This window comes from Chitinophaga sp. LS1, assembly GCF_034274695.1.
GTDB lineage: Bacteria > Bacteroidota > Bacteroidia > Chitinophagales > Chitinophagaceae > Chitinophaga.
The window spans coordinates 8,613,999-8,671,669 of record NZ_CP128362.1; the positions used below are offsets into that span (position 1 = coordinate 8,613,999).

General features: G+C 41.0%; 44 protein-coding genes, 1 tRNA gene and 1 pseudogene (2 of these 46 cut by a window edge). 19 read left to right on the forward strand and 27 right to left on the reverse strand.

What is annotated here, in order from left to right:
• From QQL36_RS35300 to QQL36_RS35325, 6 genes are all read left to right on the forward strand, one after another.
• Nucleotides 1-175: the 3' end of an IS3 family transposase gene (locus tag QQL36_RS35300; RefSeq protein WP_321568416.1), read on the forward strand. The gene continues 779 nt to the left of window position 1, outside the view; only the last 175 of its 954 coding nucleotides appear in the window; its start codon lies off the left edge, out of view; it ends in the stop codon at nucleotides 173-175.
• Between the two features lie 398 nt (nucleotides 176-573).
• Nucleotides 574-1,158, forward strand: coding sequence for a Crp/Fnr family transcriptional regulator (locus QQL36_RS35305; protein WP_321568459.1), 585 nt, complete (start codon nucleotides 574-576; stop codon nucleotides 1,156-1,158).
• An 80-nt stretch (nucleotides 1,159-1,238) separates the two neighbouring features.
• Complete coding sequence (locus tag QQL36_RS35310) at nucleotides 1,239-2,063, forward strand: SDR family oxidoreductase (RefSeq protein ID WP_321568460.1); 825 nt, start codon at nucleotides 1,239-1,241, stop codon at nucleotides 2,061-2,063.
• Between the two features lie 752 nt (nucleotides 2,064-2,815).
• Entirely contained in the window at nucleotides 2,816-3,631 is an 816-nt protein-coding gene (locus tag QQL36_RS35315; RefSeq protein ID WP_321568461.1) for an oxidoreductase, read from the forward strand.
• A 6-nt stretch (nucleotides 3,632-3,637) separates the two neighbouring features.
• Complete coding sequence (locus QQL36_RS35320; protein ID WP_321568462.1) at nucleotides 3,638-4,444, forward strand: AraC family transcriptional regulator; 807 nt, start codon at nucleotides 3,638-3,640, stop codon at nucleotides 4,442-4,444.
• A 228-nt stretch (nucleotides 4,445-4,672) separates the two neighbouring features.
• Nucleotides 4,673-5,515: a helix-turn-helix transcriptional regulator gene (locus QQL36_RS35325; protein WP_321568463.1), complete on the forward strand. Its 843-nt coding sequence runs from the start codon at nucleotides 4,673-4,675 to the stop codon at nucleotides 5,513-5,515.
• Between the two features lie 249 nt (nucleotides 5,516-5,764).
• On the opposite strand, the gene QQL36_RS35330 is transcribed toward QQL36_RS35325, so the two are convergent.
• From QQL36_RS35330 to QQL36_RS35375, 10 genes are all read right to left on the reverse strand, one after another.
• On the reverse strand, nucleotides 5,765-6,487 hold the full coding sequence (locus QQL36_RS35330; RefSeq protein ID WP_321568464.1) for a hypothetical protein: 723 nt from the start codon (nucleotides 6,485-6,487) through the stop codon (nucleotides 5,765-5,767).
• 78 nt (nucleotides 6,488-6,565) lie between these two features.
• Entirely contained in the window at nucleotides 6,566-6,736 is a 171-nt protein-coding gene (locus QQL36_RS35335; protein WP_321568465.1) for a hypothetical protein, read from the reverse strand.
• A gap of 313 nt (nucleotides 6,737-7,049) precedes the next feature.
• The gene (locus QQL36_RS35340) at nucleotides 7,050-7,271 is read right to left on the reverse strand and encodes a hypothetical protein (RefSeq protein WP_321568466.1); all 222 of its coding nucleotides are present in this window, start codon (nucleotides 7,269-7,271) and stop codon (nucleotides 7,050-7,052) included.
• Between the two features lie 145 nt (nucleotides 7,272-7,416).
• Entirely contained in the window at nucleotides 7,417-7,719 is a 303-nt protein-coding gene (locus QQL36_RS35345; protein ID WP_321568467.1) for a hypothetical protein, read from the reverse strand.
• Nucleotides 7,720-7,839: 120 nt separating this feature from the next.
• Nucleotides 7,840-8,259, reverse strand: coding sequence for a hypothetical protein (locus QQL36_RS35350; RefSeq protein ID WP_321568468.1), 420 nt, complete (start codon nucleotides 8,257-8,259; stop codon nucleotides 7,840-7,842).
• A 127-nt stretch (nucleotides 8,260-8,386) separates the two neighbouring features.
• On the reverse strand, nucleotides 8,387-10,546 hold the full coding sequence (locus QQL36_RS35355; protein ID WP_321568469.1) for a DEAD/DEAH box helicase: 2,160 nt from the start codon (nucleotides 10,544-10,546) through the stop codon (nucleotides 8,387-8,389).
• A gap of 7 nt (nucleotides 10,547-10,553) precedes the next feature.
• Complete coding sequence (locus tag QQL36_RS35360; protein WP_321568470.1) at nucleotides 10,554-13,406, reverse strand: BREX system ATP-binding domain-containing protein; 2,853 nt, start codon at nucleotides 13,404-13,406, stop codon at nucleotides 10,554-10,556.
• Between the two features lie 1,895 nt (nucleotides 13,407-15,301).
• Nucleotides 15,302-15,601, reverse strand: coding sequence for a HipA N-terminal domain-containing protein (locus QQL36_RS35365; protein WP_321568471.1), 300 nt, complete (start codon nucleotides 15,599-15,601; stop codon nucleotides 15,302-15,304).
• A gap of 221 nt (nucleotides 15,602-15,822) precedes the next feature.
• Nucleotides 15,823-17,208, reverse strand: coding sequence for an outer membrane beta-barrel protein (locus tag QQL36_RS35370; protein WP_321568472.1), 1,386 nt, complete (start codon nucleotides 17,206-17,208; stop codon nucleotides 15,823-15,825).
• Entirely contained in the window at nucleotides 17,186-17,338 is a 153-nt protein-coding gene (locus QQL36_RS35375) for a hypothetical protein (protein ID WP_321568473.1), read from the reverse strand. Before QQL36_RS35375 ends, QQL36_RS35370 begins: the two co-directional genes overlap by 23 nt.
• 1,173 nt (nucleotides 17,339-18,511) lie before the next feature.
• Between QQL36_RS35375 and QQL36_RS35380 the strand changes: the two genes are divergently transcribed.
• The 8 genes from QQL36_RS35380 (at nucleotide 18,512) to QQL36_RS35415 (ending at nucleotide 38,984) form a co-directional block, all read left to right on the forward strand.
• Entirely contained in the window at nucleotides 18,512-19,243 is a 732-nt protein-coding gene (locus QQL36_RS35380) for a hypothetical protein (protein ID WP_143709095.1), read from the forward strand.
• Nucleotides 19,244-19,276: 33 nt separating this feature from the next.
• Nucleotides 19,277-20,002 (forward strand): hypothetical protein, encoded by a 726-nt coding sequence (locus tag QQL36_RS35385; RefSeq protein ID WP_083729554.1) that lies wholly within the window; start codon nucleotides 19,277-19,279, stop codon nucleotides 20,000-20,002.
• 155 nt (nucleotides 20,003-20,157) lie between these two features.
• Nucleotides 20,158-23,673: a hypothetical protein gene (locus tag QQL36_RS35390; protein WP_321568474.1), complete on the forward strand. Its 3,516-nt coding sequence runs from the start codon at nucleotides 20,158-20,160 to the stop codon at nucleotides 23,671-23,673.
• 40 nt (nucleotides 23,674-23,713) lie between these two features.
• On the forward strand, nucleotides 23,714-28,156 hold the full coding sequence (locus QQL36_RS35395) for a hypothetical protein (RefSeq protein ID WP_321568475.1): 4,443 nt from the start codon (nucleotides 23,714-23,716) through the stop codon (nucleotides 28,154-28,156).
• On the forward strand, nucleotides 28,140-35,678 hold the full coding sequence (locus tag QQL36_RS35400; protein ID WP_321568476.1) for a LysM peptidoglycan-binding domain-containing protein: 7,539 nt from the start codon (nucleotides 28,140-28,142) through the stop codon (nucleotides 35,676-35,678). The genes QQL36_RS35395 and QQL36_RS35400 overlap by 17 nt, the downstream gene beginning before the upstream one ends.
• Before the next feature lie 186 nt (nucleotides 35,679-35,864).
• Nucleotides 35,865-36,677, forward strand: coding sequence for a glutaminyl-peptide cyclotransferase (locus tag QQL36_RS35405; protein ID WP_321568477.1), 813 nt, complete (start codon nucleotides 35,865-35,867; stop codon nucleotides 36,675-36,677).
• 479 nt (nucleotides 36,678-37,156) lie between these two features.
• Nucleotides 37,157-38,068, forward strand: a complete 912-nt coding sequence (locus QQL36_RS35410; RefSeq protein ID WP_083729549.1) for an alpha/beta hydrolase — start codon at nucleotides 37,157-37,159, stop codon at nucleotides 38,066-38,068.
• 4 nt (nucleotides 38,069-38,072) lie between these two features.
• A complete protein-coding gene (locus QQL36_RS35415) occupies nucleotides 38,073-38,984 on the forward strand; it encodes a helix-turn-helix transcriptional regulator (protein WP_321568478.1) in 912 nt (303 codons plus the stop codon).
• Nucleotides 38,985-39,048: 64 nt separating this feature from the next.
• On the opposite strand, the gene QQL36_RS35420 is transcribed toward QQL36_RS35415, so the two are convergent.
• From QQL36_RS35420 to QQL36_RS35440, 5 genes are all read right to left on the reverse strand, one after another.
• The gene (locus tag QQL36_RS35420; RefSeq protein ID WP_321568479.1) at nucleotides 39,049-42,177 is read right to left on the reverse strand and encodes an RICIN domain-containing protein; all 3,129 of its coding nucleotides are present in this window, start codon (nucleotides 42,175-42,177) and stop codon (nucleotides 39,049-39,051) included.
• Between the two features lie 3 nt (nucleotides 42,178-42,180).
• Entirely contained in the window at nucleotides 42,181-42,402 is a 222-nt protein-coding gene (locus QQL36_RS35425; RefSeq protein WP_321568480.1) for a hypothetical protein, read from the reverse strand.
• 182 nt (nucleotides 42,403-42,584) lie between these two features.
• Nucleotides 42,585-43,178: a pentapeptide repeat-containing protein gene (locus tag QQL36_RS35430; protein WP_083729546.1), complete on the reverse strand. Its 594-nt coding sequence runs from the start codon at nucleotides 43,176-43,178 to the stop codon at nucleotides 42,585-42,587.
• Between the two features lie 225 nt (nucleotides 43,179-43,403).
• A complete protein-coding gene (locus QQL36_RS35435) occupies nucleotides 43,404-44,021 on the reverse strand; it encodes a CPBP family intramembrane glutamic endopeptidase (protein ID WP_321568481.1) in 618 nt (205 codons plus the stop codon).
• A gap of 227 nt (nucleotides 44,022-44,248) precedes the next feature.
• A complete protein-coding gene (locus QQL36_RS35440) occupies nucleotides 44,249-44,536 on the reverse strand; it encodes a putative quinol monooxygenase (protein WP_083729544.1) in 288 nt (95 codons plus the stop codon).
• 116 nt (nucleotides 44,537-44,652) lie between these two features.
• Between QQL36_RS35440 and modA the strand changes: the two genes are divergently transcribed.
• From modA to QQL36_RS35455, 3 genes are read left to right on the forward strand one after another with little or no spacing between them, the layout of a single operon-like run.
• Entirely contained in the window at nucleotides 44,653-45,390 is a 738-nt protein-coding gene (modA, locus tag QQL36_RS35445) for a molybdate ABC transporter substrate-binding protein (protein WP_321568482.1), read from the forward strand.
• Complete coding sequence (gene modB / locus QQL36_RS35450; RefSeq protein WP_083729542.1) at nucleotides 45,387-46,049, forward strand: molybdate ABC transporter permease subunit; 663 nt, start codon at nucleotides 45,387-45,389, stop codon at nucleotides 46,047-46,049. Before modA ends, modB begins: the two co-directional genes overlap by 4 nt.
• A 54-nt stretch (nucleotides 46,050-46,103) precedes the next feature.
• Nucleotides 46,104-47,033, forward strand: coding sequence for an ABC transporter ATP-binding protein (locus QQL36_RS35455; protein WP_321568483.1), 930 nt, complete (start codon nucleotides 46,104-46,106; stop codon nucleotides 47,031-47,033).
• 47 nt (nucleotides 47,034-47,080) lie between these two features.
• On the opposite strand, the gene QQL36_RS35460 is transcribed toward QQL36_RS35455, so the two are convergent.
• Both QQL36_RS35460 and QQL36_RS35465 read right to left on the reverse strand, forming a co-directional pair.
• A complete protein-coding gene (locus QQL36_RS35460; RefSeq protein WP_321568484.1) occupies nucleotides 47,081-47,977 on the reverse strand; it encodes a hypothetical protein in 897 nt (298 codons plus the stop codon).
• Nucleotides 47,978-48,441: 464 nt separating this feature from the next.
• The gene (locus tag QQL36_RS35465) at nucleotides 48,442-48,993 is read right to left on the reverse strand and encodes a hypothetical protein (protein ID WP_083729539.1); all 552 of its coding nucleotides are present in this window, start codon (nucleotides 48,991-48,993) and stop codon (nucleotides 48,442-48,444) included.
• Nucleotides 48,994-49,600: 607 nt separating this feature from the next.
• On the opposite strand from QQL36_RS35465, the gene QQL36_RS35470 reads away from it, so the two are divergent.
• Both QQL36_RS35470 and QQL36_RS35475 read left to right on the forward strand, forming a co-directional pair.
• Nucleotides 49,601-49,858 carry a hypothetical protein gene (locus QQL36_RS35470; RefSeq protein WP_321568485.1) on the forward strand — a complete coding sequence of 86 codons (258 nt, stop codon included), beginning with the start codon at nucleotides 49,601-49,603 and terminating at the stop codon, nucleotides 49,856-49,858.
• A 441-nt stretch (nucleotides 49,859-50,299) separates the two neighbouring features.
• Nucleotides 50,300-50,373 (forward strand) — tRNA-Asp (locus QQL36_RS35475).
• 748 nt (nucleotides 50,374-51,121) lie between these two features.
• Here the strand turns inward: QQL36_RS35475 and QQL36_RS35910 are convergent.
• The 10 genes and pseudogenes from QQL36_RS35910 to QQL36_RS35515 all read right to left on the reverse strand — a co-directional run.
• Nucleotides 51,122-51,820, reverse strand: a pseudogene (locus QQL36_RS35910) (recombinase family protein); the annotation flags it as partial.
• A 108-nt stretch (nucleotides 51,821-51,928) separates the two neighbouring features.
• The gene (locus QQL36_RS35480) at nucleotides 51,929-52,600 is read right to left on the reverse strand and encodes a reverse transcriptase domain-containing protein (RefSeq protein ID WP_321568427.1); all 672 of its coding nucleotides are present in this window, start codon (nucleotides 52,598-52,600) and stop codon (nucleotides 51,929-51,931) included.
• Between the two features lie 90 nt (nucleotides 52,601-52,690).
• On the reverse strand, nucleotides 52,691-54,367 hold the full coding sequence (ltrA, locus tag QQL36_RS35485; protein WP_321568428.1) for a group II intron reverse transcriptase/maturase: 1,677 nt from the start codon (nucleotides 54,365-54,367) through the stop codon (nucleotides 52,691-52,693).
• 21 nt (nucleotides 54,368-54,388) lie between these two features.
• The gene (locus QQL36_RS35490; protein ID WP_321567739.1) at nucleotides 54,389-54,514 is read right to left on the reverse strand and encodes a hypothetical protein; all 126 of its coding nucleotides are present in this window, start codon (nucleotides 54,512-54,514) and stop codon (nucleotides 54,389-54,391) included.
• A 450-nt stretch (nucleotides 54,515-54,964) separates the two neighbouring features.
• Nucleotides 54,965-55,573, reverse strand: a complete 609-nt coding sequence (locus QQL36_RS35495; protein ID WP_321568429.1) for a reverse transcriptase domain-containing protein — start codon at nucleotides 55,571-55,573, stop codon at nucleotides 54,965-54,967.
• The gene (locus tag QQL36_RS35500; RefSeq protein WP_321568430.1) at nucleotides 55,570-55,911 is read right to left on the reverse strand and encodes a hypothetical protein; all 342 of its coding nucleotides are present in this window, start codon (nucleotides 55,909-55,911) and stop codon (nucleotides 55,570-55,572) included. The genes QQL36_RS35495 and QQL36_RS35500 overlap by 4 nt, the downstream gene beginning before the upstream one ends.
• Nucleotides 55,912-56,109: 198 nt before the next feature.
• Entirely contained in the window at nucleotides 56,110-56,232 is a 123-nt protein-coding gene (locus QQL36_RS35505) for a hypothetical protein (RefSeq protein ID WP_321568431.1), read from the reverse strand.
• Nucleotides 56,233-56,487: 255 nt separating this feature from the next.
• Nucleotides 56,488-56,739, reverse strand: a complete 252-nt coding sequence (locus QQL36_RS35510) for a hypothetical protein (RefSeq protein WP_321568432.1) — start codon at nucleotides 56,737-56,739, stop codon at nucleotides 56,488-56,490.
• A gap of 282 nt (nucleotides 56,740-57,021) precedes the next feature.
• Complete coding sequence (locus tag QQL36_RS35915) at nucleotides 57,022-57,306, reverse strand: helix-turn-helix domain-containing protein (RefSeq protein ID WP_415751048.1); 285 nt, start codon at nucleotides 57,304-57,306, stop codon at nucleotides 57,022-57,024.
• On the reverse strand, nucleotides 57,303-57,671 hold the 3' portion of the coding sequence (locus QQL36_RS35515; protein WP_321568486.1) for a HEPN domain-containing protein. Its footprint extends 102 nt past the window's final position; 369 of the gene's 471 nt are visible here — the last part of the coding sequence; its start codon lies beyond the right edge, outside the window — the gene reads right to left on this strand; it ends in the stop codon at nucleotides 57,303-57,305. The genes QQL36_RS35915 and QQL36_RS35515 overlap by 4 nt, the downstream gene beginning before the upstream one ends.

Here is a 57,671-nt window from a genome sequence, read left to right on the forward strand (position 1 = left end):
AAAACATCAAAGCCTTGGATATGTTACTCCTGCTGATGTTTATGGCGCTGCTGATAAGTTATCCACATATTCACAGCAATTCACAAAGAGAAAAAAAGTAACAAAAAAAGAGAAAGTTTATAATAGTAGTAATAGATTTGATTCTTTAATTAATAACCCACCTATTGCTGTCTAATAAATGGGGAGTATCTAAGTTGTCCCGGGTAGCCCGCAGGATATAAAAAAGCTTCAAGTTCAATGACTTGAAGCTTTTTTAATTTTCATTAGTTCTATACTTTATTGATTATCAAACTACATTACGTTCGAATCCCCCTGGCTTGAAACTAAGAATATGCTTTGTTAAATTGAGCATGCTAATAGTGCTAAAACGTAGCCTCATTTTCGTTTGTTTCGTTTTTATTAGGTATTACTGCATAGTATTGTTCAGCTTTATTGGGAGTGCATTGGCTCAAGCATAAGTTTTAAAAGTTATAATCAGGACTATAAATTCACTGTAAACTAAAAACCGGACTAAGAAATCGATACTTTTCTTTAAATTGCTTACTGTCTTTATTATTTATATTATTCGTTTTCGTGGAAGAAATTAAAGAGGAACAATTCAGAAAAGGAATACATCAATTTTATCCGGTTAGTGAAACAGACTTTCAGGAAATATGGAGCCATTGCAGGATTGTAAAATTGAAACGAAATGATTTCTTTCTGAAGGAAGGGCAGTTGTGCAATAAGATCGCTTTTATTAATTCTGGCATGATCAGACACTTCTACACTACAAATGCCAACGATGTCACTCGCTGGGTATCGATGCCCGGAGAGTTCACCAGTTCACTTCGAAGTTTCCTCCGACAAGCCTTCTCTATTGAAAACCTTCAAGCAGTTGCAGACTGCGAACTGTTTGTCATAAACAAAGATTCGACAGACCTCTTATTGAAAACAAATGAAAGTTTTAAAGGCTTTTGGATCCGATGTTTGGAATATAGCTATTTAACTATAGAAGACAGGGTATATAGCCTTATTGAAAAGTCAGCCGAAGAGAGGTTCATGTGGATGGTGAAAAATCAGCCATGGTTTATTCAGTTGGTACCTGTTATGTATACCGCTTCAATGTTAGGGATTACTCCAAGGCACCTAAGCAGGTTGCGCAAAAAATTCAAACTTTAAGTACCAACAATGTTTTTTAGGACATATGTCCTTTCCTAATCAATGTATCTGGCAGAAATTTGCCAATACAAATTAACGCTATGCAAACAAGGAAAAAGGTCATAATGATCACCGGCGCCTCTACAGGAATAGGAAAAGCGACTGCTATTTATTTCGCAGAAAAAGGTTGGCAGGTGGCAGCAACGATGCGAACAGTAAAACCTGAAAATACATTTAGCCATCATCCAGCCATAAAAAAATTTCAACTCGATGTTACCGACAATGAGAGTATTCAAAAAGCGATCGGCGACATTATAAATGATCTGGGCATTATCGATGTCCTTTTCAATAATGCTGGCTATGCGCTTGCTGGAGCTTTTGAAGCAACCAAAGAGGAACAGGTCCGCAAGCAGTTTGAAACTAACCTATTCGGTGTCATGAACGTAACCCGATCGATATTACCGTATTTTAGAAAAGAAAGATCGGGCATTATTCTTAACACCACATCTTCCGGAGGAATTATTACATTTCCGCTTTATAGCATATATAACAGTACCAAGTGGGCTTTGGAAGGTTTTATGGAAGCCTTGCAATTCGAGGTAAAGCAATTCAATATCACGATCAAGAACATTGAACCCGCTGCGGTTAAAAGCGATTTCACGCACAATATAGACTTCATTACGGATAGCAACTACGAGCAATATTCACAAGTGGTACAAAAAAATACCTTAATTGGCTATCGGAATGCACCAGGTCCTGAAGTGGTGGCCAAAATTGTATATAAAGCAGCAACTGACAATAAGAAGAAATTAAGGTATGCAGGAACCCCACAAGCTAAATTTATATTTTTTCTGAGAAAATTGTTGCCGCTAAGCAGCTTTAATAAAATGATGGCCCGAATGATGGAAAAGCCTGTGTCAGCATAATCGCCTTATTGCTGATTCAAAGCTTTATTACCTTCGGCAAAAGAAGGCTGGTCACTGTCCATTGTTGCGATCTTTACGCTGCCAGAGGTTTTGCCGCAAATGTAAAATCTAATCCTAGAGAGTAGGAAGTTAAAAGTTTAACTTAATTGGAACCAAGTTGTTACGCTCAATATTTCCATTTTTTGAAGGACGACCATTCAAAATTTTCAACGTATCATTTATCGCTTTAAGGTGGTGTTTTCAATCGTCGGATATTTTCTCATTTTTCACAGGTGGCTACAGCTTGTTCGGATATGGAATCGCGAAAAACAACAGGCAGCATCAGTCTTAAACCTGAACTTCCAGTTTAATTATTGCTGAGGCTTCGGAACCGCACAAAAATTGTATGATTACTTACTTCTCCCGAATTCCTATTTCGGTCTGTTTCTGTAAAATCTGTCGATAAAGTCGGTAATCTTGTTCAGATCAAATGCAAAACGGGTCGAAAGTTGTCCCCTGCTCTCCGCAACTAAGTAAAAGTGGGTATAATCGAGCAAAAGTGCTTAATTGTAGTATTGGCCCCCTCACTTTACTGAAAAGCGAAACGCTTTCTTTAGTATTTCGACTGCCAGGACTATTGCCGGTTACTTTGGTAGCTTAAGGAAGCTGCATGGTAATAACCAGGTTGACCTTTTCAGCATAGAAACCTGGACTTTTCAACAAACCACGCACAGCAGGTTCCCAATTATCTTTGCTCCATAAAATTTCCAGAAATGAAAAAAACAGTTTTAATTACAGGAGCTTCGGCTGGAATTGGAAAAGCAACGGCTATCTTACTGGCACAAAACGGCTACAATGTTTATGGTGCTGCACGCAGGATGGAAAAAATGCAGGATCTTGTAGCCTATGGCATTAAACCTATTGCATTAGACGTTACCCAGGAGGAAAGTATTCAGGATGGCATCATCCGGATTCTGAAAGAAGCGGGAAGCATTGATATTTTAGTAAACAATGCAGGCTTTGGTTTGGAAGGAGCAATAGAAGATGTAGCAATTGACGATGCACGCTATCAGCTGGAAGTAAATGTGTTTGGTGCAATGCGTTTGGCACAACTGGTATTACCGAAAATGCGTGAAAATAAATATGGTAAAATTATAAATATTTCATCTGTTGGAGGTAAAATTGCCTTTCCATTAGGTGGTTGGTACCATGCAAGCAAGTTCGCATTGGAAGCTTTAAGCGATAGTATGCGAACCGAAGTCAGGGAATTTGGTATAGATGTAATAGTTGTTGAACCAGGAGCTACTAAATCTGAATGGGGAACTATTGCAACGGATAATCTCATGAAAACATCCGGACATACAGCGTATAAAGATCTTGCAGCTAAAACGCATAAAGTATTTACCCAATTATCAAACGGTATAGCAGAACCAATAGTGATTGCAAAACTTGTTAAAAAGGGCATAGAGGCAAAAAATCCCAAAACCCGGTATGCAGGTACGGAAATGAACGCCAGGGTCTTATTGATTTTAAGAAAGATTTTATCCGATAAGCTGATGGATAGATTAATAATGAGCCAGATAAAATAAAAAACGATGGACAACAATCTTTTTCTTCAACATAATATCCTGTATGCATGTGGTTATCAAAAAGCACAAAGTAGCGAACATTACTTTCCCGAGCACGCTTTAGGGATAATGTTATCAGGAGAATCGTATTATTTTTCAAACGAAGGGACATTTGTAATGAAAAAAGGTACGATATGCCTAATGCGAAGAAATCAATTATTCAAAAAGCTGAAAAAAGCAGATCAAAATGGCGCCCCCCCTTCGTTAATTTCTATGTTTCTTGACCAAAAAACTTTGCACCAATACGCAGTAGAAAATAATATCCCAAAACAAAGCACGTATAAAGATAAAGCTTTGATCGACCTGACAGGAGATGTGTTTTTAAAAGGTTTTTTTGATTCATTGTTGCCGTATATTAATAACCCGAAAAAACTTACTGCAAAAATTGCGGAACTTAAAACACTGGAAGCAATTGAGCTGTTGCTTCAAACAGGTGATATCTTTGAGAACTTTTTATTTGATTTTCAGGAACCACATAAGATAGATCTGGAGACGTATATGAATCACAATTATAAGTATAACATTCCCTTACTATCGTTTGCTAAACTAACCGGACGTAGCCTTTCTACGTTTAAAAGAGATTTTACAAAGATATTTGACACAACTCCCGAAAAGTGGTTGCAACAAAAGCGTTTGGAGCAAGCCCACTATCTAATCTTACAGAAAAAGCAACGCCCCTCAGATGTATATCTTGAAGTAGGGTTTGAAAATCTATCTCACTTTTCTTTTGCGTTTAAAAAAGTATATGGAGTGACACCAACGGAGTTATCATAACAAAAACAGGGTTTATGCGATGGGGTCAGTAAATTAATTTCCACAATAACGGAAGAATTAACCTGCTTTATCAGGTACATGCTTATCCGGAAATTTTCCTTGTTGGTATTAAAGGAAATATTAACAAGCATTATGGCTACCTTAGTATCTTAAGATGAAAAAAGAAGACGTTCCATATAAATTTGAATCGTTATCCGACTTTCACCGGGTGCTGGGCTTACCAAGCCTTTGCACCCGTTAATTAGCCTAATCAATAACTCCGATGGAAAAATAACGCCTGACGATAATTTCCCTCAACAATTCATTTTATCATTTTACAAAATATCGTACAAACTAAATCTTCAGGAAAAATTTAAGTATGGTCAGCACTATTATGATTTTGATGAAGGTGGATTGTTTTTTGTTTCTCCGAATCAATTAACCGGAACAAGTGAAAAGAACGTAGACTATACCGGCTTTACTTTGTTCATTCATCCCGACTTCTTTTTAAATTATCCCATAGCGAAGAAAATCAAACAATATGGGTTCTTTTCCTATGCTACCACTGAAATGCTGCATCTTTCAGCGCAGGAAGAAGAAACCATCATCGCTGTTGCAAATATCATTGATATTGAGTTGAATAGCCGAATAGACGAGTATAGCCAGGACGTTATTATTTCACAAATTGAATTACTGCTGAATTACGCAAACCGGTTTTACAAACGCCAATTCATTACCCGCAAAGCGGTCAACAACGACCTGTTACAACGAATGGAAGAATTGTTGGACGAATATTTCATTAACAGGAAATCAATAAGCCAGGGAATACCTACTGTCCAATATCTATCTGCAGCGCTTAATTTATCACCAGGTTATTTAAGTGATATGTTGCGTTCGCTGACAGGACAAAATGGACAACAGCACATTCATCAAAAATTGATAGAGCTGGCGAAAGAGAAATTATCGACAACCAGTTTATCAATAAGCGAGATTGCATATGAATTGGGGTTTGAGCATCCGCAATCGTTTAGTACATTATTTAAAGCAAAGACTAAACTTTCTCCATTGGAATTTAGACGAACTTTTAAGTAATGTTCTAATAATGGCATCTCCTTTTCTGGTAAGTAATAGATTTGCACAGAACACACACGGGTCTATGACATTTTCATTTTCTAATTATCTGTATGTTTTTCTTTCACTTTTTGAACTCAACATCATTTGTGTAAAAAATGTCGATTTTGATCAAATCTTCAATCAATAAGTTCGATAACTGTCCATCTGGCTCCGCAGGATAAAAAGCCTTCAGATGTAAAAAACTGAAGGCTTTTTGTTTGACTACATTCAAGTCCCTTCAACGATTTGTAATAAACTATCATTTATATACTCCGTAAAAGTATTAGAGTATACCTGAGCAAAAGCATTGCTACGCCCCAAGGCCAACCGACAAGGTATAGTATGTTTGCCATTAAAATGGCCAACTTTAGAGATAATCAACTCTCCCGGCATTAAATAGATATTAGGCTGCCCTGTACCACAGAGCCACTCTTCACACAATTTCTTATTCACCTTTACCCATTGTCCACGGCTATTCAGCATCTCTCTGTGCATTTGGCTCACACTGAAGGTAATCCCCAATGACACTGCTGTATCGCACAGATTACGTATAATGATCGTTGAAGCATGATAGTAATGATTTGAGTCACAATAATGGTCAATGAATCTTTCTTTATTAAGATACTCCAAGGATTCGCATGCAGGAAATGAAGTAGCAACTTGTACGGATACATTAGATGTTGAATATCTGAAAATGCAATATGCTGGGTACTCTTCGAACCTGCATTCTCCGCGGCGCCAGTAACGCGTTCCAATATTGATAGTATCCTTCGAAGGCCCAAGGTAATAGATTGGAAATCCGTCATCCTCAAAAGATTGTAAATACTCATTGGCACTATGGGAAGTATCTTCAAGTGTAAATTCTCCTGTATGAAAGAAACTGACTGGTATAGGCTTGCGGAAGCAAGAGGAGAACAGCAGTATAAATAAAAGTATAATTCCTGTTCGCATATTCTTTTCGATATAGATGTTATACAGGGATTATTCCATAATGGTATAAATTTGAGCAGGAGATATTAAAAACACCATTTAAAATACTTCAACCATTACACCTGCACCCGTAATAAATAGATCCTGGTGAATAATTGCATTTGTGACAAACTCCCGAATAGCTATGTCTGGATATATTTTCAATTGCTGCCGCAAAGCGCCTTCTATTACTTCATTTGTAGGTAATTGATCTATAATATAACTAATCATCTCACCAATTAAATTATTAGTGGCAAAAATTCTTATCGGTACTTGGAATATATCAAATTCTATATGGTGTTTTAAGTCCTTAATTCTACTCAGTGGATTTTATAATTGTCGGTCATTTTAGCAATATAGTACCAAACAGGTAGTGAATGTTCGTACATTTATAATGTGTGTGTTTAAATAATTTCCATATCTGAAGGTACTTACCATCCGTAATATTTTATTATAGCATCTGCTAACACTTTTCCAGCAATAGCTATACCGATAGCCCAGCTTCCATCAACCGCTTTACCTAACATCTTTTTCATCCAATCGTCTACTTTTTGACCGATTTTTTTTCTTCTGGTACTGGATTATCCTGGTCAATAATGGAATTTAATTCTTGGATATCAGTAATTTCTACCTGATTTTCTGCAAGGTGTCGTGCGAGTGCGTTCTTGTCACCCTTATTTATTGTGATATTGGTGGTAACAGTGTTTTGATCACCGGTAATTACAATATTTCCGTCACCTGAAGTGTTTATTTTATTGTTTATCATTTTTCCTATTTTTAAAATTGACTTTTTTGATGTGAATAAGGAATATTCCGCACATTCTGAATAATGCCTTGACTCTCCAGGTTTAAATTTTGAATTACTAAATATTTATCATAAAAATATTGATGCGTAGCTACATCTTCCATTCCTATAAGCTTGTGTTCGTGTGGATAAAGGAAGAATTCGGGGCATGCATTGTTAATGTAAAAATTATTTTCTCCACCAGCAATAGTAGTCGGTTCCCTGCTTCTAACATTTCGGAAATCCTTTCATTATCATCAAGAATTCCCATGCTTTTCATATTGTCTTCAGTATTGTCAGATTTTACTTTGTAGCAAGTTTTTCCAATAAAATAAGCTGTATATCTATACCTTGAGCAATTTGAAAGACGGGGGCATCTTAGTGGTAAATTTCTTTTTTCACTTGTATTATAATATTCTTCTTTATTCATGTGAATTTAATTGTTAAGAAGTCTATTGATACATCTATATCTAATACCGTCATATTATTTTAGGGTATGAAATATATGGATATTTTATACCCTGATTACTCCATTGGATTTACCATATTTTCAACTAAATATTTTTTTATACCAACCCGAAACATCCTTCTGAATATCTTTATAATACTTACAAATTATTAATGCAAGTTTAAAATCAGCTCTTTTACTATTTAATTCATTTGCTGTTAAGTAGCCATAAAAATTCCCGTCTTTATCAACAATTACGGGTGGATAACTTGCCAATGAATTAAAGGGAGAATAACTGCTTATATCACTTCCATAAGTCCCAATGATGTTCCAGATGGAGGTACTACTGATATTTGAGCCATATGATCCGATGTCATTCCAAATTGAGTTTTGTTCTATATCGTTGCAATTCAAACAACCTAGATAAACGTCATGACTTTGGCCACCGTATAAATGCAATGTTTTTTGTCCATTGACAGTAGTCGTGAACAAAAGTAACAGGATTAATAATTTTAATTTCATTTTGAATAGTGTTGGTCTGGAAAAACAGCATGCTACGTAGCAGCATCTGATTTTAATCTTAACCCATGGAATTACATATAGTCGATGCACCACTTTTAATGAGGGCTAATGATTAATTAGCCTGATATTAATAATCAACAGCCACTACATTCACTTCTCTTATCAACCCCGTTAAATCCAAATCTTTCTCGATAATAGTCAATCGTGCCAACCTATCCGGTAAGCACTCTGAGAATTTAGAAAACCATTTTGGATCTACCACCTTTTCCATATAACTAATGATTTCATCATCCGTCATTATTCGGATTCGGCCTAACAATTCATAAATGCTTTCTTTTATGGCTGAAGCGCTTTGGTTCTTATTAAGGTTAATAGAGACGCCTCTATAATCATAACTTGGTTTCTCCCCGAATGCAGACAGGATAACGCATTTCAAGGCCCGGTTTATCTTATCTCCTGCAAAGTTCCAGATGTGAATAACTTGGGAATCTTCAGATGTAGATTCCATGATCCATTTACCTGGGCTCCATTTCATATAGCAATATTGCTCACGTTCTCTCTCGAATGCTATTAGAGCAGGTGGATCTAAAAATGGGAGAGGTTCTTTGCTGGAGAGTAATTTCCCTATTTCCTGGGCTAGTTCGAATGGTACATCAATATTACCTAGGCTATTCCATTTAGGCGCAACACCGGTGTGATTTTTTTCTACGAGGATTTGTTGCATCTCGTGATCAATCTTGATAGCGTTCCATTCTTGGCCACCAAGGACGAAGATGAAGGGGAGCTGTTGTGAGCGGGCAAAGGCAGAATCCAGAGAACCTACGATCTTCTTGCCATCGACAACATTATAAATAGGACCGGTATCGAAAATGGCGAAGAGACGTTTCCAATTTGCCCGCAGGAATTCATCTTCGCTTTTTAGGCCTGCTAGTATCACGCTGCCATCTATGATGCGGAGATAGTTTTCCTCCACCATGAAGGAGATGAGCTGGTCTAGTTGGGACTTAGAGATACCAGAGAAACAATAGGCTTTCGAGAGTATTGGCCAGATTTGATCTACAGTGACGCCATTGTTTTGTAAACACATGCAGATGATCTGATGCGCTAGGATGTGAAAAGCCTTCGTTGGAAATAGAATAGCTTCGGCACGACTTTTTAATCCTAGGCTCATACAGCCTGTCAATAGCAATAATCCTTCGCTATCAAAGCATAAGCCCCGGAAGAATTGGGATTGTCCATCTCGCCTCCCTGTGCGGCCTACACGTTGGAGAAAAGAACCTGTGCTTACAAGACCGCCTACCTGGATGACTTGCTCCAGATGTCCAATATCTATCCCTAGTTCCAATGTAGAGGTACTAATGATCGCATTAAGTGCGTCCAGTGAATCTTTCTTAATCGAATATTCCGCTTCTTCTCTGAACCTTTTGCTCACAGAAGAATGGTGTGTTTTTACTTTTACAGGGAAGCGGGATTGAGTAAGTTGATTCCGCTCATTGATACTCGTAGCTGTTTCTTCCGTACGCGTTCTGGAACGCTCAAATACGATTGATTTTTTATTACTTAAGAGGTTGTATAACTGGTCTTGAAAACCCAGCCCATCATCCATTAAAAAGTGGATCTTGAAATCCTTCTCCTTTACTTTAGTAGCTTTTACACTGATGGGTTGTCCGGTATCTTTCTTCCCTGTGAGCCATAGTAATAAGTTAATAGGATTGCCGATGGTGGCGGTGACAGCAATGCGCTGGAAGGGAGTGGGTACAAAAGCACTAATCCTTTCTAGTACTGATAAAAGGTGAGAGCCTCTTTCTGTGAGCGCAAAATAGTGCGCTTCATCTATCACGACAGTTTCCAGGTGCTTGAAGATATCTTCCTTGTTAGGTTTACGAAGTAATATCGCTTCGAGTGATTCTGGTGTAGTCAACAAGATATCAGCAGGATTATCCATCTGCTTCATTTTTTCCGTCTGACTTACATCACCATGCCATTTGAAGCCTTTTAAGTAGCATTTCTCTGCATAGGGCGATACGCGTAGATCGAGGTCATTTAATAATGCTTTTAGTGGAGCGATATAAAGGACCTTGAACCCGCTTTTTTTCTTTCCTGATATTCTTGTCAATAGTGGAAACAGCACTGCTTCGGTCTTTCCCCCGGAAGTAGGTGCTTCAATAGTGCAGCTGATACCCTGGAAAATAGGGTCAAAAGCTGCATTTTGAATGTCTGTTAAACCGTTCCACTTTTTATCCTTGACAATATCTTGTAGTCTGGGATGAAGTTTGGCGTACGACATATAGAGGTTAGTTAAGAACAGTTTCAGTATTGATATCGAGAATCGGCTTTTTTAAGAATTGGGCGATGCTGACACCTTTATTTTCTTCACAGAGATCTAGCATCTGGATAAATTCTCTTAAAATAGGCCGGGGCTTACGATCAATACTTTCTCCTCCAAACATGGTCCATTCAGCTATTAATCTGCGGATAGATTCGTCGTCTGCAAATTGAGTAGTATCGCAGCTATAAGCTATGCTATAGAGGTCACGGATCTTAAATATGACATGTGACAGGCGTTCTGAATTCAATGCTTCCAATGTGATAATTGGCTGGCGCATGCTGACTATATTGTCGAAGTTTAATGGTGTCATAACGCGATCGGCTAAAGCTTCGTAGCTTCTGAGGCCAAAACGATCGTCTTCGAAGAACTCGTCAGTGCCGGTGAAGATGAGAAGACAACCAGGGAGTGCGTTTCTGCCTGCTTCATCGATCAATAATCGTAAGGTTTCTAATGCCAGCTCTCTTTGACGGGCTTGTGGGAATTTTCTTACCAGTTCAAGTTCGTCTACTAGTAATAATAATCCTTTATACCGGGCACCACTGATGATCTCTAAAATGGCGCGCATACGAGGGAATACGTTATTTGCTTCCAAGTATCCTTTTACACCAATATCTCTTAAGGCTTGGGAGGAGAGCGCTCTGCTACCCATGATCCATGCTACGGCAGTGGATACCAGTTCGGAGTTGCCAGTGACTTTACCATCGTAGAAAGCGCGTAATGCCTGGGAAAATCCTGGTTCTATATCGTTGAAATTAGCGAATTCTACTTCGATAGATTTTTCAACGGCCTTGGTGAGTATATCCTGATCGCTACCTTTGGAGAGGTCTATCCCTTCTATCTTGGCTGTTTTTTGTTGGATGTTCAGTAACCAAGACTCCAGGATATCGACTAATGCACTTGATTCTTGCTTTTCTGGTGTGCGGAGGCCACTGATCATGCCGGAAAAGAAAATGGGCAGGTCAGATAAGGGTTGATCATGGCTGATGTTGATAAAAGAGACAGCATATTCATGATCAAAAGCGAATTCCTTCAGCCAGGAGCAGAGGAAAGTCTTGCCTGCACCGTATTGTCCTCGGATAAATTTAAAGTGAGATTTTGTAGGGCTCACTTCCAACAGGATATCGGAGAGGTGCTTTCTGGCGGTTTGCTGACCTACCATGAGGAGGTTCAGGTTTGTTTTGGGTACTACACCATGCCTTAACGCATCAATAATATCCCTGGCAGATTTCTTTTCTAATACCTGGCCATCAGTGATCTCATTGGATGTCCATTGGTAGATATTATTATTTTGAACGCTTTTGATCTGGATAAAAGGTTTGTTATCTCTTTTCAGTTTTGCGATCAGCTCTGCCATATGAGCTTTGTGGAGAGACCAACCCAGTTTATGTTTGGTAACTATTCTGGAGAGGTCTTGCTCTGTGATAGATTTCGCTTCTTTTAAGATAGCAAGGACTATCTTTTCATCGTGGGCGAGATGTGGGAATTTATTGGTGATCTCGTCCCAGTTTGATGGTAGGTTGACTTCCGTGTTTGCTGTGATCTCATTGGGAGAGAATTGTGTGATGGCCTCGATGGGCTTATCATTCTGAATGCTTGGATTACTAGGCAGTGGCGTATAGCTGGGTGTTGGATTATAATCAAGAATACGATCTACCAGTTCCTGCTTAGAGCCGGAGGTATTACATCCAAATTTGCGACAGAGCTGGCTGAGGTCTTCTTTGCGCAGTAGGCTTAAGATAGCGCGTTCCGCTTTGTAGCAATCCAGCACACGTTTGATCTTCTCCTCTTTTGATCCACTGGTCATGAATGAATTCTGATAGAGGATATCGTATAGCTGTTGGCCGGTGAGGTAGCCCAATACTTTTGCATAGATGTCAGGCGCCATTTCCCTGGGTTCTGGTTCTGGGTTAGGGGCTGGTTCTGGACTTTTTTGTTCATGGAGGTCCATATCCTGATCGAAGTATTCGATGATACTTGCAACAAGGCCATTTTTGGTACCTGTAACTTGGATATTAATATGCCTACAGAGGTCGCGGAGACGATCCAGGGTAAAGTAATTCAGGATCTCAGTAGGGGGAATGACAGTATTTAATAATCTAACGATGATTATGTCTTTTGTTCCACCTACATTTTGCTGGTAGTGATCCAGCACCTGCGCCAGCTCATCTCTATTGAAATTATTTAATAAGCGTTTGTATTGTTCGTCCATAAGTTCCATGCCGAAAGTTTTCCGGATCTGTAGGGCGACTTCATCTGCGATGACGTATTTATTTTCATAAGTGAGAATGATGCCGGTGGTGAGCAGGGAGTTCCTTACAGCGTAATATTCCTGGTCTATATTCCATAGTTCAAGAATCGAAGGATCATGCAGTAAGGTAAAGTGTTCCCGATCCCAGATGCCTAGTTCAGATTTGACCAGGTCGAGGATGTTTGCTTCACTTTTGTCAATCAGGCCATCATTTTCCCAGGCACGTTTTAGGATCTTTACGTAAAGCCTAGGGGTTTTGTCGGCGGAGTTCTTGCTTTGAGATGCTCTACTGGCAAGCTCCTTAATGTATTCAGAGACCTTTGCCTGAAATCCATCTACTTCAGTCATACATGATGGTGACTGGAGGATGAGATTTAAAATGGCAAATGCGGGTGGCCTAGCATAGAGTATCTTATCCGAGATATAGGATTGGGAACTTAATGCCGAGGTAATCTCTTGAATAATAACGGACTTTGGTAACCTTAGGCTGATGGCTTCATCCACTTTGTCGGATGAGAGTTGGTCTAATGAGGTGGTCTCATAATGATCCAGGATGCTCAATAATTTCATACATTCTCAGGTTTGGGGGTACAGAATTACCCGTTTACGTCAAGACACTTAATAAATAGAGATAAAATCGTATAAGCTTGGAATTCTTCTGGGTTAGAGAATTTCATAACTGTCCCATATAGCTATAACAAGTTAGGCAAATTAGATGGTAAAAACAAAGTAATTAGGAGTGCTTTTAATGTGCGAGTGTTTAGTAGTGAGGGGATTGGTGGGTGATTGTATTTATTCTATTGAAAAAGGAAGGGATTGGGCAAAATATTGGATAGTCCTTTTAATTCGGCTAAAGCCACGGAAGAATTAACCAGTTGCCGTAATATTGAAAGCATCTCTACCATTTCTCTTTGTGGTGGCAGCGGAATAAGATCATTATATGGCTTATCAGTTATCATACATAGAAATTATACATGAGGCGACTATCATGTAAAAGATAATTCACTTTTTTATACATGACAAATATTGAGCGAAATTTATTCTTACCTAATTAAATCATTATCAACAAGATAGATTGATTGACAATACAGAATAATCAGGTCTGATTTTTATTGAAGATGTTCTGTTAGACTAAAACCTCAATGCGATTGGTCGGGAATTTGACAACTACCTGGCTTTTAGCAGATTTTTAATTCTATTTCACCAATAATGGCTTGAATTTCAGATAACCCTAAAATCACGGGTAGCCATTTAAAATTACTTCGTCGGATTTACAGTTGGAAAAGTATGTTTCATGAAGCGCTTAAAGGATATCTGGGACATAAAATAGATCCAGGGACTAGTTTTACTTATAGCTTTTTATAAATTTATCTTTTTACAGTTATGATATTTTGTAATTCTGTCGCGAAGAAAAGATAGTGCTTAAAAATGTTCCCGGATAACCTCTTCATTACCTCAGAGTGGTTTCTAATAATAAATAAAAGATAAAGTTCACCCCCATTTAGGCATTTGCCGGAGACTTGTTTTGTGCTCATCGCGCACTTAGCTTACCAGTTCCGTTTCTTTGCAGGTGTTAAAGCTCTTTTTGATCAAATCATTTATGAAAGTGATGTGCAACGTTTGTTCACCTACTGCCAAAATTCTTGCAGATGTTATTAAACAGGCTTTCACAACTCCTTTCGCTTCAGGACAGCCCTCAAAATAAATCTACCAATTTAGCAAATCATGAAAAGCATTCAGATTAAAAATCCGGAGACTTTTTTGCATTTAGGAGGATGTAAGTTTGCATTTCTTTTAAGGTATGAGATGGAATTTGCCGGCTAATGGTAATTGACAATCAAATTGCTTTAGCAGTAAAAGCTCAGGAATAAATTAAAATAAAGCCATTAGTTATATTTAGTTATTTGTTTGCCGCTTTATACATACGTATACATATAGCAATATACCTCCTAGTATAAAATTTAGAAAAATATTACTGCCGCCAAAACTCTGATAAAGTGCGCTATTCTCTGCACAGAAAGCTTTTATAACCATGGAAACAACAGCGGACAATGTAAAAATTACTCCTGCTATAAGAGTAAATCTTTTTATAAACTTACTTTTCTTCCACTGTTCAGGGACATTATTATTAAACTTGATTTTTATACGCACAAAAAATATTTGGACAATATTATAAATAATTACTGGTTAATTATGTTAATAAAAAGCATAATCCATTTAAGATATTCAATCAACAATCAGTTTAAAAACGCATTCCTCGCAGCCCGCTATAATTTCAAAAAGATTGCACTGATAAAATTGTGAATTTTAGATATTTAAACAGTGCCGCCTTACCCTACCAAACGGGATGATAGGGCAAATTGTACTGTATGAAGAAAAAAATATGTAGGGCCACAATTCAAAATAAAAAGATTAAAAATTTCGCTTAATAAAGGTCCACACCAAAGCATGGGCCTTTTTAATTTTTACTTCACTGATATCTTTCCAACCGCGATCTTTGTCTTACCAAATATCCTGTCTGAACAACCTACAATGTAAAGATCATTACCAATGACCGCACTTTTCCTTGGCATAGCCGTAGGAATGAAAGCAAACAATGTAAAACTGTGATAAACCTCTTTTTGTAATGGTAAGGTTAAACTTATTGGTTCAGCCGATTCATCAACCAAATAATCTTCATGGTATAAAAGCTTATAGCCGCCATCATATTCTGTTAGTGAACCAGCAAGTATGTTATTATAATATACTCTTGCAGTCTTACTCATGATATGCTGTTTTAGGTTTATAATACCAATGAAGTGAAGAGGGTTACAAGAATTTACGATTTACGGTATTCCCGCTTATTGGATTCGCCTTTCTTCCAGCTATAGTATACGCTGATACTACATCCTAAAACACGACACAAAGTCCTTGTACTAAACCGCTCCGACAACTGCTTTATCACAGAGTATCTCTCCCCGAGCGGTCTAGAAAAATACCATAAATATTATTTCCCTTTAAAACTCCTGAAATTATAAGTAAAACTAACCATTACATACCGCTGGCGTACACTGGTCCTTGTGTCCCTAATAGTATTAGCCGTGGTAATCCTTGACACATTCAAATTCTGCTCCAACAAGTCATTAGCAGACAGCTTTACCTCTCCGGCATGATTTTTAAACACCCGTCTGCTGACAGCGGGAGAAATCAGTGGGATACCTCTTTTGTAACCTGGAGCCAGATTATTATTGAATACATAGTAAAGATTAAGATCGAACATCCAATCATTGTAATAATACCGGGCATTAGCAGTTAATTGTTCTGTGAGGTAATTGGTGCTTACCATGTCATAATGCACTTTAAAGAAATTAGTCATTGAGCTGATATAATAATCAAACTGTTCAGCAATATGGCCTTGCCAGGAAATACTTTCACCTATACCTGATGACTTTGTACTACTTTTCACATCATTGAGCAAGACTGGTGTATGCTGGTAGTTGAAGGAAGTTAACATGTTAAGAGAAGATTTCATGGTCTTCATGGGGAAGCTATAACTGATGCTGGCACTGCCATTATACGTACCATTCAGGTTGACTGGCGTACTTACCTGGGCTCCGGAAGGTAGCTGGGAAATCGCATACTGAATGGCATTCCTTACACTCCCCAAATTCATTATAATGGAGAACATCCGCTCTGACCTTAAAGTAAATGTATATGTAAGATTGGCATTGTGCATATAGGGCTGTACAAGATGCGGATTACCCTTCTGGATAAACAGGGAATCTACAGTCGATTGAACAGGTTGTAATTGTTCTACAGAGAGTGCGAGGGGCATACCAGTATAACTAAACTGCAGCCTTTGCATGGCAGAAAGCCCCCAGGTAGCATTGACTGAGGGGGTCATACTGTAATACTTTGCATATACAAGACTATCCCTTGTAATATTACTTCCTTTTATCCTGTCTCTTTCTACTCCAATACCCGCTACAACATGCCACTTGTTATTATTTAAACGATAATTCAGCATAAGCTGGTGGGTCTGGTATAAGTTATTAAAATGGTTGGTTTGAAGACTATCTGGCAGGTCATACAAATGTGAATCATTATTCAGACGGAACACCTGGCTGTTCACATCGCTATTGTTGTATCTGAATTTATAATTGAGCTCCATCGCCTGGTTATGACCTAAAGGCTCAGTATAGGAAACAACAGGATTGATGGTAGTAGTGGTCGCCTTTGTTTCATTTCGCTGATCCATGCGAACCTCAGCAGGTATTTCGGATAGAAAGGTAGTGAGCGTGTTGCTGGTGCTATCATTCTTCGTTTGACTTGAATTGAGCGATACATCAATAGAAAGCGTTCTGGAAGGCTTATGGAAACAGTACAAAATCATGTACTTCCATATCATAATCGAAGATGTCGGCTCCGGCGCCAAGGTAAACATGAAGGGTTTTCTGTGCCTGTGCGCTGTATGAGAATATACAGCAGGACAAGGCAATAAAGATTCCATAGATCTTTTTCATAAAAAAATGAGGCTTTAAAAAGTTAACAATATGTGTTAGGGAAAATGCATCAGCGTACAGACATAGATAAATTTTTCATGGATCCGGGAATCAAAAACAGGGTTTCGGGTTACACATTCCGGGTTAGGTTATTTGTTGAGTAATTGCGGGCAGAAAATTAGTTAACCGGGCTTTCGGTGCGTGATACCAATAGGTAAACGGGGTGCCTGTATCTGCCAATTATAAAAATGTATCTCCAGAATAGATAGTTATCATGTTCAATGTAGCTAAAGAGGATAAAAGTTAAGCTTCATCACTTAAAAACTATTTGCAAACTGATTCAAACTTTGCCCCTCCTAGCCCGCAAGCTTTAAAGCCTTTAAGTCTTTGGATTTAAAGACTTTCCCAGATTGAGGAATTCCTTTAATTTTTTTTCTGGTATTCTTTGTTGATTAATTACTAAATATTTGCATGTTCGGAATACCACCTTTTACTTATGGTGACATATCTGCATTTGGTGAGAGTAGAAATCCTTCATAAAGATGCCATCCTTTGACACCTTTATTTACCAGATAAGAATTATTAAAAAAATAAATGAAGTTCGCATAAACAAAACATCAATATGCTTGTTAACAAGATATACTCTTTCTAACAAGGAGTATTCTGCAAGAGTAATAATTTTTACCTTGTTGAATTACAAAATACTTGTCCGAAAGAGCTTTCCATTTATGAAATAATTAGAAGACTACAACAATCATCATTGATAAATGAGAATGGTAGATAAAGAATATGTTAAAAGACACGCAAAAATAAATAGAATTAATAATCATCCACCTTCTTGGAATAACCTTAATAATGCGAGATAGATAAAGGTTACATAATGGTTAATAAATTTATTATATAGGGTAATAACCCTCTTAAATTTATTCAACCGGAACCTTTCTGTCGATATTTATACGCCGACGATTTTTGCCAATTTAGCGAACTGGTGCTACAGGAGTGATTAGCTTAAGGATATCCCGTTGATCATTAGTTAAATATCCCCTTCTTAACATGCTATAAAAATTTCAAAAATCTAAAGATAATTTATGAAATACGTTCTGATCATCCAGAGAAAATAAGGAAATCAGACAACCCTCATCTGACTAGCCCCCCTCCTGCTGTAAATCAGTTAATAATTTAATAAAAACACTTATGGAAAACGATGAACGACCACCTGGAGTCATTTGGATTGAAAAAACGTCTGTAACTCTTCCTACAACTCAACGGTTAATGGTTGAGTTAAATAATACAAACCTTGATACCTGTAGTGTTACTATTCCTTATTTTGATGGAGATACTGTAACAGTAAATTATAAAGGCCTTCCGGGCAACCAGCCTGAAACCTATAAGAACTTTGTTGCCATATGGGAGGCCTCTATCATACCTTGGACAGTACCTCCTTTGGCCCAATTATCAATAGAACAGAATTATGAACAAGGCACACTTACTATTGGTGGACTTACCATTACAAGAAGCGCCTATATCGTAGGCTATGGAGTGGGGCCTGATATCTCAAATATTTGCTGCAGCAGTATTATATCTGCCGGAGGTTATCTGGCTGCACCAACACAAGTAGCTATTAGCCTCAATTACCTGGGTATAAATTCTCTTTCTATTCATTATCAAACACTGGCAGGTTACCAACCCATGCAATATAACAATTGGATTGGTCTATGGAAAGGTTATGCATCTCCTTACAACGCTGATGCACCCATTGCAACCGTAAATATCAACAGCAATGCAAACGAAGGAACCATAGGAATGAATAACGTTCCGTTGGGTATTAATTCAAATTACACGCTCATTTACTTTATGGGCAAAGAGAATTCAATGGCTGCAGCCATTCTTAACTTCAACACGTCTACAACCACCTCAGAAACATAAATATCACTTTTTTAAAAACCAAAAAAATACACAATGGAAACACAAAATCTTGAAGCACAAAAAGTGCTCGTAGCATACTCAGCTACTAATCCTCTTACGACAGCTCTTAGTATCTCAAATGTATCTGCTGAAGAGATTGATGTAGATTATGACACAATGCCGGGCAATCAGCCCAATACCTATGGTAATTTCCTGGCTATCTGGCAAAATTCCAATTCCATTCCATGGAATACCGAACCTATTAAAACATTCCCGGTACCAACAAATACGCCGTCCGGTTCTGCGGCTTTCACTGGTCTGAATGTAAATAACAACAGCTATATCATCGGCTATGCTGTTGGACCTACTCTTAATGCCACAGGCAACATACAGAAGTATGGTAATATATGCGCTACAGCGTTTATTCCGGCAACATCTACCGGTGCAGACCCGGGTACTATTTTTACACCTTCAGTTTCCGGTATCAATGTTGGCAGCACTTCTGTATCCTTCCAGTTTGATTTACCCGATGGCCTTTTGCCACAAACCAATGGTGCATGGGCTGCCATATGGAAAGGCGCAAATCCTTCTTTCTATAGCACCGCTCCTTTGTCCACGATCCCAATTTCGCCGGATTCTTCATCAGGAAGAGCCGCATTTAATAATGTGAGCATTGGCAGGGGTACAACCTACACAATCGCAATTTTTATGAGCGGCTATAATGCTGCCGGTGGTAGCACTCAACGTACAGTTGCCTGCTCCGCAAGCTTTACCAATTAATATACTGCAGATGCCTTGCCCGTGCTACAGTTAGCACGGACAAGGTATTCGTTTATTACAGGTATTCTGTAATGGGTAATAAATTTTACTGGCGCTGGCCGGGTGGAAATTTCTTGCCCGGATTCTTCTAATTCATTAAATGAAATCTAAGCGTCATGGTTTTATTCAATAAACAATTTATCGACCAGTTATATATCGCAGAAACTGAGGAGAACGATGTTGGCTTCATTGCATTTGTAATACCAGCAGGCATCGACTCCGGAGTTGATACAATAGAATTGAAGGACGCTCTGGCCAATACAAAATATTCTGGCAGCTTCGCATTTGCAGCCATACCTCCCATTATTAATGATGTTGCGAGCGCAACCGCATTTGTAAACAATATATACAACGTGTTGAAGCGCTCTGGTACAGCCCGCGCCTTTATATGGCTGCAGGATAATAGCAATATTAACGCTGATACAGCTCCACTGATGGGCATCAACAGCGACGGTACCAATGTGACCAGTGGATTACAGGCTACGCTTACAACAAGTCTCTCTCTCACCGTCGCTAACGGGATGGTACTTACCTGGAAAGATGATACGACTCTGCTGCTCGACGGTTCGCAAAATAATTACAGAATCGATTTCTCTGGCCCCTCTGCTCCGCAAACACGCCCCCCTGCTATCGGATACATCTCTTTCACCGGGGCATTGAGAGGAACCATACAGTTTTCCATTAGCATACAAAGGCAATCATTATATGATGACTTTCAATGGGGCTTCCAGTTCCTGTGCCCTATTCAATCAAAAGAACGTACAGCAATCTCTGAGTGGATACCTTTAGCAGATAGCACAAAAGGGGCTACAGACTTTATTGGATTCACTACTAGTATTGATCCTACAGATGTATTTAACACCGCATATAACACTTGCCCAACCGGCACATGCACCATCAGCGGTAGCTACGCAAACAGACGCACCTGGTTCAATTTTACCGGCACCAATACCGATGGTAATAATACCGTACTGGCATCATTTTTCAGGACAGTATTTGGCGCTGCTATAAACCTGATACCCGACATCTCAAATGGAAATACACTACCTGCCAGGTTGGTATTTGCCGCCGGAGAATACACTTCCTCTACAACGCAAAGATTCCTGGTTACCCCGGAAGGTGACTTCACTATCGAAATGAACGCAGCTACCAGTAGCCAGCAATACCTGATAGGTGGTCTGCAGGGAACAGAGTTCTTCAGCATAACACCTAAAACCGACAAGGGAAAAGGCGATAAATTCCGCTTCCTTTCCAATCAACCTGCATACGCACCTAAATTCCCGTTCGAAGCAGCTTCTCCTGTCAAAACACCACAAGCACCCAACGCACCATTACTCGACAACACATTTTCCACGTCATGGGTTACATTCGTCAGTGCCGAAGGAAATACCATTTACTATGTAGCACAACCTAAAGGCTCATCGCTGTTTGGCAGCGATGAGCTCATTTCGCCAAAGTATACAGACTTGTTCGGACATCAAACGCCCGGCTTTATTTATACAACCGATGATATTGTCACTTTCCCAATAGTGCCTTATAACGGTGCTATAGCTGGCGATGGTATCAACTCCTTTTCACAGGAACAGATCGAGTCTTTTGAAAACCAGGTTATAAGTCCTACCCGCAGAAAAAATGTAGGGCAACTCTCTACTTCAAAATCCTTATTGTCCGCCACCCAAAGATTACAAAGCGAAACACCACAAACATCTACAACCCCATCCGGGTTACTGGTAACACTTACCTCTGCCGGAGGACAAATGCAATGGAACGAGGTATTACTCGGGCAAAATACCGATGCCGGTAACCAATACTTACTAAAGTTTATGAATCCGGAAGCACAACTCGTAGAAGCGCTGCAAACAGGGGATTTAATGCTTGTTGTTGCCAACGCTGACTGTCTCGGTCAGCTGAATGGCACTACAGCGGGACAATCAGCTTTTTTAAATACCATGAGTATCGGTAGTTGGGAAATGACCGCCAATATAGGACAACAGAACAAATATAATGACTACCGTAACGTAATGTTGATTAAAGCCAAAAAAGGTAAGCTGTATGATCCGGCTAATGTAACTAACAGCCTGGTAGCTAACCCCTCTAAGTGGACCCAGAAAGATGTGTTTGCCGCACCGACCAATTCCAATGACGACGGGACTATTACACCACCAGATAATGATCAGCTGGTAATACTGTCTCAATGGCTGCAAAATTATTTTAACCAGGCAATTGCAAAAGGTGATAATAAATACTATGCAAAGTTCAATACCATTGCACAGGACGAAAACTGGACCGGTATACTATTTTTACGGATGGATATCAGCAGGCTTCCGGATAATCTTACCGGTATTATGGCCGGCGTTACAGATCCCACCGCATTTAATGCACATCACCTGGCTGTGGAAATAAGCCCCGTAAAGAAAAGCGGTATAAATGCAGCATTAGATAATATCAGTACAATATTTGGCTTAATCTATTATACAGACCCTGATTTTACTGATGATGGCACCGATATGGCGATTGCACCAGTCACCGCTACAACGTACGACTTCCGGTTGCTGACGTTGAAAGTTCTTTTTGAAAATACATCTGTGCAGAGTTTTGAAAGCCTCGGGCAACTTACCATTACGGAGTTACTTAAAATGCCAGTAACCGGCATGAGTGTTCCGGATAACGTATATCACAATGTATTACTGAAGGGAAGCCTTCAGATTACAGACAGCCAGACTATGTACAATCTTTCCAGTCAGGGTGATAATACTTTTTATTTCGACAACAACATCATTCATAAAATACAAATCTCCAATGTACTTCTCAGTACACTCAATACAGACAACGATGGGAATGTAATGTCCTGGTTTGCGATGAGCGGATTTATTGATTATTACCTGATTGGTGATGAGACTGTGCCGGTATTCGATATATTTTCTTTCGGTAATAACCCCGGCGAAGATGCTCCCAACCAGGGATTAAGGTTCAATAACCTGGGTATATCCATGGCTTTCCCTGAATCGGATCCTCCATCAAAAACTATGACGATGGATGCTACACAGATCAGTTTTGATACCAGCCATAGTAAGGCCCGAAACAGCAGCATCTTTGTGAATTTCGCGTTGGATCTCCAGGGACTTATAATCGCAGAACCACTCACTACGCTATCTGATATGGGCTATCTGCCTGTAATACCCGACATCGCATTATCTGATGTAAGCGCCGGCAGCTGGTACGGCCTGCGCTTTAAGTTAAACATGGGTACTCCCGGCGAACTTGCCGGTAAATTAAGCCTGGATTCATACCTGTTGATAGCATGGTCGCCCGGCAGCGAAGAAGATGGAACTTACAAAGCGACCATAGGCATGTCATTGCCAGGTACCGGCGGCGGAGCCAAATTGATTAGCCTGCAAAACGTGATGAAATTATCGATAGGACAAATCCGGCTCACTTATGATACATCCCAGCATTCATTCCTTCTCATGTTTACAGAAGTAGCATTGAAATTCCTCGGTATGTTGAAAGTTCCCCCAAACGGTTCTACACTGTTTTACCTATTTGGAAATCCCGACTCCGGAGGAAAGGCAAGCGGTCTGGGTTGGTATGCTATGTATAAAAAACAAGCAGCATCAGCCATACTATCATAACAGGATATATGGAAAATTCAATCACCTAATAACTCATACCATGAGCTTATTCCAGGATTTAGTAGCACTCTTCACTCAGGCTACAGATATACGCGACAAGTATACCGGTATTTCAATCGCAGAAATGATTGATTTAATTAGCAAAGAGCAGGAGCTACGATTTTACGTAGATGGCTCGCTCAACTACGGACATCAGGCCACTACTGTCAATATCATGAAGCGTATCATTAACACCACATCATACGCTGGCCAGATTGTGGTCTATTACGACGGTGGTGAAGTAACTGCTCAAAAAATTGCCATTTTATTGCCCGGTCTGGATCCTCTGATTATTAATACAACTAAAGTCACTTATGGAACCTGCACAAACATCACTTTTAAGCCATTCTCCGATACAATAGTAGCCACAAAAGTGAAGTTTGGTTTTACAGGAGGAGCTGATAGTATGAGTACTAATTTCGCAGAAAAGCTGGTGGTTGAATATTTCCTGCGGCTTGAACCCTACCTGTGGGAGATAATTAATAATAATAAGGTAACAAGTGCAGTGCAAAAAACCGGTAACCCCGATACCTTCAACCTATCCAGGCAATCCTTACAGTTCAATAGTCTCGCTTATAAATTCACGGCATCTTCCCTGGCTACCGTATCATCAGGGGTATGGGAATGGTATATTCAGCAAAAATTCAACAGCGCATTATCTATACGTACCAAAAATGTACAGGCCGTATACAATGCCTATTCAGCTGCTCCATCCGAAATGAGCCTATGGCCGGTTTACGGGCTACACCAGTTTAATGCAGATGCAGGAGAGATGAGTCTTAACCTTGTGTTGTCTGCATTCAATATCATACAAGAACTCCATAAACCACTGGTAATTCTTCATTTCAGTGATCCGGCAAGACCCGATTCTGACATATTTCAGTTCCTGGATGCCCTTCGTACAGATATTAACAATAGTATCAAAGCATTAACTAATCTGAAAAATAAGATATCTGCCACCTATATGCCTCCCGACGATTTTATGCAGGCATATGCTCCTGCTAACCTCAACGCACTAATCAACCAACTTACACTGTACCTTACACCTGCTATAGATAATCATTACGAACTGGTGATAATGAAAAGCTATGTCGATTCTGCGTATGTTGACATAGCTGATCAGATAACTGACGCTTTGACAACTGCGACCAATAAAAAAATCTTTGTTATTTCCATCGGTTCCGTACCTCAGGACATCTACAATTATTTCTACGGTAATTCTAACCTGCCAGGTATATTCGAAGGTCAGGGAACTTCCAGCATGATGATCAGCCTGGGTAAACCATTTATGCAGGTACCTAAAAAAGGAACTAATGCTGCCATTAATTATCCATCCACACTCGCCGCAAGTAATTATTCAGCAATTACACAACAATGTCAAGAATGGGTGGCCGCTTTAAGAGACCTTTCTTTTCATCCATTCCTGAAGAAAAGTGCACCAAGTGCCCCCGTCGTTTATACAAATACCCTCAATGTTATTACAACTTCCACACTCCAATCAATCAACATATCATCTGATCTTCATAAATATTTTACCAACCTGGGCAACTATTATCAGAAAGACATACACGACAAACTAATGCTGGGAATGGTCGGCGTAGATACCCTGATACTGGTTAACAAAGAAAGTAGCCTGTATGCAGCGCGCGAGGGTATTGCTGCCGATGCCTCCGGATCACTTAACGTACACCATAGACGTGAACTACTTAAAGAACATTTCCCGATATCAGGAGATAATGGAACTACAGATAGTGACCTCTATGAAGTTGCTGACCCGCTTACACTACAGGAAGTTTACGATCAGCTTGTTGCAGCATGGTCTGATGGTACTATCAACCTGTTGAGCGCACTTCCGGCCACTTACTTCAGCGACTTCTTTGCAAAAGTAACAGGTAATATTTTTTCTATTGCAGTACCTGAAGAAAATATTGTTGCTGAAAAAGACGGGAACGGCAACATTACGAAAGTAACTGTTTCCGGAGCTACAACATTGTCTTTCCTCAATATAAAAATGACGATAGAACTGGTTTATACAGCAGAGTCCGGGCCGGTAATCACACAAGTCACAGCAACGGCAGACCAGGTATGGACAATTGAAAATATTCCATGGATACTATTCAGTAACCCGGGCTTCACTATGAAGGTAAATGAAGGTGGTTTCCCGGTGCAGGGCGGAATACTCGGTACTATAGAAAGTTATGGCACAAGTGTGAGCCTGCTGATTGAATATCCGGTAGGTGACAACTCCTGGTTGCTTTCTGCTGCATTTGACGGTAATTATCCCGGTATTGCAACCATCTTCCAGGCAGCAGGAGGTATAAATCTAGTACAGGTACTACCTGCGCCGCTCAGCCAGCTGGCAGGTTTCGGGCTCAAAGAAGTTCAGTTGATGTATAATTCAGCTGCTTTCAGTTTCGATTATATGTCGTTCGAAATGACGACAAACAGTCCATGGACTATTTCCCAAAATCCACTGTTTACCATTACACCTACTGTAGCTATCAGCGTATACAATGTCGCTGATGTCAGCAACCGTACTACTAACTTTCTTGTTACAGGCGAATTTACTATTGGTAAAGGTACCATTACAATGGTAGGCGGATATCCCGATTTTTCACTGTATGGAGGCCTTACAGACGGTACTATCGAACTCAGTGACCTGCTGGCATTATTTGGTGGAGAGCTGGATTTGTCCACTTCTGTTACTGCATTTAATTACAATTATGCTCCCAGCCAGAAGTATTACGCGATAGATGCTATACTGGAGCCAGACAAACCACTTGTTGTGGCCGATATATTCAGTATTGATAATCTTAGCTTTAATGTCAATAGTAATAATTCCATCAACACAGTATTTATTGGGGGCCAGATAACTGTGTTACCTGATTCGTCGAAGATTATAATGCAACTCAGTGCAATGTATGCCACTGGTAAGGGGTGGACATTTGCCAGCAAACAAACATCCGGGGAAGTGAAGATCGGTGATATGCTGTCATATTACATCGGCACCGGCTGGGCTCCACCGGAAGGATATAATTACGGTATAGACGGACTTTCATTTACTATAAATACAGCGACCTCTTACTGGGAATTTGGTGCCAAAACTGCAGCGCCATGGGCGATTCCCTTCCTTGGCCCAACTTTTACAATTGCCGGTACTGCACTGATCGGGTACGGGAAAAAAGAAGAGACAGCAACCGCCGGTTATTACGGCGCTATCTCGGCAAAGATCAGCTGGAATAATATCAACATTACCGCATTCTACAATTTTAATCCTGGCTACCAGGCATACGGTATTATCTGGGGAATGCTGACCGGGGAAGTGGAAGAGAAGAATATAGATGGAAAAATACACCAGATCGCCACACTCAGGTTTAATGATACTACTACAATAGGAAGCCTGGTGGAATTAATGGTATCCTGGGCCACCGGTAACAGTTTTGGATTGGCTGCCCCATGGAATGTGCTGAATAGTATTCCCCTGAATAATCTTTCACTGGAATATGATTTTACCGATAATAAAGTAAGCTTTAACGTAGGAATAGGACCAATCAATCTGGGCTTCGTTACCATCAATGGTATAAAAGTTTCCTACAATAGTAAAGATGCAAATCCTGATAACAATGGAGTAATTGTTACATTAGATGTATCTGCTGCCTGGGGAGATATTCCATCTTGGAATGCCGCTAAACCTGAAACTACACCAGCACCTCCCGGACAGGGAAACAAGTACCTGGACTTACGGATGCTGGCATTAGGACAACATGTAACACTCGATTGCTTTAAAACCGCGGACAATGTACAGGCTGCGATTGCCTGCATGTCCAATCTGCCGGATACAGAACCGGGAGAAATACCCGCTATACATTTTGATGCCAACAGCTCCTGGCTAACAGGTATGGACTTTGGACTGCTGCAGTTGGGTGGAGATAAATCAAATGCAGTAGCATTGGCTGCTTCAACAGCCGCTGCTGCACAATATTTTATCACCATGCAAATAGTATTTAATGATCCCTACCTCTATGCATTACGTATTGCCCTGGAAGGTGAACCTGCAAAAATATTCAAAGGTCTCGACTTCCAGATCATGTATAAAAAAATTAGTGACAGTGTAGGCGTATACCAGGCAGAAATAGTATTGCCGGATGTGATGCGCAAAATAAATATGGGGCAGTTTAATATAACACTCCCGGTATTCGGAATCTCAGTATTTACCAACGGGGATTTCCAGGTAGATATCGGGTTTCCCTGGAAAGAAGATTTTTCCCGTTCTTTTACTTTCCAGACACTCATCTGGACCCCCGTTGGCATCCCCATTCCCGTAATGGGATCTGCCGGCGTTTATTTCGGCAAGTTGTCCAGCGCCACTACCAACCGGGTACCAGCTGCCACCAATGGTACATTCAACCCAGTACTGGTATTTGGTTTTGGAATACAGTTTTGATCTCTCTCTCTCTCTTGGTTTCGGCTATTCTTTTGATGCAGGTATACTCAAAGCCGGATTCAGTCTTACCGCAGTAGCCATACTCGAAGGAATTCTTGCAAAATGGAATCCCTATCAGATCACTGATGGCAGTGGCAACAATACACAACTGGAAACTTCTTACTACTTCTGGTTCAGGGGTACTGTAGGGATTATTGGTAAACTGTATGGCAGCGTAGATTTTGCTATCGTAAAAGCTGATGTGAATATAGATATCAGGTTACTGGTCCAGATCACCTTCGCACCATATGAACCAATAGAACTGTCCATAATTGCATCTGTAAGCGTATCACTCCGTATCACTATTAATCTTGGAATTTTTAAAATAAAGATCAGCTTCAGCTTCTCTGCAAGAATACAGGAAGGTATCACTATCAAAGCTATTGGCGGTACTCCTCCTTGGACAACTACAGAACAGGTACAATTGTTCACTGCAGGTGCCCCCGTACTGCAAAGGAGAAGACGGAGATTTTACTATGATCAGAAAGAGCTGATGGCCGCCCGAACTGCCACAAGCCCGGTATGGTCCAACCTGCAGAAGGCAGTATCCCCGGTTCCTCTTACTGCATATGTTGGATTCGGTCTTACTATGGCAGGAGATAACGCAACAGATGTGAGTCAGCAATTGGCTTGTTATATCGCTATGCTCTTTATCGAATCGGTACCACCACCGCAGGATGATAAAGCAAATGGCCTGCAGAAGGCTTATGGCGCAGGCCTTGATACTTCTTTCGAGCTATTGGGCAAACAGGTATTGCGTTGGGCTATTGCAGCCATACAACCTGTTCCAATGACCAGCGCAGAAGTGGATAATATAATTGTAACTGATTTGCAACTGGCAGCATTGCTTGACTTTCTGAGCGACACTGCAAATCCAACTCCGATTACTGCCGCTGATGTCAGTACATTTATGAATAACCAGTTTACCGTTACAGTAAACGCACCTACATCAGGAGAAGTTGATGCTACATATTTTCCTGTCCCACCCGAAATGATCCTTACACTGCCTGATTATGGTACCGATTATAAAGGTGTTTCGTACAATTTTGAAGACTATAACAGTACCTCAAGTGCATACACAGAATACCTGAGAGCATACTTTAACGAACTGTCAGTACAGGTAGAACAAGATGACCAGTCTGACTACCGGCAGATGATTAAACTGGACGACAAAGATGGCCAATCTATGGCTAATTTCATCTATAGCGATTATTTCCTGCTTATATGCAGGCAAATGTTACAATCAGCAAGGGAATCACTGAAAGACTATAAATACTACCTGCAGGATAACCAAACTGTAAATGACATTGTCAATTGGGTAAATGTTAAAGCAGGCACAGATCTGTATTCGGTTGAAGATTTATTTACAGACAATGTTTCAGCTCCCCTGAGTACAGGAAAAAATCTGCGGATCACAGGTAGCACTTATGTGGCACAGGCATCAGATACATTTGACAGCATTGCAGCACAGTCTATATTCTACAGTGGTTTTACAGGAACTGATCTGGCAACGGCCAACCAAGATACTACCAATACTTTATCTGCAGGTATTACAATCAGTTATCCCGGTAAAGATCCTTATAAAACGCTGGCAGGTCAATCACTGAATGACGTAGCGCAGAGTATAGGTGTACCTGTAAATGAGCTAATAAATAATGGTAACATTACCGGTCTCGCCGGACTATTGCTGCCAGTTGCCACTTTTAAGATTCCGTCGTTCAATAGCATTGTTGCAAGCGGAGATACGTTGAAAACGATTGCTGCCAAATACAATATTACACAGGAACAATTGGCTGCACCAATTGAAAATGCAAATGTGGCCGACCTCTTTGATAAGGCAGGAGAGTATATTAACATCGCAAACCTCCAGCAATTCCAGGTAGGGGAATTGATTAGTGAAATACAGGCCACAAATGGTCTGCAGCATTTATCAGGTATGACGTCACGCTATTATATGGCAGGGCTGCGTCTTCCAACAGAAGGAATTACCCCGGCATATAAGGGCATGTGGGTGGTGGACAACGGTGGTATATTATCACTACCGTCGTATGCAGGCTTGTATGCATTAACCGGACAACAGTTCCAGTTACCCAATCTTTCCACAGAGAAGTTCGATATTACATTATCCCGCACATCGATGCCTGGCTGGCTGACATTTGCCGGCAGCAATCCGGACAAATTAGTGTGGTCATTGGTGCCCGATTCGTTCGAAGCCCGGCAGATAAATGCTGTAAAAGGATATGCAACAACTAACGTTCTTGATATCAATCTGTCGCTTTTAGGAGCACAGGATGCCTTTATCACAAAAGAGGCAACCTATCCGTTCACATCAGTGATCAACTGGAGTAGTGCTTCTGCCTTCACAATGCCTTATGGCGGAGATGCAGGAGGAGTGCCGGCACTGAGTCTTTGGCAGCTACCAGACACACTGCTGCAACTACCTGACCCACAGACCCGATCTGTGAATCCCAGAATGAAAATGCAGATAGGACGTTATGATGAAGCGAGTCGTACTATGGTAAATACACCTGTAAATTATTATGGGTATGGATCACTGGTATCATTCACCGTTAAAAAAGTGCCTGTTATTACTGACAGCCCGAATACAGCTACTACTTATGAGATCATGGGAGCTGACGGCAGCAATGTAGAAGTACTCGAGAAAATGGTAAGTGGCATCGGCAACGATAAGTCCCTGATTGCTACATTGACACTAGCCTACGGTGTAGACTCAAACGGCACTACTACAGAAGGTATACAGACAGACGCATTAAATAGCCTGACAATGGGAATTGCACAGGTAAACCTTTCTACAGAAACACTTCCCGACAGTCTCTCTTCCAGGTCATTCCTAACCATAGCAGATCAGCAGGAAGAAATGGTATTGCTGAATGAAACAACAGACTTCATTCGTTTGTTATGGCAGGCTAGTATTACAAGGGGCGGCGGGTACTACCTGTATTATTACAATTCAGGCAGCAACAGTGGTTTGCCGGACAGGATCTTCAATGATAAAAATGAAGCAACTATTTCTCTGCTGGTATTATATTCCGCACCGGTTGATGAGCTACTACGCAATAACATTAACAACTATATGAATGTGCTGGCTATCGGAGAAGCAATCGATACTACCCACGCGGTATTGTTTGCAGAAGCCAACCCATTAGCGATCAGCCTTCCTGCTGATGACACGCAAACGTTATCCGATCTGGCATATAAGTATTATGGCAATGTTGCCGACATAGTAGCAGATAATCAAACCCTTGCATTGAGGGCCGGCAAAACACTGCTGGTCAATGAAGGGCTTTATGAAGTAAGGCCACAAGGCAGCGCGCCAGGTGGAAGCCTGAATGCAATTGCCACCTATTTCGGTACTACTGCCGACGCCATCAAAGCTGCAAATCCTTTACAGACAAGCTGGCCAGATCCATTACCACTATATACTGCATTGTACCTGCCGGAAATGACAATAACAATCGGTGCCAGCAACGGTGGTACTACACTCGAAAGCATCGCTTCCTACTATAGCGAGGATCTCGCAGCACTGGGCGGAAAAAATCAGGAAGTGCCAGGCCTCTTTGCTGATAACCAACAGATAATCATTAGTGGCGGACCAGATATCCGTTCATCTTCGGTAGCACCGGGAGTGGCAGGAATTGCTGCCGAACGCCCGGTACCACCAGAGATTCCGGATGACCCATCAGAGAATAATTATGGTGAGCTATTCCTGCTTAACACCTATAACATGCTTTCTTACCAGATAGCTGATAACAATTATTTTAATGCCAGTAATCTCGGACTTCCGGCCACTCCATCAGGAGAAAATGAGGATCAGGATATAAATGATAAGATGAGTTATCCTAAATCACAGGCTGAAGGAGACAACTGGAGCTATTCCCAATCCATCCCCTACAGCCGCTTTGCCAAAAATGTTGTACTCACTTCCGGTGATATGCCAGATCAGGCAGAAAGCCCCTATCGTGGTCTTGGCGGTTTGCTGCAGATAGATTATGGATGGCTGGACCTGTATGGCAACCTGCTTATAACTACGCTGTCTCAGCCATCCGGCAATAGCCAGTTGAATATGGTACCGATACTTACAGGATACACAGATCCTCTTATCGGGTTAAATCAATGGCCGTCCGTTGCCGCATCATGGGAAGTTATTTCAGATATTAATAAAGCGCCTCTGTTACAGTTAAACCTCTCATTTGGCGACAGTTATTACCAGGGACTAATGTGGGGGAAAGTTACCAATGCAACTACCATCACTGCATGGTTTACAGCACCTCTTGAAGAAACATCTTCTATAGACCCGGCCAATTACAGCCTGGATCAAGGTATAAACATCCTCCATATCACCCTCGGGTCAGATAAACAAACGGTGACAATACAGGTTGATAACGTGCCGGAGAACCTGTTGTTGACATTAAGCATAAACAATATCAGCAATACAGATAAGACGGAAACGTATACTGGCGTTGCACAGTTCAGTTTTCCGGAATCGCCTGAAGAAACAACATCTACTGTTATAGAACAGGCGAACAAAGATCTGGCCGTATATAAACAGTTATGGTACCAGCTTACAGATCCAAACGGCATTGCATATACAGTAGATACAACGCTCCTGCAGCAAGGTTATACACTCTCTGCGGAGCAGGTATCTGACCTGGTACAAAACTGGCTTACCTCTATCTACCTGTTCCTCGAAAACAGGTCACAGGGACTTACAGATGTTGAGTCTCCAGATGCGTCGCACCCGATGACCTTTGCAATTGTACCTGCCAATCTGAACCCGGCACAGATATTCCGTCTTGACCTTAGCTTCACTATTACACGAACCAGGAATGCAGCTGCCGGTGATCTTGAAACCACAGGAGGTATCCTTCAGGCGGCAACGGAAGTATCTCCTCTTTCCGATAGCCAGGGTGGCGATACCCATAGCCTTGATACTTTTGCTGCACTTTTTGAAACAGCACTTCAGGAAACCGGCAAATACACATTGCGCGTGGCAACTGGCACAGACCGGCAAAATGCTGGCAACGATAAAGAAACCTGGGCAGTACGACTTGGACTGGACAAAACGCTCCTGACTCCAATAGCATATAGTATCAATGATCCTGCAAATCCGGATATGTTCGCACCTCGCCCTATCTCCAACAAACTGGAATCCCGCAAACAGGTTCCTATCTACTATTACTCAGAAAAAACGGGGATAGACTTTAGCACTCCATCTGTATATGCTGATTTCACCGGCATTGATATGGATCAGTGGGGATATCAGTTCTTCAGCAGTATCGATAATGTACTGTCACCGGAATTTACTGCAGCCATTCAACTGGTAGATAATAAAAAGCAAACAACTTATCTGGAAGATCTGTTGGCGGGTAAAAAGGCACTTGCCGATATTGTAAAAAACTGGATGGTGCCAGTATTCAGAGATGAAAATCCAAATGCAGATGCAGTAAGAGAAGCGTTTAAGCAACAGCTGTTGGTAAAATTGACGAACGCTTACACAACTCAGGCGGCCGTACAGTTTCATGCGAATGTTAGCGCAGATGCAACGATCGATATGGCCCCACGCCTTTACGGCAGCATTAACCGCAATTTCAAATTTGCAGATGTAATGGTCGATAGTGCAGATAATACAATTTTATACCTTGTATTCTCAAATCCACCTAACGAATCTGCTGCGGGCATCAGTAGTAATTTTACAATAAGCGAAGGAATCAGTGTGTTCAATGCTGGTATAGATGCGAACAATAATCGCAGGGTTATCCTTAAACTTAACGGGTTGGCAATTCCAGGCAGTACAACGGTGACAATAAGCGCAGGCTTTACAGACATGACTGGAAATATAATTCTGCCGCCCCTTACGAAAGTGGTAATGTCAGAGATCAATGAAGGTAATGACAGCGACTCCATTACTTTTACTTCTCCCAAACTTACCCTGCAAACCAGCACAGCCATCCCTATTCCATTCCTGATTTCATCACCGCAGGTGGTAAGAGGCAGCGATAATGAATTATTGCCTTATGTTGATCTGGACCTGAGTTTTGCAGGTAGTTCAATTGAACACCAGATCAGCAGCCTACCTAATATTGAAGGATACGAAGCATCCACCTGGCTGAGTTTCGTTACACCGTTATCCACGAACGACAGCCCTCTTACCGGAGATTTGGGTAAAATACAGGTACCGATGATATTGCGGGAATTCCCAACTGCACCTTCGATGGTCAACCAGTCTGGAGAATCTACTGTACCACCAGACGCAGACAATATTAACCAGTTACTAAACTGGAACTATAACATTGAATATGCATTACAGATACACTATCCGCAGGATCAACTGGAGTTCACGATCAACTTCAATGTGGCAGATGTCAGCAGTAAAATGCTCATGGGTATTGAGGACGCTTTCCCACAACTTGCAGAGTTTATAACCGTATCGCCGTCTGTATTTGCAGTACTTGAATCACAGCTTACACAGGTAACTGCCGGCACTGCTGACGACGACCCATTGCTTGATACAGTGTCTACTGCACTTATATCTTACACGACTCTGGCAGCGAATGTTGTCACTGCAGCTCAAAGTAATATGCTGGCGATGCCGGGTAACAATAAACTTTTTAATAGTATGCAGGTGTTGCCTTATTCCTTCTACATACAGGAAGGAATAGCTACTATCAATGAAGTGCAGGCGCTTATTGTATCATTGCATGGTTTGCCTCCGGCAGGAATTGGTCAGCCTGTTGTTAATATCAACGGATATGAAAGCAATCCATATACAGGTGTATGTTTCGGCGATTACTGTTATTATTATACAAAAGATGGAACGGTATTATCCGCAGCAGAAGGACAGGTTATACAAGACAGAACAGTGGTTATTCCGGCAATGAATATCCTGGCAAGACAGGATGCTTCTACTACCGCATGCATTAACCGGAATGCGGAACTGGTGCCCAATAAACCGAGCAGTGAGCCATTCAAATACACGACAGGGCTGGTACAGTTTTCAAATCCTTATCATCCAACTACCGACAGCGATATGCCGATAGATATATCGACGATTAATGCACCGGCCGGGCAACATAATTATGAATCGCTTACTGCACAACTGACTAACCTGTTTGATACACTGCTGGAAGAGAACTCCCAGGATACAATCAGTATACTGATGAGTTGCCAGTATATGTATCAACCGAATGCCGCTACTGGTTATGTAAGCCTACCGGTCATGATGCAGCCTATACAAGGCATCCAGGTTAATCCAACGGCCACTACAAACGATAAAAAACTGGCCGAGATGATTACAGAATGGGCTGGAAGTATTAATCTTTGGTATAGTACACACAACCCTGGAACCAACAAGGCTGTTTTATATTTTGACCTGACAATTTTCTCTAACCTTACACAACAACCATTGCCGCTGTTAAGAATGAGAAGTTTAATGCTTGAGATTCAATATATAACGGAGATGTAACATGCCAGGCATACTGCTCAGATGCATTTCTCCAATAAAGGCCAGGATTTCAGATAAATCTTCTTCAAACTGGTTCGAAACCTTCCCTGCGTAGTCCGCAAGCTTTAAGCCCTCAGGTCGAAAGATCCGGGGGCTTTTTGTTTGGAAATTACAATATATCTTTAGGGTAATTAAAGTCTGGTATTTATGAAAAATAGATTATTAGCCATATCCATCACCTTCCTTTTTGCTGCCTGTGTTAACAATCAGCCGAAAGCAGAAAATACCACCGCTTCTCAAACTTTACCCGCATTTATGGAGTATACCGTCCTAAATGTATACCCTCACGACACTACCTCCTATACAGAAGGCCTATTAGTCCACAACAACGAACTATTTGAAAGCACTGGCCGCGAAGGATTTAGCAAGTTTGCTCAAATTGACCTCACCACTGGTAAGCCAATCAGAGAACATTATATTGACAAATCCATTTTTGGAGAAGGCATCGCGATCTTCGACAACAAAATATTCCAACTTACCTACCGTAGTAATAAGATCTTTGTTTACGATCTGAAAGATTTTAAAAAGATCGCAGAATACCCATGGCCCGGAGAAGGCTGGGCGATGACGCACGACGGCAAAAGTCTCATTGCCAGTAACGGTACCTCCAATCTGCAATACCTGGATCCAAATACATTACAGCTGCAAAAGACCCTTAGTGTGACAGATCAGAACGGTCCGGTTAATAACATCAACGAATTAGAATATGTAGATGGGTTTATTTACGCCAACCAGTTTCTGACCAATAATATTTTGAAGATTAATGCGGAAAGTGGACGCGTTGTTGCGAAAGCTGACCTGACGGATATCTTTGCGCATGGTGGCAAGGTATTCAATCCTGATCAGTTGCCAGACCTTCATGAAGACGTATTGAATGGCATTGCTTATGATAGTGCAAGAGGCAATTTTCTGATAACCGGAAAACAATGGCCTTATTTATTTGAAGTGAAGTTCAGGTAGCTAGTCATCGCTTGAGTCTTCACAGGGGATAAGTTAAAATAATATTGTAATTTAGTTAATACCAGACAGGCACATACGCCCCCATATCTGACTATAACTATATTCTTTATATACCAAAGCCCCTCTATTATGAAACCATTGCTACCCGTGTTATTACTTACCGGTATCTGCTGCTGACTATTATGTTGCTATCACAGACCATGTCAATACATACGAAAGTTCTCCTGGTGGAAGTTTTACAATCACTTTAACCGGCACCACCACCGGCTCTGATACGATTACCGTACATTTATTATCTACCAGCGACTCCAGTGAGGGGTTGTATATTTATGTGCTTGAAGTAAATGAGCAGCGTAGAACGAAGGTATATCGCGGTAAACTCGTCATCATAATATAGCATATGACTTACAAGTAATTTGGATACACCTTTACACGGTTTGGAAACATCGCTTTCTCCGTCTTTAGGGAAATTTGCATTCATGCAACAATCAGTAAAATTTAAGAACAGCACATGGCTGGTAGCAGCCAATCTTCATCTGCCTGTGAATTTTGATGCGCAACATCAATATCCGGCTATTATATGTGTGCATCCGGGAAGTAGTGTAAAGGAGCAAACGGCCGGTCTGTATGCAGAAAAACTAGCGCAGGCAGGGTTTGTAGCACTGGCTTTCGATGCTTCTTTTCAAGGGGAGAGTGGCGGCGAACCACGGTATCTTGAAGATCCTGCTACCAGGGTGGAAGATATCAGGTGTGCGTTGGATTATCTTACCACTATAGCATTTATAGCTAATGATCGTATTGGCGTACTGGGCATTTGTGCAGGTGGTGGCTATGCGGCAAATGCTGCCTTAACTGAAAAACGGATTAAAGCAGTAGGCACTGTGGTTGCGGCGAATTTTAGCCGTGCTTACCGGGAGTTGAATGCATTACAGATATTGGAGGCTGTGGGTCAACAACGTACTGCAGAAGCTAACGGAGCGGAACCGCTGATCACGCAATGGACACCGGCATCTATTGAAGAAGCGAAGCAGGCTGGGCCTGTAGAAATGGATATGGCAGCAGCCATCGATTATTACAGAACGCCAAGAGGAGAACATCCAAATTCCTGTAATAAGTTGCGGTTTACAGGTATGGGAGCCGCTATCGCATTTGATGCATTTCATCTTGCAGATCAGTTGCTGACACAGCCGCTTATGGTAATAGTTGGAGATAAAGTCGGTGCATTTGGTTCTTACAGAGATGGATTTGAATTGTATAATAAGGCTGCTGCTGTCAATAAAAGTATTCATGTAGTGCAGGGTGCGGGTCATTATGATTTATATGATCAGCCTTTTGCTACTAATGAAGCGCTTGGTAAACTGGTGCCTTTCTTTAATAGTGTACTTTTGTAGTGGCATGAAAAGCATACATTCCATATCTGAGTTTCATCGGTTGCTATCGCTACCAGATCCATTGCATCCACTGATCAGTGTGATTCGGGTGGAAGATATACGACTGACGGCTGATTTCTTTGCTGAGAATTTTCTGTTCGATTTTTATAGTGTGTCTTTGAAAAGAAATGTGCAGGGCAAGGTGAAATATGGTCAGCTATATTTTGATTTTGATAAGGGTGTGTTGAGTTGTTTAGCACCAAAACAGATACAGTCGATTACCGTAGGTGATCTTGCTATGGATAGTCAGCAAACAGGCACAGGATATGCGTTGTTGTTTCATGCTGATTTTTTGTTGGGGTCTCCGCTGGCCGGGAAGATAAAACAATACGGTTTCTTTTCTTATGCGGTGAATGAAGCACTGCATTTGTCGGACAGAGAAGAGAAAGATATCATAAATATTTTCCACAAGATCGAACAAGAGTATCAGCATATTGACCGGCATACACAGGATATTCTTATTGCGCAATTGGAGTTGTTATTAAATTATAGCAATCGTTTTTACGAGCGACAGTTCTTTATTCGCAAAGCGACAAATCATACTTTGCTTACGCAGATGGAAGGATTGTTAGAAGAATATTTCAATAATGAAGAAACGTTAAAAAACGGCCTTCCAAGTGTGGAATATCTGGCTAATAAGCTGCGTCTTTCACCACACTATCTGAGTGATATGCTTCGAACGCTGACAGGACAGAGTGCTCAGCAGCATATTCAGGATAAACTGATTGAAAAGGCAAAGGAATATCTTAGTACAACGACATTAACGGTTGCAGAGATTGCGTATGAATTGGGGTTTGGATATCCACAATCGTTCAATAAATTATTTAAGAAGAAGACAAGTATGTCACCATTGGAGTTTCGGTCAAGGTTCAATTAAATGATACGGGAACTGAATAATTTAAAAGGGTGTATCAGAAATTCTAATACACCCTTTTAGTATTTTATTGTTTAACAAATTTGAACACCTTCGCCCCCAGGTGTACCAAATACACACCAGGACTCAATTGACCAATAGCTATAGATCTTACATAACCGGATAACTGCAATTGCCCTGAACTACTATATACTTTAATACTGACTGCATTCGTTAACCCACGTATATAAAGCGTGCTCACAGCAGGATTTGGATATACTGAAATTCCGGACTGATCCTCTTTTTGCACTACGCTGGCAATTGTAGCCGGTGCTGCCAATGATGACCGAACGAGTTTCCAATGGCCACTGAGTTGATCTGCATCTGACCATTGCTGCACATTCCCTCCATTCACCGTACTAAAATTGGATACCTCTATCAATTTACCACTATGCTGTGGTATAATCTTATAATAGTCGTTATCCACAGGCACCATCGAAAACTGTTGATTGGTACCGGCTGCATAACTCCATTGCAGTATATTGGCGCCATCTGTGGTGCTCACGCCTGACACATCTACTGATTTTCCGGATTTGACACAAATGATCTTATAGACTTCATTACCCAGGTGCGTAAAGGTAAATTGCTGATTCGTACCATTTAATAAGCTCCATTGCTGGATATTGCCACCATCCTGCGTAATCTGACCATCATCTACATCCATGTACAGTCCGCTGAAACGGTTTTGAACATAGTAGGTACCTGCAATGATGTTTACCTTTTTTAATTTGTTTGTACTCTGTGCGAAATTTATAATTGGATCTGCATTGCCGCCATCAAGGGGGGAATAAATTTCAAGACTTGATTTTAGGAGACTACCATCTACCATAGCGTTGATTTCTTCTGGTGTCATACCAGAACGGTAGAAGAGTAACGTACGATAATTTGCAGCTGGCGCAGTGGAGCCATTCAGATCAAAGGCAGTGGTCACGACCTTTTCAGCAATTGAACCCTGTAATACCTTATCGATGTATAATAGTGTTTTCCCCATTGCATAGTAATGGGTGAGTGTCACTTTATGCCATTGGTTGTCGGTCAGTACTGTAGTACCAGAAATACCTGATGAATAGTCCAGCTTTCCGGAGGTATTGATCACTAAGGTTTTTAAACCCGTAGTGGTGCTTAGTTCTGCTAACTGCCCGATGGAAGATGTTTGGATATCAAAAGAGTAGGTAAAGGAATGAAGCGTTTCCTCAGGCTTAATTTGAAGTTTGTAGCCAGTGGAAGGGCTTAAGTTTAAATAGGTACCATTTACCTGGTAGGGTTGTGTCTTTCCTGCTTTTAAAGCATCGAACAAAGAAGGAACGATCGCATATTCAAATTCAAGATGCCCCGCATCATTGGGGTGCAGGTCATCATATTTATAACCGGTGGCCCATTTACCGGCTCCATTGTCAAGTGCACCGAGCAAATTGATACTTGCTACATTCCAGGAATGAATGAGCAAATTCATTTGCTTGATATAATTGTATTCTGTAGCCGTGTAATCTTCGCGACTATAACAATTGGTGACGATGGGTTCAATGCCTTGTTGCCTTGCTTTGTTAATGAGCAATTTCATATTATCTCTGAACTGATCAAAGATGGCCTGGCCGCCGGTGGTGATCCCTTCATTTCCTAAAGAGAGGGCGTAAATAACGTATTTGCCACATATGGGTAGTAAGTCTTTATCCCATCGGTTGATCACACTGATGGTGTTGTTGCCAGGGACGGATATGTTCGATACATTCCAGGTTTGACCGGTACCGTTGTTGGCCCTGGTAGTCAATAGCTGGGCGTATAACTGGGCGTATCCCTGGTTGTTGGTAGCACCTGTACCTGAAGGGACAGAAGAGCCCATGATGGCGATGCGACTGGCGTCTTTGGTAGTACAATACGGCTCAAACGTAACAGGGTTGACCTGGTTGATCTTCAGGATCCCCAGGTAGCCAAAGGTGCCTTCAGATCGGGTCATGGTCAGGTTTATCTGACCATTATCGTCAGGCATGATTATATCTGAGGTGAGGATGGTTTTCGTATTTCCATTATAACCAGTTCCGCCTAAATTGGTTCCGGAGGTTTGCAGCAGACCGTCGTAGAATGTAGCCCCGGTGAGTGAATAACCTGTTACTCTTTTTTCAGGGTCGTTGCGGGTACCGAAGAAATTAAAAACGTAGCCTTTGGTTTTATCCAGTCCTCTTATTGAAAGACTGGAAGCCGTGGAGGTGTGAAAGTAATCCTGGGTGGCAGTGGGGATGGCGAGGTCACCTAATAAGCTGGCATCTGGTGATAATAAACCTCCATTTAGAATACCATTGGAAGAAAATGCGGAAGTGATTTTAACATATGCCCCTGTTGATGCATTCACTTTATCTACAAGGTTTACCTGGGCGGCAGTAGTACTGGTATTGGTTACATTGTTCCAGTAATTGCCATTGATATCGGGACTGGTGGTGATGTTGCCATTGGTTACATCATTGGGACCGAAATCAATATAGGTTGTTTTTAATGCGGTAATGGGCAGTTGGACTTCCGCTATTTTCAGAGCGCCGATATAGGCGAAAGTACCGGTTTCGCGTTTTACGGTAATGGCGATCTGGCCTTTTGTATCGGGGGTGAGGGTGTTGGTGACGAGAATGGTGCTGTTGTTACCATTGTAGCCGGTTCCACCCAGATTCGTACCAGAGGTTTGTAGGGTAGCGCTGTAGGTGGTATTGCCTACAAGTGTATAATTTGATTTGCGTACTTCAGGGTCATTTCGGGTAGCGAAGAAATAAAAGACATATCCTTTGCTTACATCCAGTCCTTTGATGATAAAGCTCGCGGTATTATCAGTATAAAAATAATCCTGCGTGGCAGTGTTGATAGCGAGATCATTCAGGAGCGATGCACTGGGTGATAGCAGTCCTCCGTTGTTAATGCCGTTAGAACTAAAGCCGGAGGTGATGTTGAGTAATGCACCGGATAATGCGTTTTTGTTTGTGACCAGGTATACCGAAGCGGCGGTTGTACTGGTATTGGTGATGTTGTTCCAATAATTGCCATTTACATCGGGACTGGTGGTGATGTTACCGTTGGTAACATCATTTGGGCCAAAGTCGATGTAATATGTTCTTTGTGAGTAGGTTTTAATGACGAAAGAACATAGGAGCAGTAAAAAGTACAGTGACTTTTTCATAGGTTAAGTTTTAGTGAGACGTGGAGCTGTCGGCACCAAAATAATCAGAATGACGGCGATATGGCCGCAGTAAGAAAAAGATTTTGAATCCGCCTCGTTGGTAAGTAAGGAGCCAAAACTTAAACTATCCAGACTCACTTCTTTTTTTTCGGTTCTGTCTCTTTCAACAGGGGAATGATTGCAGGCAACCAAAAGTACAACGAGTAGACAGGTAACTTTGAACATAATAAAGGGATATAGAGGACTAAATTATAATAATTTTAGAAATAGTAATGCGTTTACGATAGGAATAAATTCCCCCTATAATCAAGCCAATGGGGCCACCGAGATAGCTAAAGTTGTGCATAGAGCCAACAGCAACAAAGTTTACAATATGCTTCACGGTATCAGGAATGCCCCCCAAGATCTTAATCAATATCCAATTGATATTTGTAGAGCAATGCTTCTAATTGAAAGAGATTGAACTTTGCTTTCTTCATCTTATTAAACTCAGGTTCGATGGAGAAATTCAGTGCTCCCCTGAAGTCAGCCTTTTCAAGGTTGGTATTGGAGAATCTGGTGAGCGTGAGATCTGATTGGGTGAATTTACATTCAGAGAGGTCGGCATCTGAAAAATCAGCTTCCTTCAGACTGCATTCTATAAAAGGAGTCTTCTTCAGGTTTCTGCCTAAAAATATAGCGTAGTTCAGGTTACATTTTTCAAATTTAAACGAGAACTGCAACTTGCTGCATAGCGCAAAGTTCACACCGAGCAATTTGCATTCGGTAAATGTAATACTTCTGAACCCGGTATTTTTCACTACTGCCATAGAAAAATCGCAGCCATCAAAAGTGCAGTCTTCAAAGGTGGTATTGGAGAGATCGCAGTTACTGAAAATGCATTTATCGAATTTGCATTTGTAGAACTCCCAATTTTTTAGTGGCGTTTCTGTAAAGTCTATTGCCGTGAATTCCTGTCTTTCGTAAAATTTTTCTTCTTTGTCGTCCCATGTATTTTTCATGGTGTTAAGGTAAAATAAAATAGGGGCTTTTTGATCAGAGAAAGGCGCTTTTTTGTTTTAACGGACTATAGGCATTGTATATAATTTGTGCCGGTGATATCTGTTAAGGCACTGAATCCTCCTCAGGGTGGGATTAGGAAAGTCTTACAGGTTGGATATATATGATAAAATGAGTATCTTGAAAAGATGATTTCTCATTAGAGTTGATGGGTACCACGACCAAATTCAGACCACTTTAGCTCTTTTTTGAATCAGCATGCACCCTGCTACAAACACGATTGTTGCCAATACACACACTACTAAATATAACGGCAAACCTAACAACCCTAAATAATCCTGCTGTGCCTTTGGCAGGAATAAGAACAATACAAACGTGGTATTACTTACCGCATGTATAATAATTCCGGGTATTACAGACCTTGTTTTATAATACATCCATCCTAAGAATAAACCAGCAAAGAAAGCAGGTAAAGACTGCCATGGATTAAGATGGATCAATGCAAAAAACAATGCTGAATATACGATTGCTTTGCGGGGAGGATAATTTTGTAATAAGCCCTTTAACACAATTCCACGACAAAGTGTTTCTTCCAATATAGGCGCAGCAACGGATATCATGATGATGGAGAAGATATCATTCTTAAAAAGGTCATCAAAGAATTTAGCAACGCTATCGGGCATAGGTACCAGCGAGGATACCCGTTCCAATCCTACCGTTAATGCTATTGTGCTGATGATTAATACTGGAATCAACCAAAGCTGTATCTTATTAAAACCCAATTCAAATGATTCTGGCTGTTTTTTCTTACTCAGTTTTGCAGCATACCAGATGGTTGCGATCATAGCCGCTGTATAAGAAATAAGATTTATGAGAGATTTGGTTAACGGGTCTACAGGGGTCCTGGAAAATCCCACATAAAAGCCACCTATTAATCCGATTATGATCATGAATAATAGCAGCATCAGAAACAGCTTCAAAAGGGATTTTAATTCGGGGTATGCTTGATGATCCATGCTACTAATATAGTAAAATTTTGAACCCCACGTCTGCCATGGGGTTCAAAGTACATTTAATTGATCAGGGTCAGGATATCGATAGTGATTTCAGCTTTTCCTGCTATATTTTCCACCAGTTCTTTGAAGTGAGCAGTGGAATTATGGAAATCGATAGCTGCCTGAGATTTCCATTCTTCAAGAATGACTATTATGTCAGGATTTGAGACATGTGCTGTCACGTCATAGTATATATTTCCTTCTTCGGCCCTTGACAGTTCGGCACATTTCACAATGCTGGCTAATACTGCTTCTTTTGTGGCAGGAGTGACTTTAAATTTCGCAACAATTTTTAAACTTTTCATTCTTCTGATGTTTCTTTGCGCTTATTGCGCAAAATGTATGCTACAATATAAGCTATCGTATTCTTTTTTTCAATGGTAACTATCGATATTAGCGATAAGTATTTGTAAATTTAAGTATGAAACTGAGATTGCTCCTACTCGTCTGCGCGTTCTTCCTTAGTTTAGGAGGGCAGGCACAAAATAAGATTATAGTGGCTGTCGCGGCTAATATGCAATATACCATTGAGGCTTTAAAGACGGCCTTTAATAAGGTGAATAAGACTGAAATTGAGGTGGTATCAGGCGCTTCGGGGAAGTTAACCCAGCAGATCATTGCAGGGGCTCCTTTTGATATTTTTATTTCTGCAGATACGGCATTTCCTGCCAGGGTACAGGCTGCTGGTTTGGCAGTGGTGCCACCAAGGACTTATGCGCAAGGGATCCTTGTACTATGGACGACCTTACCTGGGGTAACCCCGGATATGCGGTTGCTAAGTGCTGACAAGGTTCATCATATTGCTATTGCGAATCCGGCAACAGCACCTTATGGTGCAGCGGCCATGGTTATTCTTAAGAAATACGGGCTGATTCATTCAGTGGAGGGGAAACTGGTGACGGGAGAGAGTATTACGCAGGCAAGTCAGTTTATTGCTTCAGGGAATGCGGAAGTTGGGTTTACGGCGAAGTCTATTGTGATATCTGATGCGATGAAGGGAAAAGGTAAATGGATGGAGGTGAAGCGGCAGGATTATCCTCCTATTATACAGGCGGCGGTATTATTGAAAGACAATGTGGCAGCGAGGCAGTTTTATGACTTTCTTTACTCGGCGCAGGCAAAGAAAATATTTGAGCAATTCGGATATATTGTACAATGATAGAGGCAGCACCTATAATTTTGACATTGCAGCTGGCACTGTTTACAACGATTATTTTATTCTTTATTGCTATTCCCATAGCGTGGTGGTTGACACAAAAGCCTTCTATCTTTAAAACGGTGATGGAGGTGGTGGTAAGTATGCCGTTGGTATTGCCGCCTTCTGTGATTGGGTTTTATTTGTTGATGGCTTTCAGACCGGAGGCGTTTTTGGCGAAGTATATGCATGTAAGGCTGGCGTTTTCATTTGAGGGGTTGTTGATAGGGTCTTTGTTGTATAGTTTGCCTTTTATGGTGCATCCGATACAGTCGGGGTTGGCTTCATTGCCGGAGAGTTTGAGGGAGGCGGCATATTCGTTGGGGAAGTCGAAATGGGAGACGTTGAGAAGGGTGTTGTTGCCGAATATCAGGTCGTCTTTATTGACGGGAGTTATTTTGACGTTTGCGCATACGGTGGGGGAGTTTGGGATTGTGTTGATGGTGGGGGGGAATATTCCGGGGAGGACCAGGACGGCGGCGATTGCGATTTATGATTTGAATGATACGTTTCATTATAGGGAGGCGAATATGTATGCGGTGGTGTTGATAGGGATTTCGTTTGTGGTGTTGTTGGGAATGTATTTGGTGAATAGGAGAATGAGGAGGAGTGATTATTTTTAGTGTTGTTCCAGAGGTGTTTATTTAGCGAGGATAGCATAGATCAATCATTTTACTATGGTAAAAGTATCGTTGCAAAAGCATTTACATACTGCTGATGGAGAGTTACTACTTCATCTGGATATGGCATTGGAGAAAGGAGAGTTTGTGAGTTTATATGGCCCTTCAGGCGCTGGTAAAACGAGTATATTGCGTATGCTGGCGGGGTTTATGCAACCGGATAGAGGGAGTGTCAGTGTGGAGGGAGCACTGTGGTTTGATAGTAGTCGTAAAATAAATATGCGTCCGCAGCGGAGGAATGCCGGCATGGTGTTTCAGGATTATGCGTTGTTCCCGAATATGACTGTGCAAGAGAATATAGCTTTTGCTTTGAAAAAAAACGAGCCTACGGGTATTGTAGATGAATTGCTGGAAGTAACAGGGTTGACAAAGCTGGCATTGAGAAAGCCACAGGCGCTTTCCGGCGGACAAAAGCAACGGGTAGCACTGGCGAGAGCGATTGCACAAAGGCCAAATCTGTTATTATTGGATGAGCCTTTGTCGGCGATTGACAGGGAGCTGCGGCTGTCGTTGCAGGAGACTTTGCAGGAGGTGCATAGAAAATATCATTTGACAACTATTATGGTGAGTCATGATGTGGAAGAGATTGTGAAGTTATCGGACAAGGTGATACATATTGCAAATGGCGGTGGTGTGGAGTATGCTTCTCCGGCTGCGTTTTTTGATTTGCGGAAGGGGAATATGGCGAAAGTGCAACAAGGAAATGTGGGGGATGCTTACCAAGGGAATATGTCAGACGTGCTCCAAGAGAATATGTCGGATATACACAAAGGGAACGTGGTAAATGCGCACCAAGAGATTATGTCGGATATACACCAGGGGAATGTGGTGGATGTGCGAAAGGAAGGAAATCAAACATATGTAACAGTATTGGTGGAAAATAGTGGTTTGAATGTGGGGGATAAGGTGACGTTTGAACGGGAATAATGAATTTTCATAAGCTTCAAAATACGTGAAATACGTAGTTTGTCATATCAATCAGATTTCTTCTTCATCATCTCCTCATACTGTTTATAATCCGAATACCGTTCCTCCCTCCTGCTATTCAATTTTAGATAAATCCTCTTCTGCTGGTTATCCAGTATCACATTGAAATGATTCAACAACTGGTTTCCCAATAGTGTACATCTTCCCTGCGGCTTTGCCGGATCAGCAGGATTCGTTACAATATCTTTGAAACGTACCCCTCCTACTTCCGCATCCAACCGGACAATCTTTTTACCATTAAGCATTTGTAATTCATGTAATTGAGCCCAATTCCCATTTTGTCCTGTAAAGTCCTCTCCTATCAGCATCGTGCCATCTCTACCTGTATCAAATAACGTCCAGAATGTATAGTGCTGCCCGTTATGGTAAAATGAAACTTGCAGCTTCGGCCGGTTCTGTTCATAAATAACAGGTTGACTGGTATAATCCTTTGCTTTAGCGGGTAGATGATCCTGCACAATGAGAATATTTAAATCATAATCCAGTTCGATAATTTTATTTAAGAACAGCCCATTACCAACAATCAGGTCTTCATTTGGCCTCATATTACCGACTTCTGCAAGTGGCAGATCATCCCAATGGGAATGTCCAATTGATAATTTGTTCTTTGTACTATGCCTGACCTCATTCACCCCTTCTGTATTGTTCACAGTTATCTTACTGTCAAAATTCACCCCCAGCCGGTTAGATGACTGCTTATTCACACATTGGGTGCCAGCCCCCAGGTCCAATTCAATTTTTACATTACTGGTATCATTGAGTTTACCACTCAAAAGCACCTTCGCTCCTGCTAAAGTAAAAGGAATAGTATCTGATAAGGATTGAGCGACAAGACATTGTAGTTGCAATAATAACAAAGCAGTAATGATGATGATCCTGGTCATGGTTAAACTGTTTATATATATTAGTTCCGTTTCAGTAAAAAAGGTTGCACTTGGGGGGAAGTTTTTTTGCTCACCTTCACATATACTATTTTATATACACAAACAAAACAATGAAGAAAACCCTTACCCACAGATCTATGCTACCTGGTTTGTGTAGCGTTTAAATCAGTCACTTTGCATTTGTGCAAGATCGTGGCGGCTGGCAGGCCGACGGTAATTTTGGCGTTGCCCGGGACTCTTGGCTGTAAGCAGGGGCATTTCTACCTTTTTTGGTGATTGCACGACAGGTGTTCGATATAGCAGCGGCAGGAACGTGGACCTGAGGTGGAGGTGGAATATGGAGATTTTTGCGGGAATTAAAAATGTTTGGGGAATGAGCGGGGGACAGGACTTGCCTGCAAATGCAAAGTATGTTTCTTTTTAATTGGATTCACTTGTATATATTTCGTTTGGCGGGATGGGGGTTATTCTCTTTGGGTGAAGGGGGTATTTTTCGAAGGCATTGTTATTTGTGCAATATATCGGGAGGCATTTAATACAGGTATTTCCTCTTCCTGTATGTCGATGATTTCTCCGGCTCCATTTATAATAATTAATGTCCCAATTCCGGGAATGCAAATCTTTTCATCAGCGGTAAAAATACCGGTACCGATTATCTTTCTGGTGGAGAAATCAATCCGTACAGCAATGATCTTGCCTTCTTCTGTATATTTATTATTTGTAAAGCGGTACCCTTTGATGGCTTTTATGTCCTGACCTCCTGAGGGAATAAGTCGTTTTGTCAACCGGTTCACGTGACCGCCATCGCAGGTGAAATCCAGGAGGGGAACAATGGCTTTCCTGATGAAAGCGGCGATAGAGCTGGCCATACCGAAGCGTTGAGCAGCACGTTTGGTACCGGGGGATTGACACACCTTTTCGGGGATACATCGAATATAAGAGCCCGTTTTGCGCTTTACCCCGATCATTTTATTGAGCCGGCCGCTAAAGGTGATGATGGAAGTTTGTTTTGCCATAGAAATATATTAAGTGAGAGATAAAGGTAAGGATCAAGCGGGAAGGTGTTTTTAGGCGGAATTAGCGGATTTCTAATGGTTATTTGGCTTACTGTTCTATTTCTAATTGGCGAAAGAAGAAGCTATTGAAAATGACTAATAGCGGTCAAAGGCAGATTGGATATTTTCGAATTTTATGGCAAATATTCCTGCATATCGGTTGAATATTCTGAAGCAGGATGCGAATAATCAGCTTGAATTTCTATTTGTGGATATAAGGTAGGAATACCTATGGTGGGGATTGACATTCCCTATAGGAGCAATTTATAATCAACAGCGCTTTGTGGTGAATGCACCTGGCTGGAGCCAATTATTAACGGCCGAATTTAAAAAGCTCATGCGATGTTATTAGGGACTATGCTGGGATGATGTTGTTGTGGGGTGTATGGGCGAAGCTTGATTTTAAGATGGCTGTGTCGATTATTAGTTTTTACTGGTTGGAACAGGTGGGGCGTATTTTTTCCCGGTACGGCTTTGGTGGATCCGGCGTTTGAGAAGGAGTTACTGCCGGTGCAATGGATTGTATTTATAGTGACAGGAGTTGGGTATCTATTTGTATCTTTCTCTCATGGAAAAACAAACAACGTTTCAACAATTTGCTGACCGGGTAGTAGCGTTACTAACTGCTGATGATGTTGTGGTCGGGTTGGCAGCTGGGGGGTCATGGATTGGTGGTCAGCTGGATGAATATTCTGATATTGATTTTGTATTGGTGACGAGGGAGGCGATTGGAGGAAATAAGGAAATGATGATGGGGTATGCGAGCGGTTTGGGCATTTGCTCAATGCGTTTACAGGGGAGCATGTGGGTGAGCCAAGGTTGTTAATTTGTTTGTATGATGCGCCTTTGCTGCATGTGGTGAGGTTGTATAGGCAGTTGAGGGAAGAGATGTATGGTGCGGAGGTGGAGTTGCGGAGGGCGAGTGAGGAGCGGGTGATGGCTTATTTTGATTCGATATATTGATAATTAAGGACTTCAGATTTTTCCTGAAGTTTTTTTTTGTTCTTTTTTTTACTGCGTAGAAAGACTGCGCAGCGCGGTGGTAATTTTGTTTCATCAACAGGAGAGGAAATGAAAGATGGAATCTCCTGAGGATTTAACCCCGAAGTTTAAGTTATCTTATTTTGTTTGTTACCTCATTTTTGAAGGTTGTAGCGAAAGCATTTGTAGCAAAAGGCGCAGATGGCTATGACTGGATAATGTTAGCCCCAAAAGCATCCATTGTATTGTTTATGCCCCCCGGGAGGTACCCGAAGTATCTCTCAACGGACTGGTAGTTCAGTTGGTTAGAATTGTGGATTGTCGATCCATCGGTCGCGGGTTCGAGTCCCGTCCGGTCCGCTAAGAGGGACTGATTATCGAAAAGATGATCGGTCCCTTTTTCGTTTGTGGGTGGATTGCCCGATAGGTGGGCAATCCGTGAGAAAATGTAATTGACTTTTGGGGTTCGAAATGCCTCATTTTGGCGGTCGTAGATGATTCCGTTGGGGAATACGAGAGTTTGTAGCTTTTCTTTTTCACCTGTGTTACTGGAACGCCATACCATAGCGAGATTGGAAGAAAGAGCTATGGCTTGGTTTATTACTTCTTCAGGGTTCGAAATGCTTCCTGAGCATTTTTCCAGTTTGGTGGAAATAAGATTCCGCTCCTTACTATACCGGGAATAAAACTTATCGAAGGTCTCCTGCCCTATTTCTTTTAATACATACCTACTTTCCTCCAAGCCGTCGATCTTGTTATCGACTTCTTTTAATTGGGCTATTAATATTTTCTGTTGTTCCAAATTTTCCCTGTTCCTGTCATAATACTCATCAATAAGTACCTTTCTAAGGGATGCTATATGATTATCTTCAAAACAGAATTGACTTAGTAACTGCTCAAACAGTTCATGTATCCTTTTGGCGCTTTTATTACATTTACAGCCATCCTTCCGGCACTTGTAATACCATAGTGATTTTGCTTTGACTACATAACCTGTAAATGGCTGGTTGCAGGTATCACATTTAATGAAGATTTTAAGGGGTACAGCGTCTTGTTCCTTTTTGTGTGGCACTCCGTATCCTCCTGAGCCCTGATGAATGTTATTGACCTTTAAAAAGATTTCAGGGCTGATCATCTTCTCATGGTCACCTTCCACTATTTTACCTTCCAATAACCCGTGGTTAATCATACCACAATAGAAAGGACGTTTAAATATCTTAGTTAACTGCTGTTTATACATCTTAACTCCCATAGCCTTCAGCCTGGAAATAATTTCCTCATTCTTCATTCCCTCCGCCTTCCAGATAAATGCCTTCTTTATCTTTTTACCTACTTCGTTTACAACAATTTTACGTTGACCGTTAATCTTCACAATATCATATCCCTGTGGTGGCTTTGTAACCCAAATACCTTTGTCAAACTTTTCTATCATCCCGGCAACTGCCTTTTGCTTACGCAGTTGATTATCGTACTGACTAAACAAAAAGGTAATATTCTGATGCAATACACCACTAGGATTGGAAGTATCAGTTGGCTGAGTTACCGCAAATATTGTAACACCATAATTTTCTCTTAACTCCTCGGCTAATTTAATGGCAGCACCTCCTGTTCGGGAGAAACGATCAAGTGTATAAACTAATATATGACTCACTTTCCCCTTGCGGGTTTTAATAAAGTCCAACATCCGATTAAACTCTTTACGACCATCGGTTTTCGCGCTTTCATATGTACCTCCAAAGTAACCGATGATACCCAAATTGTTCTTGCGGGCAGATTCTTCGATTGATTTACGCTGAACATCAAGACTTAAATTATGGTCTGATCGAGTAAGGCAGGGACTTTCACCCTACCTTCTCACAGAACCGTACGTGAGACTCTCATCTCATACGGCTCTTCTCATTGGTCAATCTCTTTCTCATGGTAAGATGCCATGTTCCCAATGTACAAAGAGTTTAGGATTGGCTTTCGCCAGTGCTTTATTGCGTAACACTGCACGCCTGATATTAAGCTTGTACTTATCCTTAATCCAGTTAGTCAACCGTTTGTTTAACTGATGAAACACTCGCCTCAGTTCTGATTTCCTGAACTTCCCATAGTAGGTAATCCAGCCACGGATTTGTGGGTTTAGTTCTTTGGCAAATATTTCAAAATTGTCGGTGATTCTGCTGCGGAGGTTTCGTGCCTTTATAGCATTACCTATCTTCACTTTTGATCTTGTGCTGATGGCCGGTGTGAAGCTATAAAATATATGGTTGTTTGCCTTCTTACGACATTGCCTTGCTTTAAATGTAAATCCTAAAAAGTCGAAGCTTACAACAGGATGATCACTTTTGTTACGTTTCTTATCTCTGCAATAAACAACTTTTGTCTTTTCTGGATGAACCTTCAACTTACAAGTTCCAAACCTCTCCTGAATACGATTAAGGATAAATAAAGCCTCTTTCTGTGTACGGAAATGTAACACGATATCATCCGCGTACCTTTCAAAGCGTACTTCCGGGTAACGTAACTGCATCCATTTGTCGAAACAATAATGTAGGAACAAATTCGCAAGTAAAGGACTAAATAGAGTAGGAACAGGACGCACCTTTGTAGTTCACACCACCTGTGTTTCCCCATTCCTCTCTCCAAACCCATCGTGACACTTTTGCGTCAATAGGCTTTCCAGATTGCAACATTATTTCTTTTGTCTACCGTACGTGGGCGTTTTAATATGACACGATTCACAGAGTAGTTGCGCGTTTTCTTTTGTATCCTTGCCTCCTGTTTTCTTCGCCTTTATATGATGCAAATCAAGATTACTCAGGCTGCCACATATTTCACAACGCGCACCTCTTGCTGCTTTTAATTCAGCTTTGATCACTCTCCATGATTCATTATCTGCATTTCCGAACCATACTTTATCTGGTATTGATACTTCTCGTACTGTCACTGCTTCCGTTCTTATTATGGCATCCTTATTCAAATAAAGGTTTGCCGGCTTACGTGATTTGTACTTCGTAAGGGGTTGGTCAAACATCTTGAACAGATATTTTATCCTATTCCCGTCTTGAATACCTAAATTATTTCTGGTACCATTCTGCCGTTTCTTATACATTTTCAGTATTCTTCTTACAGGTAAACGATGACGCTTTTTCAACCAGGACACTAAACGGCGATTTACCCATAGGTCAAGTTGCTTGGCTATAGTCTTGACGTTACTATGTCGATAATAAGCAATCCAACCTCTGAGCAGTGCATTCAGGGCAGAGAACTTTAAAAGGGGAACATCTTTAAATCTTTTCCTTGCTGTCATTTCCTTAACCTTCATCTTTAACTTCTCTATTGACCTTTTAGTGGGCGTAATAAACATTTTGGGCTTGTCATTATTTCTAACATGCCGACGAATATTAAACCCCAGAAAATCAAATCCTTTATTCACATGAGTTATGTGCGTCTTTTCCACTGATAATTCCAGATGTAATTTCTCCTTCAGGAACTTCTCAAATTCATTTCTCAATCTATATGCTTCCTGTTTGGTGCCATTGGTTAATAACAGCCAATCGTCAGCATATTTTATCAATGAACAATTCCCTTTCTTCTCTGTTCTTCTTTTCTCTTTTGCCTTTCGATGTAATCCGCCATAATGTTCCCACCAATATTTATCCATTTCATGCAGATAAATATTGGCCAGTAAAGGCGAGCAAATACCACCCTGAGGTGAGCCAGATTCGCTCTTATGGAATAATCCATTTTCCATGACGCCTGCCTTCAGAAATTGATTAATCAGATTTAAGATTCTCTGATCACCAATCCTTTTGGATAAAATACTCATCAGTGTTTCATGATGAATATTATCAAATGCTCCCCTAATATCTCCTTCAATGATCCAATAGTATTTATTTCGCTTATTGATATAGCTATCCAGTAACGCAATACAATCCATTGTCCTGCGTTTTGGGCGGAACCCGTTGGAACAGTTCATAAATAAACTCTCCCATATAGGCTCTAGCAACATTTTGATAAGCATTTGTACTACACGATCCTTGACAATAAGTATCCCAATCGGCCGTTTCTGATCTCTCCCTTTAGGTATGTATACTCTTCTTACTGGTTTGGGATTAAACTTCTTCTCCCGAAGTTCCATTTCCAATTCTGTTACCAGCGCTCTTTTTGCGTCATCCGATTGAAGTGTCTTTTTGGTTACGCCGTCAATACCGGCTGTTTTGGCTCCTTTGTTCTGTAATACAGCTTCAAGAGCCTCTGTAATCCATTCTCTGTTGCAAATAATACGATAGAGATGACCGAACTGATGGTTCGTATCACTATGCGCCTTTCTGGCGAGACTATGTTGAACTTTGATAATATCGGACATACATTTTATTCCTCTCTATTTTCAAACATAAATCTTTACAATCCTGCGGTCCTTCGCCATGTGCAGGACTCTTTTCCTGCTCGGACTACTACGACCACTCTGCCAGGTAGATACCACGTCAATCGCAGCTGATCCATTCTTACGCATCTTTAAATACATAAGACCAGTATCTAACCTTCCTACGTTCATGTACAAGTACATCTGCGCAAACCTTAGGTTCTCTCTTTACGCCCATGAGATATACACTAATATCCCCGACATGGCTGATGGTTTATACCCCTATAACCAGAGCAGTTTGACATCGCAGCAAAAATGCCTTTTCATAGAATCGAACAGATATTCTATTACCCAATGTCTCGTACCATCTCCGTTGTTTGACAGTACGTTCAAGGTGAGGAACGCTTCTAACAAGAGTTTCTTTCGTAACCATAGTTTGCATCAGGCTCGGGATCTCATAACGTAACGGAGTGCCGTCATTTTATCCCTTGTTCTCCGGGCTCCAGACAATCTAATGCTCATTATCCATTGCCTGCCGGATCAGCCTTAGTGCTTTGGGGAAAGCACTATCTTGTACAGGAGGATTAATCCTGCCAAGCATTACTTGTACACGCTTCGCAGCGCACTTACACCACCTTGTGGCGTACCCTTTGTTCTTGCTTCTGATTGCTGTTCTTTATGAATGGGAGCTGTTAGCCACCTTCTGATATAAAGCAGTACCCACTTTTCAGAAGTATGCCGCTCTATTGCCTTTAGTAGTAGCTCATGATCTATGTCATCAAAGAATGACTGAATATCCAAATCCACCGCCCAATCCAGATCCCAACAATTCCGCCTTGCCTGTTCCACTGCCTGTAAAGCATTCTTTCCAGGTCGATAGCCGAACGAGTTTGGATGAAAGATCGGTTCAATAATCGGCTCCAGGTAATCCTTGACGACCATCTGTGCAATACGGTCACTGACAGTTGGAATACCCAACTTTCTGACCTTGCCATCTCCTTTCGGAATGGCAACTTCCTTAACAGCAGGCGGAAAATAGCTACCGGAACGGAGGCGATTCCATAACTTATACAGGTTGCCAGATAAATTCTGATCGAACATTGAGATCGTCTCTTCATCTACACCTGCACTGCCATTGCTACGCTTAACCTTTCCGTAAGCATGCCATACCATCTCTTTGGTTATAGGTAAAGACCTTGACGCCATCATATTAATCCTCCCTTTTTAAGGTTGTTAATACAATATTGTCCAATGAGCTGTGGCCTTCGCTCCATCCCCATTACAGGAACTTCTTCACTACTATGCCACAGTCTGCCACAGTATTGTCCATTGGTACTTTCAGCCTCAGATTGCGTCCTTGTGCCTTTCCCTTTACATGACAATACTGTTTCTCCTGTTCCGTAACAAAGCCTATGTAAAAGTCTTGCCACCTCTACACCGGACACCATGCAGCCAGTAAACAAGTCGTCTGCTGCACTTATCCCGCTGGTAACAAGAACACCTGCGGTTTTGATGTCGACTCCTATTTGCAAATTTCGATGCTTCATCAGTGGTTTACTTTCGTTCAACTCTTTTACATGTACCTGATAGAACTTCTGTCCTACCTTTTGCCCTAATGCTCACCACACAAGCTTTTGACTTATGCAGCTTAGGGTGGTTTGATAGCTGCTCTTGCCAGCCGCTACCGGAGGGCCTACCTCCATCTGTGTTACAGCACCCTTCAGCTACTTACGCAGCCTCAGGTTTCAGGACGCACCCTGTTCCTTGCTGGATACCCTGGTATATACCACAGCTGCCTGTGCGGCCACTTTAACAGGTTGTTTTTTGGAATAGTTTCCAAATTTTTTAAAAGCGTTAATAATACTCATGCGGCTAATTTTTCAGGTGGATTAAGATTTACAAATGGTGTCTCAATGTGTTCAGAGTGGTTAACAGATAGTAGAATCCTCGCGAATATTTTAAGTGTTATTAAAAGCTCAGGGTCTGATATATTATGGCTTTCAGTATTCTCTGATGGTTCAGTTAACTCAGTGTTGCACATAGGAAGAAATTAAAATGAAAAAATAATACTCATAATGTAATAGGGAATATAAAATTAATTACACTCCCTATTACGGATACAACTATTCATTCTGGTCATCATCATCTTCTTCGTCCTCGTCATCTTCTTCATCACTGTTATCAACTATCATATCCTCTATCCTATGAATTACATTCCTGTCTTGTTTACTATACTGTAATTCAAGACTGATTGTATCTTCATCCTCATCTACTTCCATTATGGTATGCTCAAGTTCGTGTTCGCAAATTAAATTGCATACGTCCAGCATAATATTGGCCGGTATATCAAATACCTGTCTTGTGAGTTTAGTCATAGTTTTTTTCTACAAAATTACCACCGTCGAAAAAGGCAATGTCCGGATTATGTAGATTTGTGTAGTTTTATGTCGTTTTATGTTGAATTTTACCAAATTATGCTAAATATTTCCTGCTTGGGGAGTTTTGGACCTAAACCTGATGTAAACTAAAACCAGGATTATATCACCAAGGTGTAAGCCTATTTCAGGACGAGACATACCATTTGAAAATAGATTGAAAACATAATGAAAACCGATTGAAAATGATTGAACACAATTTGATTTCAGTTGAAAGTATGTTTAAATAGTGTTGTTCTGGTCCATAGCCTCTGCGCGACCTAACATTTCCACCATGTCAACCTTATAATACTTACAAAGGCGCAGTAATCTTGAAACATAGAAATTTTCGTATATTCCTCTTTCTATCTGACTTATTATTCTGGATGACATTTTAGTATCCTTTGCAACGGCCTTTATACTTTTCTTTTGGCTTATCCTCAATGAATACAATTCTTCCCCAATACAATACATGAAGACCTTCAATCTTTGTTCTGTGTTATGCCTCTTACTACCAGCCTGGCTCATTGGCTATCTAAATTTAACGGAAAGCTAATTGGTTGAACGGCTTCTATGCAAATCCTTTTCTTCTCATATAGTTTTTCAACTAAGCCAATTAAGGTTGCAACTCTTTCCATTATAATTTTGGCTACATCAGTAGATACTGTGAATTTCTCGTTATAACGAGCGTCTGAATATGCCCTATTTAGTGTATTAAAAAGGTATGTTTCTTCCTTTGTAAGTCGTGGGAAAACAACATGTAATTCCTGGGAGAAATTACATGTCAGGTCTAACAACCGGGAAAGGTTACGGGTTGTAGGTCGATAGCCTGTACAAACCTTTAATATAGCAATACAGGCATGTTCTACTGAATGGTGTAAATCAATAATGGT

What these genes read in the sequence shown, in the direction of transcription:
- QQL36_RS35310 (WP_321568460.1), top strand. Translation starts at nt 1,239, where the DNA reads ATGCAAACAAGGAAAAAGGTCATAATGATCACCGGCGCCTCTACAGGA.
- QQL36_RS35315 (WP_321568461.1), top strand. Translation starts at nt 2,816, where the DNA reads ATGAAAAAAACAGTTTTAATTACAGGAGCTTCGGCTGGAATTGGAAAA.
- QQL36_RS35320 (WP_321568462.1), top strand. Translation starts at nt 3,638, where the DNA reads ATGGACAACAATCTTTTTCTTCAACATAATATCCTGTATGCATGTGGT.
- QQL36_RS35330 (WP_321568464.1), bottom strand. Translation starts at nt 6,487, where the DNA reads ATGCGAACAGGAATTATACTTTTATTTATACTGCTGTTCTCCTCTTGC.
- QQL36_RS35335 (WP_321568465.1), bottom strand. Translation starts at nt 6,736, where the DNA reads ATGATTAGTTATATTATAGATCAATTACCTACAAATGAAGTAATAGAA.
- QQL36_RS35340 (WP_321568466.1), bottom strand. Translation starts at nt 7,271, where the DNA reads ATGATAAACAATAAAATAAACACTTCAGGTGACGGAAATATTGTAATT.
- QQL36_RS35345 (WP_321568467.1), bottom strand. Translation starts at nt 7,719, where the DNA reads ATGAATAAAGAAGAATATTATAATACAAGTGAAAAAAGAAATTTACCA.
- QQL36_RS35350 (WP_321568468.1), bottom strand. Translation starts at nt 8,259, where the DNA reads ATGAAATTAAAATTATTAATCCTGTTACTTTTGTTCACGACTACTGTC.
- QQL36_RS35355 (WP_321568469.1), bottom strand. Translation starts at nt 10,546, where the DNA reads ATGTCGTACGCCAAACTTCATCCCAGACTACAAGATATTGTCAAGGAT.
- QQL36_RS35360 (WP_321568470.1), bottom strand. Translation starts at nt 13,406, where the DNA reads ATGAAATTATTGAGCATCCTGGATCATTATGAGACCACCTCATTAGAC.
- QQL36_RS35365 (WP_321568471.1), bottom strand. Translation starts at nt 15,601, where the DNA reads ATGAGTAAGACTGCAAGAGTATATTATAATAACATACTTGCTGGTTCA.
- QQL36_RS35370 (WP_321568472.1), bottom strand. Translation starts at nt 17,208, where the DNA reads ATGATTTTGTACTGTTTCCATAAGCCTTCCAGAACGCTTTCTATTGAT.
- QQL36_RS35375 (WP_321568473.1), bottom strand. Translation starts at nt 17,338, where the DNA reads ATGAAAAAGATCTATGGAATCTTTATTGCCTTGTCCTGCTGTATATTC.
- QQL36_RS35380 (WP_143709095.1), top strand. Translation starts at nt 18,512, where the DNA reads ATGGAAAACGATGAACGACCACCTGGAGTCATTTGGATTGAAAAAACG.
- QQL36_RS35385 (WP_083729554.1), top strand. Translation starts at nt 19,277, where the DNA reads ATGGAAACACAAAATCTTGAAGCACAAAAAGTGCTCGTAGCATACTCA.
- QQL36_RS35390 (WP_321568474.1), top strand. Translation starts at nt 20,158, where the DNA reads ATGGTTTTATTCAATAAACAATTTATCGACCAGTTATATATCGCAGAA.
- QQL36_RS35395 (WP_321568475.1), top strand. Translation starts at nt 23,714, where the DNA reads ATGAGCTTATTCCAGGATTTAGTAGCACTCTTCACTCAGGCTACAGAT.
- QQL36_RS35405 (WP_321568477.1), top strand. Translation starts at nt 35,865, where the DNA reads ATGAAAAATAGATTATTAGCCATATCCATCACCTTCCTTTTTGCTGCC.
- QQL36_RS35410 (WP_083729549.1), top strand. Translation starts at nt 37,157, where the DNA reads ATGCAACAATCAGTAAAATTTAAGAACAGCACATGGCTGGTAGCAGCC.
- QQL36_RS35415 (WP_321568478.1), top strand. Translation starts at nt 38,073, where the DNA reads ATGAAAAGCATACATTCCATATCTGAGTTTCATCGGTTGCTATCGCTA.
- QQL36_RS35420 (WP_321568479.1), bottom strand. Translation starts at nt 42,177, where the DNA reads ATGAAAAAGTCACTGTACTTTTTACTGCTCCTATGTTCTTTCGTCATT.
- QQL36_RS35425 (WP_321568480.1), bottom strand. Translation starts at nt 42,402, where the DNA reads ATGTTCAAAGTTACCTGTCTACTCGTTGTACTTTTGGTTGCCTGCAAT.
- QQL36_RS35430 (WP_083729546.1), bottom strand. Translation starts at nt 43,178, where the DNA reads ATGAAAAATACATGGGACGACAAAGAAGAAAAATTTTACGAAAGACAG.
- QQL36_RS35435 (WP_321568481.1), bottom strand. Translation starts at nt 44,021, where the DNA reads ATGATCGCAACCATCTGGTATGCTGCAAAACTGAGTAAGAAAAAACAG.
- QQL36_RS35440 (WP_083729544.1), bottom strand. Translation starts at nt 44,536, where the DNA reads ATGAAAAGTTTAAAAATTGTTGCGAAATTTAAAGTCACTCCTGCCACA.
- modA (WP_321568482.1), top strand. Translation starts at nt 44,653, where the DNA reads ATGAAACTGAGATTGCTCCTACTCGTCTGCGCGTTCTTCCTTAGTTTA.
- modB (WP_083729542.1), top strand. Translation starts at nt 45,387, where the DNA reads ATGATAGAGGCAGCACCTATAATTTTGACATTGCAGCTGGCACTGTTT.
- QQL36_RS35455 (WP_321568483.1), top strand. Translation starts at nt 46,104, where the DNA reads ATGGTAAAAGTATCGTTGCAAAAGCATTTACATACTGCTGATGGAGAG.
- QQL36_RS35460 (WP_321568484.1), bottom strand. Translation starts at nt 47,977, where the DNA reads ATGACCAGGATCATCATCATTACTGCTTTGTTATTATTGCAACTACAA.
- QQL36_RS35465 (WP_083729539.1), bottom strand. Translation starts at nt 48,993, where the DNA reads ATGGCAAAACAAACTTCCATCATCACCTTTAGCGGCCGGCTCAATAAA.
- QQL36_RS35470 (WP_321568485.1), top strand. Translation starts at nt 49,601, where the DNA reads ATGGAAAAACAAACAACGTTTCAACAATTTGCTGACCGGGTAGTAGCG.
- ltrA (WP_321568428.1), bottom strand. Translation starts at nt 54,367, where the DNA reads ATGTCCGATATTATCAAAGTTCAACATAGTCTCGCCAGAAAGGCGCAT.
- QQL36_RS35490 (WP_321567739.1), bottom strand. Translation starts at nt 54,514, where the DNA reads ATGCGTAAGAATGGATCAGCTGCGATTGACGTGGTATCTACCTGGCAG.
- QQL36_RS35495 (WP_321568429.1), bottom strand. Translation starts at nt 55,573, where the DNA reads ATGATGGCGTCAAGGTCTTTACCTATAACCAAAGAGATGGTATGGCAT.
- QQL36_RS35500 (WP_321568430.1), bottom strand. Translation starts at nt 55,911, where the DNA reads ATGAAGCATCGAAATTTGCAAATAGGAGTCGACATCAAAACCGCAGGT.
- QQL36_RS35505 (WP_321568431.1), bottom strand. Translation starts at nt 56,232, where the DNA reads ATGAGTATTATTAACGCTTTTAAAAAATTTGGAAACTATTCCAAAAAA.
- QQL36_RS35510 (WP_321568432.1), bottom strand. Translation starts at nt 56,739, where the DNA reads ATGACTAAACTCACAAGACAGGTATTTGATATACCGGCCAATATTATG.
- QQL36_RS35915 (WP_415751048.1), bottom strand. Translation starts at nt 57,306, where the DNA reads ATGAGCCAGGCTGGTAGTAAGAGGCATAACACAGAACAAAGATTGAAG.